The organism is Nocardia sp. NPDC050412, assembly GCF_044458825.1.
In the GTDB taxonomy this organism is placed as follows: Bacteria; Actinomycetota; Actinomycetes; order Mycobacteriales; family Mycobacteriaceae; genus Nocardia.
On record NZ_JBITIJ010000005.1, the window covers coordinates 599,017 to 655,350 of the forward strand.

The 56,334-nt window shown below is 65.6% G+C and carries 55 protein-coding genes and 1 pseudogene (1 of these 56 only partly in view); 24 read left to right on the forward strand and 32 right to left on the reverse strand.

Going from position 1 to position 56,334, the window contains the following annotated elements; translation table 11 throughout:
* The first annotated feature begins 4 nt into the window (after positions 1-4).
* A complete protein-coding gene (locus ACIBI6_RS17355; protein WP_364352797.1) occupies positions 5-631 on the forward strand; it encodes a carbohydrate kinase family protein in 627 nt (208 codons plus the stop codon).
* Here the strand turns inward: ACIBI6_RS17355 and ACIBI6_RS17360 are convergent.
* Genes ACIBI6_RS17360 through ACIBI6_RS17370 form a run of 3 tightly spaced genes read right to left on the reverse strand, consistent with a single transcriptional unit; the run spans position 628 to position 3,112 of the window.
* Positions 628-1,281, reverse strand: a complete 654-nt coding sequence (locus tag ACIBI6_RS17360; protein ID WP_364352800.1) for a hypothetical protein — start codon at positions 1,279-1,281, stop codon at positions 628-630. The two genes, ACIBI6_RS17355 and ACIBI6_RS17360, sit on opposite strands and share 4 nt — an antisense overlap.
* A gap of 5 nt (positions 1,282-1,286) precedes the next feature.
* Positions 1,287-2,432: a radical SAM protein gene (locus tag ACIBI6_RS17365; RefSeq protein WP_364352803.1), complete on the reverse strand. Its 1,146-nt coding sequence runs from the start codon at positions 2,430-2,432 to the stop codon at positions 1,287-1,289.
* Positions 2,429-3,112, reverse strand: coding sequence for a hypothetical protein (locus ACIBI6_RS17370; RefSeq protein WP_396956957.1), 684 nt, complete (start codon positions 3,110-3,112; stop codon positions 2,429-2,431). The genes ACIBI6_RS17365 and ACIBI6_RS17370 overlap by 4 nt, the downstream gene beginning before the upstream one ends.
* A 196-nt stretch (positions 3,113-3,308) precedes the next feature.
* Here ACIBI6_RS17370 and ACIBI6_RS17375 point away from each other — a divergent pair, with 196 nt between their 5' ends.
* Positions 3,309-4,751 (forward strand): XRE family transcriptional regulator, encoded by a 1,443-nt coding sequence (locus ACIBI6_RS17375; protein ID WP_364352809.1) that lies wholly within the window; start codon positions 3,309-3,311, stop codon positions 4,749-4,751.
* On the opposite strand, the gene ACIBI6_RS17380 is transcribed toward ACIBI6_RS17375, so the two are convergent.
* The gene (locus ACIBI6_RS17380; RefSeq protein ID WP_396956960.1) at positions 4,748-5,566 is read right to left on the reverse strand and encodes an alpha/beta hydrolase; all 819 of its coding nucleotides are present in this window, start codon (positions 5,564-5,566) and stop codon (positions 4,748-4,750) included. The two genes, ACIBI6_RS17375 and ACIBI6_RS17380, sit on opposite strands and share 4 nt — an antisense overlap.
* A 518-nt stretch (positions 5,567-6,084) precedes the next feature.
* Here ACIBI6_RS17380 and ACIBI6_RS17385 point away from each other — a divergent pair.
* Together ACIBI6_RS17385 and ACIBI6_RS17390 are read left to right on the forward strand one after the other, a co-directional pair.
* Positions 6,085-6,804 carry a hypothetical protein gene (locus tag ACIBI6_RS17385; RefSeq protein ID WP_396956962.1) on the forward strand — a complete coding sequence of 240 codons (720 nt, stop codon included), beginning with the start codon at positions 6,085-6,087 and terminating at the stop codon, positions 6,802-6,804.
* A gap of 59 nt (positions 6,805-6,863) precedes the next feature.
* Entirely contained in the window at positions 6,864-8,003 is a 1,140-nt protein-coding gene (locus ACIBI6_RS17390; protein WP_364352818.1) for a hypothetical protein, read from the forward strand.
* A gap of 497 nt (positions 8,004-8,500) precedes the next feature.
* Here ACIBI6_RS17390 and ACIBI6_RS17395 read toward each other — a convergent pair whose 3' ends face one another.
* Together ACIBI6_RS17395 and ACIBI6_RS17400 are read right to left on the reverse strand one after the other, a co-directional pair.
* Positions 8,501-8,947, reverse strand: coding sequence for a hypothetical protein (locus ACIBI6_RS17395; RefSeq protein ID WP_364352821.1), 447 nt, complete (start codon positions 8,945-8,947; stop codon positions 8,501-8,503).
* Positions 8,948-9,989: 1,042 nt separating this feature from the next.
* Positions 9,990-11,033 (reverse strand): NAD(P)-dependent alcohol dehydrogenase, encoded by a 1,044-nt coding sequence (locus ACIBI6_RS17400; RefSeq protein ID WP_330256289.1) that lies wholly within the window; start codon positions 11,031-11,033, stop codon positions 9,990-9,992.
* A gap of 117 nt (positions 11,034-11,150) precedes the next feature.
* Between ACIBI6_RS17400 and ACIBI6_RS17405 the strand changes: the two genes are divergently transcribed.
* Positions 11,151-12,074 (forward strand): helix-turn-helix transcriptional regulator, encoded by a 924-nt coding sequence (locus tag ACIBI6_RS17405; protein ID WP_364352825.1) that lies wholly within the window; start codon positions 11,151-11,153, stop codon positions 12,072-12,074.
* Positions 12,075-12,120: 46 nt separating this feature from the next.
* On the opposite strand, the gene ACIBI6_RS17410 is transcribed toward ACIBI6_RS17405, so the two are convergent.
* The 4 genes from ACIBI6_RS17410 to ACIBI6_RS17425 form a co-directional block, all read right to left on the reverse strand.
* Entirely contained in the window at positions 12,121-12,309 is a 189-nt protein-coding gene (locus ACIBI6_RS17410; RefSeq protein WP_396957061.1) for a dihydroxy-acid dehydratase, read from the reverse strand.
* 687 nt (positions 12,310-12,996) lie between these two features.
* Entirely contained in the window at positions 12,997-13,221 is a 225-nt protein-coding gene (locus ACIBI6_RS17415) for a hypothetical protein (protein WP_364352828.1), read from the reverse strand.
* Positions 13,222-13,388: 167 nt separating this feature from the next.
* The gene (locus tag ACIBI6_RS17420) at positions 13,389-13,880 is read right to left on the reverse strand and encodes a hypothetical protein (protein ID WP_364352831.1); all 492 of its coding nucleotides are present in this window, start codon (positions 13,878-13,880) and stop codon (positions 13,389-13,391) included.
* Between the two features lie 17 nt (positions 13,881-13,897).
* Positions 13,898-14,338, reverse strand: coding sequence for a hypothetical protein (locus ACIBI6_RS17425; protein ID WP_396956966.1), 441 nt, complete (start codon positions 14,336-14,338; stop codon positions 13,898-13,900).
* A gap of 145 nt (positions 14,339-14,483) precedes the next feature.
* Between ACIBI6_RS17425 and ACIBI6_RS17430 the strand changes: the two genes are divergently transcribed.
* Positions 14,484-14,615: a hypothetical protein gene (locus tag ACIBI6_RS17430; protein WP_396956968.1), complete on the forward strand. Its 132-nt coding sequence runs from the start codon at positions 14,484-14,486 to the stop codon at positions 14,613-14,615.
* Positions 14,616-14,633: 18 nt separating this feature from the next.
* Here ACIBI6_RS17430 and ACIBI6_RS17435 read toward each other — a convergent pair whose 3' ends face one another.
* Positions 14,634-15,917 carry an amidohydrolase family protein gene (locus tag ACIBI6_RS17435; protein WP_364352837.1) on the reverse strand — a complete coding sequence of 428 codons (1,284 nt, stop codon included), beginning with the start codon at positions 15,915-15,917 and terminating at the stop codon, positions 14,634-14,636.
* A gap of 82 nt (positions 15,918-15,999) precedes the next feature.
* Positions 16,000-16,671, reverse strand: a complete 672-nt coding sequence (locus ACIBI6_RS17440; protein ID WP_396956970.1) for a GntR family transcriptional regulator — start codon at positions 16,669-16,671, stop codon at positions 16,000-16,002.
* Between the two features lie 159 nt (positions 16,672-16,830).
* Between ACIBI6_RS17440 and ACIBI6_RS17445 the strand changes: the two genes are divergently transcribed.
* From ACIBI6_RS17445 to ACIBI6_RS17470, 6 genes are all read left to right on the forward strand, one after another.
* On the forward strand, positions 16,831-17,910 hold the full coding sequence (locus ACIBI6_RS17445) for an acetamidase/formamidase family protein (protein WP_364352843.1): 1,080 nt from the start codon (positions 16,831-16,833) through the stop codon (positions 17,908-17,910).
* Positions 17,911-18,033: 123 nt separating this feature from the next.
* Entirely contained in the window at positions 18,034-18,777 is a 744-nt protein-coding gene (locus ACIBI6_RS17450) for a sulfite exporter TauE/SafE family protein (RefSeq protein ID WP_396956973.1), read from the forward strand.
* Positions 18,778-18,808: 31 nt separating this feature from the next.
* Complete coding sequence (locus ACIBI6_RS17455) at positions 18,809-20,011, forward strand: amidohydrolase (protein WP_396956975.1); 1,203 nt, start codon at positions 18,809-18,811, stop codon at positions 20,009-20,011.
* A 69-nt stretch (positions 20,012-20,080) separates the two neighbouring features.
* Positions 20,081-20,908, forward strand: coding sequence for an ABC transporter ATP-binding protein (locus ACIBI6_RS17460; protein WP_364352852.1), 828 nt, complete (start codon positions 20,081-20,083; stop codon positions 20,906-20,908).
* Positions 20,905-21,771, forward strand: coding sequence for an ABC transporter permease (locus ACIBI6_RS17465; RefSeq protein WP_396956977.1), 867 nt, complete (start codon positions 20,905-20,907; stop codon positions 21,769-21,771). The genes ACIBI6_RS17460 and ACIBI6_RS17465 overlap by 4 nt, the downstream gene beginning before the upstream one ends.
* Before the next feature lie 51 nt (positions 21,772-21,822).
* Positions 21,823-22,950 carry an ABC transporter substrate-binding protein gene (locus tag ACIBI6_RS17470; protein WP_396956979.1) on the forward strand — a complete coding sequence of 376 codons (1,128 nt, stop codon included), beginning with the start codon at positions 21,823-21,825 and terminating at the stop codon, positions 22,948-22,950.
* Positions 22,951-23,055: 105 nt separating this feature from the next.
* On the opposite strand, the gene ACIBI6_RS17475 is transcribed toward ACIBI6_RS17470, so the two are convergent.
* From ACIBI6_RS17475 to ACIBI6_RS17505, 7 genes are read right to left on the reverse strand one after another with little or no spacing between them, the layout of a single operon-like run.
* On the reverse strand, positions 23,056-24,444 hold the full coding sequence (locus tag ACIBI6_RS17475; protein ID WP_396956982.1) for an amidohydrolase family protein: 1,389 nt from the start codon (positions 24,442-24,444) through the stop codon (positions 23,056-23,058).
* Positions 24,441-25,211 (reverse strand): creatininase family protein, encoded by a 771-nt coding sequence (locus ACIBI6_RS17480; RefSeq protein ID WP_396956984.1) that lies wholly within the window; start codon positions 25,209-25,211, stop codon positions 24,441-24,443. The genes ACIBI6_RS17475 and ACIBI6_RS17480 overlap by 4 nt, the downstream gene beginning before the upstream one ends.
* Positions 25,208-26,524, reverse strand: a complete 1,317-nt coding sequence (locus ACIBI6_RS17485; RefSeq protein WP_396957062.1) for an FAD-binding oxidoreductase — start codon at positions 26,522-26,524, stop codon at positions 25,208-25,210. Before ACIBI6_RS17485 ends, ACIBI6_RS17480 begins: the two co-directional genes overlap by 4 nt.
* Positions 26,525-26,532: 8 nt before the next feature.
* A complete protein-coding gene (locus ACIBI6_RS17490; protein ID WP_396956986.1) occupies positions 26,533-27,711 on the reverse strand; it encodes an ABC transporter substrate-binding protein in 1,179 nt (392 codons plus the stop codon).
* Positions 27,712-27,747: 36 nt separating this feature from the next.
* Positions 27,748-28,593 (reverse strand): ABC transporter permease, encoded by an 846-nt coding sequence (locus ACIBI6_RS17495; RefSeq protein ID WP_396956987.1) that lies wholly within the window; start codon positions 28,591-28,593, stop codon positions 27,748-27,750.
* The gene (locus tag ACIBI6_RS17500) at positions 28,590-29,357 is read right to left on the reverse strand and encodes an ABC transporter ATP-binding protein (RefSeq protein ID WP_396957063.1); all 768 of its coding nucleotides are present in this window, start codon (positions 29,355-29,357) and stop codon (positions 28,590-28,592) included. The genes ACIBI6_RS17495 and ACIBI6_RS17500 overlap by 4 nt, the downstream gene beginning before the upstream one ends.
* Positions 29,358-29,365: 8 nt before the next feature.
* Positions 29,366-30,625, reverse strand: coding sequence for an amidohydrolase family protein (locus ACIBI6_RS17505; RefSeq protein WP_396956988.1), 1,260 nt, complete (start codon positions 30,623-30,625; stop codon positions 29,366-29,368).
* 199 nt (positions 30,626-30,824) lie between these two features.
* On the opposite strand from ACIBI6_RS17505, the gene ACIBI6_RS17510 reads away from it, so the two are divergent.
* Complete coding sequence (locus tag ACIBI6_RS17510; RefSeq protein ID WP_396956990.1) at positions 30,825-31,502, forward strand: helix-turn-helix domain-containing protein; 678 nt, start codon at positions 30,825-30,827, stop codon at positions 31,500-31,502.
* Positions 31,503-31,534: 32 nt separating this feature from the next.
* A complete protein-coding gene (locus tag ACIBI6_RS17515; protein ID WP_396956992.1) occupies positions 31,535-32,485 on the forward strand; it encodes a PDR/VanB family oxidoreductase in 951 nt (316 codons plus the stop codon).
* Positions 32,486-32,638: 153 nt separating this feature from the next.
* Here the strand turns inward: ACIBI6_RS17515 and ACIBI6_RS17520 are convergent, their stop codons facing one another.
* The 4 genes from ACIBI6_RS17520 to ACIBI6_RS17535 all read right to left on the reverse strand — a co-directional run bounded on the left by ACIBI6_RS17520 (position 32,639) and on the right by ACIBI6_RS17535 (position 36,650).
* Positions 32,639-33,427 (reverse strand): SDR family oxidoreductase, encoded by a 789-nt coding sequence (locus ACIBI6_RS17520; RefSeq protein ID WP_364352885.1) that lies wholly within the window; start codon positions 33,425-33,427, stop codon positions 32,639-32,641.
* A gap of 71 nt (positions 33,428-33,498) precedes the next feature.
* A complete protein-coding gene (locus ACIBI6_RS17525) occupies positions 33,499-34,074 on the reverse strand; it encodes a TetR/AcrR family transcriptional regulator (protein ID WP_396956994.1) in 576 nt (191 codons plus the stop codon).
* 189 nt (positions 34,075-34,263) lie between these two features.
* Positions 34,264-35,046, reverse strand: coding sequence for a cysteine hydrolase family protein (locus ACIBI6_RS17530; RefSeq protein ID WP_396956996.1), 783 nt, complete (start codon positions 35,044-35,046; stop codon positions 34,264-34,266).
* Entirely contained in the window at positions 35,046-36,650 is a 1,605-nt protein-coding gene (locus ACIBI6_RS17535; RefSeq protein ID WP_396956998.1) for an AtzH-like domain-containing protein, read from the reverse strand. Before ACIBI6_RS17535 ends, ACIBI6_RS17530 begins: the two co-directional genes overlap by 1 nt.
* Before the next feature lie 195 nt (positions 36,651-36,845).
* Between ACIBI6_RS17535 and ACIBI6_RS17540 the strand changes: the two genes are divergently transcribed.
* The 5 genes from ACIBI6_RS17540 to ACIBI6_RS17560 all read left to right on the forward strand — a co-directional run bounded on the left by ACIBI6_RS17540 (position 36,846) and on the right by ACIBI6_RS17560 (position 39,975).
* On the forward strand, positions 36,846-37,766 hold the full coding sequence (locus ACIBI6_RS17540; RefSeq protein WP_396957000.1) for an MBL fold metallo-hydrolase: 921 nt from the start codon (positions 36,846-36,848) through the stop codon (positions 37,764-37,766).
* A 44-nt stretch (positions 37,767-37,810) separates the two neighbouring features.
* A complete protein-coding gene (locus tag ACIBI6_RS17545) occupies positions 37,811-38,260 on the forward strand; it encodes a cupin domain-containing protein (protein WP_364352900.1) in 450 nt (149 codons plus the stop codon).
* Positions 38,261-38,485: 225 nt separating this feature from the next.
* On the forward strand, positions 38,486-39,478 hold the full coding sequence (locus ACIBI6_RS17550; RefSeq protein ID WP_396957003.1) for an isopenicillin N synthase family dioxygenase: 993 nt from the start codon (positions 38,486-38,488) through the stop codon (positions 39,476-39,478).
* Positions 39,479-39,658: 180 nt separating this feature from the next.
* The gene (locus ACIBI6_RS17555) at positions 39,659-39,853 is read left to right on the forward strand and encodes a hypothetical protein (RefSeq protein ID WP_396957065.1); all 195 of its coding nucleotides are present in this window, start codon (positions 39,659-39,661) and stop codon (positions 39,851-39,853) included.
* Positions 39,775-39,975, forward strand: coding sequence for a hypothetical protein (locus tag ACIBI6_RS17560; RefSeq protein WP_396957005.1), 201 nt, complete (start codon positions 39,775-39,777; stop codon positions 39,973-39,975). Before ACIBI6_RS17555 ends, ACIBI6_RS17560 begins: the two co-directional genes overlap by 79 nt.
* A 534-nt stretch (positions 39,976-40,509) precedes the next feature.
* Here ACIBI6_RS17560 and ACIBI6_RS17565 read toward each other — a convergent pair.
* Positions 40,510-40,695, reverse strand: a pseudogene (locus ACIBI6_RS17565) (IS5/IS1182 family transposase); the annotation flags it as partial.
* Entirely contained in the window at positions 40,635-41,255 is a 621-nt protein-coding gene (locus tag ACIBI6_RS17570; protein ID WP_396957007.1) for a transposase, read from the reverse strand. The gene ACIBI6_RS17570 and the pseudogene ACIBI6_RS17565, both read right to left, overlap by 61 nt.
* 299 nt (positions 41,256-41,554) lie before the next feature.
* Between ACIBI6_RS17570 and ACIBI6_RS17575 the strand changes: the two genes are divergently transcribed.
* On the forward strand, positions 41,555-42,319 hold the full coding sequence (locus tag ACIBI6_RS17575; RefSeq protein WP_396957009.1) for a tetratricopeptide repeat protein: 765 nt from the start codon (positions 41,555-41,557) through the stop codon (positions 42,317-42,319).
* A 707-nt stretch (positions 42,320-43,026) separates the two neighbouring features.
* On the opposite strand, the gene ACIBI6_RS17580 is transcribed toward ACIBI6_RS17575, so the two are convergent.
* Positions 43,027-43,209: a hypothetical protein gene (locus tag ACIBI6_RS17580; protein WP_364352915.1), complete on the reverse strand. Its 183-nt coding sequence runs from the start codon at positions 43,207-43,209 to the stop codon at positions 43,027-43,029.
* Positions 43,210-43,795: 586 nt separating this feature from the next.
* Between ACIBI6_RS17580 and ACIBI6_RS17585 the strand changes: the two genes are divergently transcribed.
* Positions 43,796-46,021, forward strand: a complete 2,226-nt coding sequence (locus ACIBI6_RS17585; protein ID WP_396957011.1) for a SulP family inorganic anion transporter — start codon at positions 43,796-43,798, stop codon at positions 46,019-46,021.
* A gap of 410 nt (positions 46,022-46,431) precedes the next feature.
* Here ACIBI6_RS17585 and ACIBI6_RS17590 read toward each other — a convergent pair whose 3' ends face one another.
* Positions 46,432-46,806 carry a hypothetical protein gene (locus ACIBI6_RS17590; protein WP_364352921.1) on the reverse strand — a complete coding sequence of 125 codons (375 nt, stop codon included), beginning with the start codon at positions 46,804-46,806 and terminating at the stop codon, positions 46,432-46,434.
* A gap of 371 nt (positions 46,807-47,177) precedes the next feature.
* Here ACIBI6_RS17590 and ACIBI6_RS17595 point away from each other — a divergent pair, with 371 nt between their 5' ends.
* Positions 47,178-48,452, forward strand: coding sequence for a helix-turn-helix domain-containing protein (locus ACIBI6_RS17595; protein ID WP_364352924.1), 1,275 nt, complete (start codon positions 47,178-47,180; stop codon positions 48,450-48,452).
* Positions 48,453-48,783: 331 nt separating this feature from the next.
* On the opposite strand, the gene ACIBI6_RS17600 is transcribed toward ACIBI6_RS17595, so the two are convergent.
* The 5 genes from ACIBI6_RS17600 to ACIBI6_RS17620 all read right to left on the reverse strand — a co-directional run bounded on the left by ACIBI6_RS17600 (position 48,784) and on the right by ACIBI6_RS17620 (position 52,757).
* Positions 48,784-49,038, reverse strand: coding sequence for a Tn3 family transposase (locus ACIBI6_RS17600; RefSeq protein WP_364352927.1), 255 nt, complete (start codon positions 49,036-49,038; stop codon positions 48,784-48,786).
* Positions 49,026-49,721, reverse strand: coding sequence for a hypothetical protein (locus tag ACIBI6_RS17605; RefSeq protein WP_396957013.1), 696 nt, complete (start codon positions 49,719-49,721; stop codon positions 49,026-49,028). Before ACIBI6_RS17605 ends, ACIBI6_RS17600 begins: the two co-directional genes overlap by 13 nt.
* A 161-nt stretch (positions 49,722-49,882) precedes the next feature.
* Positions 49,883-50,266 (reverse strand): RidA family protein, encoded by a 384-nt coding sequence (locus ACIBI6_RS17610; protein WP_396957014.1) that lies wholly within the window; start codon positions 50,264-50,266, stop codon positions 49,883-49,885.
* 61 nt (positions 50,267-50,327) lie between these two features.
* A complete protein-coding gene (locus tag ACIBI6_RS17615) occupies positions 50,328-51,821 on the reverse strand; it encodes a carboxylesterase/lipase family protein (RefSeq protein ID WP_396957015.1) in 1,494 nt (497 codons plus the stop codon).
* Positions 51,822-51,842: 21 nt separating this feature from the next.
* On the reverse strand, positions 51,843-52,757 hold the full coding sequence (locus ACIBI6_RS17620; protein WP_364352939.1) for an MBL fold metallo-hydrolase: 915 nt from the start codon (positions 52,755-52,757) through the stop codon (positions 51,843-51,845).
* 180 nt (positions 52,758-52,937) lie between these two features.
* On the opposite strand from ACIBI6_RS17620, the gene ACIBI6_RS17625 reads away from it, so the two are divergent.
* Positions 52,938-55,727, forward strand: a complete 2,790-nt coding sequence (locus tag ACIBI6_RS17625; RefSeq protein WP_396957018.1) for an AAA family ATPase — start codon at positions 52,938-52,940, stop codon at positions 55,725-55,727.
* Between the two features lie 252 nt (positions 55,728-55,979).
* Positions 55,980-56,334 carry the beginning of an FUSC family protein gene (locus ACIBI6_RS17630; protein ID WP_396957019.1) on the forward strand. Its footprint extends 1,397 nt past the window's final position, so 355 of the gene's 1,752 nt are visible here — the first part of the coding sequence; its start codon is at positions 55,980-55,982; its stop codon lies beyond the right edge, outside the window.

Here is a 56,334-nt window from a genome sequence, read left to right on the forward strand (position 1 = left end):
CGTCGTGAGAGGCGACGACCAGCACACCCGCACATGGTTCGCCCATTTGCCGGGCGTTGCCGCCAGTTTGGAGCGTGCCGACCTGTCGCCGCTGGCGGATGCGGCATTCGTTTACCTGGATTGCTACGAGCTGATCGAATCAGCCGCACTTCGCGTGATCGAGGTCGCCCGTGCCGCCGAGGTGCCCTTGTTGCTAAATCTCGGTGGCTCCGTGCTTTCGCCTGAGGTGGCAGCTGCTGTACGCGGGTACTCCGGCCTGCTGGTGCAAACGAATGTCGATGACACTGCCCACGCCGATGCGCCAGCTCTGGCCCGATCCATCTTGGACCAGACTCGTGCAGCCTGGGTGATCGTGACCGCTGGTGCCCATGGTGCCGTCGGGCTCAGTCGGTCGGAACTGGTCTCGGTGCCAGCGTTTCCGGTGGAGGTTCGACATACGCACTGCGCGGGTGCTGCCTTCACGGGTGGCCTGCTTTATGGCCTCTGGGCTGGCTGGTCCATGGGGCAAAGTATGTTGCTCGGATCGGCCAGTGGGGCACTCCGGTGTTCACGACACCAGGGTGCCCCACTGCCGACCTTGGCCGAACTGCGGGCATTAGTCGCCAGTCGCCAACAGTTCGCCGCCAGCTAGAACAACCCCCACTCATCCATCCAGCCAGTTACTTCCGCGAATCGCGTACGGCTCATCTGTTTCTTCTTGGCCTCCGCTTCGGACTCATCCTTGGCCCCGAGCTGCCACCACGCCTCGTTCGTCTGCCGATCCATAACCAAGAACCGGTCCTTGACGGCTGGCCCGCGTATCACGAGCGACACCGTGAACTGCTCCGCGACTACTGCATGCACCATCGAGTGGTGCAGCGCGTAGCTGGTGCCCACCGGCTCCTCTCGAACGTGCAGCACTGGCAGCTTGTTCGGCTCCACCTGTTCGTCCAGCTCGGCGTTGCCGAACAAGTAGTGCCGGTAGTGCCCGCGCAGAATCTTGCTGGCGTAGGACCAGCGGTGATTGTGCGGGCGGTCGAAGTAGCCCGGCAGGAATACATGCAGCCGTACCCGTACTCCCGGATCGTCCCCGCTGGCCAGCACGATTTTGTCCAGGATGTCGTAGTGCTCGCACAGGTCGAGCAGCTCGGGCCGGTTGGGTAGTTCCTCCAGCCGTGCACGCACAATTCGCGGTTCGGCCGCAAGTTCGTTCAATGCCTCACGACAGTTCAGCTCGACATCGTCGATGTCGCCCCAGTCGATCCAGCGCAGATTTTCGGCGATCCGATCCATATCGTCCATTGGGTTCACTCCTCGGGCTTGGCGCTGGATTTCCACAGGCGGCAGACGGGCACAATGTCCTCGTAGGCCGTGCACGAGGACTGGCCCATCACCACCTCTTCGGCCGGACACCCGCCCATGCAGGCACCGGCTTTGCATCCGCCGCATGAGCTTTCGGCGAGGACACTGGTGAACAGCTCGAACTCGTTGGCACTGTGGTTGAGCTGCACTTGCCCGTCGACCATCTGGGCGAAGTGCAGCTCGGTGTCGAACAGGTAGGAGCAGACGTAGCAGCGGCCGTCCGGGAAGATCGAAATCCGGTCCAGTGTTCGGCCGATGCACCCCTGATAGCCCTCGGCGGCGTAGCGCTCCATCTGATCGCGCCGGGCATACGTCGGCTGGTACCACACCCTTGTCTTGTACTGGGGCGCAACATCATTGAGCGTGTCGCAGAAACTCACCCATTCCGGCGGTGTCATGGCCATCTCCGCATTGCCGTGCCCGGTGCCGATGGTCGAGAAGACGTGAAACTTCACCAGGCTCACCCCCAGGACATCCGCAATGTCGAGGAGTTGGAACACATCTCGTTCGTTGGCCTTGTTGACCGTGCAGATGATGCGAGTGTCGAACCCGCGTTCGGCCAGCTCCCGCGTGGTTTCCATGGCTTCATCGAACGTGCCCGCACCACGCACGGCATCGTGGGTCTCGCGGCTGCCGCCGTCGAGACTCACCTGTACGTAGGCGAAGTCCTCCGGCCCGAGCTGCCGGAAGCGCCGAAGTGCCGGTTTCTGAGCGTTCGTCGTGGTGATGACGTGCTCGTAGCCGAGCTGTTTGCTCAGTCGGATCACCTCGCAGTAGTGGGGGTGGAGCGTGGGCTCGCCACCGAGGATGGTCAATTTGCTCCCGCCCAGCCGACGCCACGTGGTGAGCGTGTCCACGATCTTGGGCAGCGGCATCTTCAACGCCCGGTCTAGCCGTTCGCCCATGTAGCAGTGCTCGCAGCGAAGTTGGCACGCCTCGGTGATGTAGAGGTATACGTTGCGGAAGCGGCCGTAGGCCACGCGGTCGATCCGGTCCGGCTGAGGAACGGTGGCACCGCGCGGCATGCGGGCGTGGCCGTACCCATCACTGCTCGGTTTGAGGCTGGGCATGGGCAATGGAACAGTATTCATCGTGTGGAACTCCGTGAAATAAGGAGCGGGGCAAGCAGGTTCGCCGCCCCGTCGATGGTGTTGGTGGTGTCGAGCTGAGTGAGGGCAATACCGGAGTCGGTGAAGCCTGCTCGTATACCGGCAGCCGTCTGGTGGTAGCGCTGCAACCTGGCCTTGAACAGCCGGGGCGAGTCGCCGCGCCGTGGATGCAACAAGCCACCGCAGTGGGCGCACTGCCAGGGGTCATCCCGGCTGGGTATGGCTGAAAGTCGGGGATCGCGGATGGGATCACGCTCGCACTGGTGGCACACCTTTCGGTTCTTCGCCCGCTGCTTGAGCGTCCTTGCGTCGGTTACGATTTCGATCGCCTCGATATGACCGGGTGGCGTCAACGCCCAAAGGGTGGTGAGCAGTTGGTCGACCTGGCTCGCAGAACCGGGGAAGTTGTCCAGCAGCACGGTATGCGCGTCTGGATCGGCGTGCGCGGCATCGAAGTACGAGCGCAGCGCTTCCCCGACAGTGAACTCGTCGATCCAGCCCAGTCGTTCGCTGCTGGTCGCGGTGGCGGCCAGTACGTCTGTGGGGACGTGCTCGCGCAGTCGGAAGATACGCCGCCCTGGTGCCGATCCGAGGCGCAGTGTGAGAGCGGTTTTGCCTGCGGCCGGTGGACCGAAGATGGGTACAACAAGGGACAGGGCCACGGCCTACTCCTTTCGTTTGAGGGCCTGAATGTGTCTGGTCCCCAAGCGTCGGATTTCGGCCAAAAAACCACCACGACCACGGCGAATACGCGATATACATGGAACGCATACCGATCACGGAAGCCAGTGGTAGCTTTCTCTGACCAGGGCAAACGGGGGATAAGGCAACCGTCGTGGACGATCCGGAGCGGTTCACATGACCGAAACGCCGCACTACCAGCGCTATTGCGCGCGCTGTGGCAACCGCTTGAGCCGCTACAACGCCGAATCTGTTTGTGGTGCTTGCGAAGTCATGGCACGGGGACAGCGGCACCGCCCGCCGACGCTTCCGCCGGACTTTTGGCAGACCGACCAAATGCGCGATGCTCTCGCCACCTGGCACATGGGCCGGGTCTTCTTCGCGTACCGCAACCACCCGTATCACGGACAACAGCTGCCGCAGGAACTGATGGGCAGTTGGCTCGGTATGACACAGGTGCAGATCAGTCGAATCGAAAAGGGTTCAGCGCCAGAGCAACTGTCCAAATTGACGCGGTGGGCACAGATTCTCCGAATTCCGCCCGAGTTGCTGTGGTTCAAGCTGCCCGACGACCTGCGCTCGGCAGCTGTAGCCGTCGAACCTACAAGCACGACAGGTAATAACGCGCTGGCGCTTGCCCATTGGTTAGCTGGCGATGGCACCGGCATCCCGCCGATTAGCCACAGTGACGATCTGGAGCGAGTGAGCCGGGCATTGGAGGACGCCCACCGCTACTTCGATGGCTCAGTCCTGGAGTTCTTCCGTGCTCAGCTTGCGCGTTGCAAAGCCGATGACGGTTCCCTCGGTCCAGCCGAAGCGTTGCCAGTAACGCTCGCCGTGCTCGGCGCAATCCAACGGCACAGCAAGGATGTTCAGTCAGACGTGCGTCGGCAACTGCTGGCGGTTGGATCAGATGGCGCGGAATTCGCAGGGTGGCTGTACCGCGACCTCCATGACCCGGTAACGGCGACCTTCCTGTACGACCGCGCGATGGAGTGGGCGCAGGCCGCGGGCAGCCTGCCCATGCAGGGATACGTCCTGCTCAAGAAATCCCAGATGGCCTATGACTCGCGCGACCCGGGGACGCTGCTCGGATTGGCGCAAGCCGCCAAAGAGGGGCCGTGGCAGCTTCCGATCCGGGTGCAGGCGGAAGTTGTGCAGCAGGAAGCATTGGGACTCGCCATGATTGGCGAGCCAGCAGCCGCCGTCGAACAAAGCCTTGGCCAGGCTCAACACCTCCTCACCGAGGCCAGCGGTGCCGACGATCAAGAGTTGGTGAGCTACTTCAACGAGAGCACGCTTCTGGTTCGCTCAGCCTGCTGCTACACCGAGGCCGGCAAGCCGCAGCGGGCCACTGAACTGTTCGGTCAGGTGCTCGCCGACGGGGGACTGTCCCGGCGCGATGCTGGCTTCTTCAGCGCTCGACAGGCAAAAGCACTCGCACTCAGCGGCGAACCAGACGAGGCCGCCACGGTGGCAACCAAATCGGTCGCGGTGGCGCGCGAGACCCATTCGGAGCGCACGATGAATGTCGTTGTGGACGTAGTGCGGACGCTCGCCCCTTGGAACCACCGGCCGAATGTGCGGCAGCTCCGTGAAGCCTTGATGCCGTCGCGCTAAGCCGTGAGCCAGTCCGCCACGATGCGGATCACTTCGGCCTGGAACTCCTGGCTTTTCGGGTTGAGGTACTGCGGATCGTCATGGACGGCGAACCCGTGCTGTGATCCCTCGATTTCGACCAGCTCAACGGGTGCGGTGAATTGGGTAACGGCAGCACGGGAACCGTCGATTGGGACCAAGGTGTCTGCGTTGCCATGGACGATCAGAGCCGATGCTTTGATCTCGCCGAGGACTTCGTTCGGCTTCAGCCAGAACACCTCGTTGAGCAGCGGCCGACCATGCCGGAGTGTCGGCGTGAACTGAATCGCTCCGGTTTCGTTGAGTTCTTCGGCCTTCTCGTCGCTGATGACATCGTTCGTCCAGTAGTCGCGAGTGTCGATGGTGCGCTTCTTATAGTCGAACTGAGGATTCAGCAACACCAACCGAGACAGATCATCTGGGCGTTTGGCAGCGTAATAGCCACAAATGCCGCCCCCGAAGCTGGCACCGAGCAGCGCCAGGTCACTGGCATCCGTGGCATCCTGCACAGCGGCGAGGCTGACGCGGATGTCGTTGAGGATGGCGGAGAGGGTCAGTTCCTCTTGGCGGCCCTCGCTGTCGCCGTGGCCGCGAAGGTCAAACCGCAGCGACGCGATACCAGCATCGGCAAGGCCAGTCGCGAGACGGGTGAAGAAGCCGCCCTCCTCGCGGGTGACGCCACCACCATGCACCAGCACGACGGCGTGCGTGGTGGGTTGACCGGGAGTGACGAGGGTGGCTGCCAGGTGCAGGCCGTCGAGGGTACGTATGCGGGTGATGGTGCTCGTCGGAACCACGGAGCCAGTCAACCAGATTCAGGTCGACGCTTCGAGCGGTCGTCCCACGTCGTGGTCGGTGGCTTGTTCGACAGGTTGCCGAGAACACAAAACCGCTACGACCTTGGCGTAAAGCGGAGTATGTATAAGACGCATATGTGCGGGGACGCAACGACGGGCCGAGGTAGGTGCTGCACGAGTGCGTCGCTCAGACGGGGAAGGTCGGCATGGCGAGGAAGATCCCAATGATATGGCCCGGAATCGGACGCGCGGTCGCTCACGCTGACCTGGCTCTACATCTCTTCCGTGCGGCATCGCTTCATGGAAGGCGTGCACTCACATCCTCGTCGGACGACGAATTAGAGCTCTTGGATTGTGCAATGTCTATCGGAACGTCGGTTGAGCTACTTGCGAAATGCGCGTTAGCGACCATTTCCCCGACTCTGATAGCCGAACGAGATGTAAAGAGCGCCTTGCTGTTTTCCGGGTTCTCGTGCGTTGCGGTTCATAGGGGAAAGTCTCGCTCTGTCGCAGACTGCATGAATTTACTAAAAGAGGCGTACATGCTAAATTACGACCAGCAGCGACACGCACTGGTATTTGATGTGCGGAACGCTGCTGCACATATGGGGTTGGTCGACAGATCTGAGCTTGAAGAAGCATTGAACAAGATGGTCGAACTCAGTGAAGAACTATTGGCCGTAGTTGGCAGTGAGAATGCCGAACTGCATCGCGTTGCCTACTGGGGAATGTCCCTTATCGCGCAGGTGGATGAGCGCTTAAGGCGGCAAAAGCGTGAACGTCGGATTAGATTTGAGCAACTTAAAGGGCTGGCTTTCCGCGAGCTTGAGCGCTTGCGTAAGCGGTTGGATGACGATGCGCTGTTTGAGCTCGCAGAAAAGGAGCCTGACAGTTACTTCGATGACTCAGAAAACTCTGATGAAAGATTTCGCCGTAGGCTTTGTCCTGTGTGTGGCTTCGATGGATGGCTAGAATACGTCATCAGAAGAAGCGGAATCATCACAGACGGTGACTACGATGGAAATTTAGGAAAATATATTGATCTTACCGCAACACCCAAAGAATTCTTTTGCCGAGTCTGTTCGCTAAGACTGGATGAAGAGCTTCTTTTTGAGGCTGACATGGGTAACGAGTACCATCTGGAGCCTGTCCAGCCCACACAGGAAGAGTTAGACGCCGAGGAAGAATACGCTATCGAGTCCTATCTTGATGAGCGGCGGCGAATTGCGCGAGGATAGACGTCTAAAGTGAAATTTAAACTTTGATACAATAAGATAAATGGACAAGGTATCAGACAATGCAGCCAAGCGGCTTCTTCAAAACTGAGCGCGACTCCACTTGGGCTATGAATGGCGACCCGTGGGCGTTTAGGGAAGTGCTCGACAACGACTTGCTTGCCGCTATTGCCAAGGGCGCAATCGAGAAGGCCAGCGATCTTGACGTTGCACAGGCGCTTACTCAGTTGGTTCACGATGAACTTCGTAGCTTTGGCACCGATTCTACTCACAAGCTCAGCAATGATGAGATTCCGGTCGCGCTACGAGCTTTGCGAGCTGTGCTACGACGGCTCGGACTTGAATTTAAACTGCCCTTCCGGGATTTTACCGGGTTTCATGACTACTGGAGCCGTGAGGGAATGAGCGGTGGGGGTGGGTGGGCTGCTCGGCGTGGTTATCTGAGCGAACTCTTTGAGCCGATCTGGAATGGTTTATCTGATCTCGAAGAACTGAACGACGCTAGCACTTCCGCTCGTGGCGTCGATGGGCAGCTAAAGAACATTATCTTTGCGTCGTCTGGCCCTAAACCTGAAATTGTGCTGCGCGATGCTGTAAACAATGTCATTGAGATCGTGAAATTTGGCGAACACTGCTTGATATATGATAAGCCCTTGGCTGGGACCGGACTGAGTTGGGGGGCCCTCGTAACGTGGTGGAGTGGTCATGACAGCTCGGGCTCGGAGTCGGAGATTGAAAGCGCGCGCAGTCTCTATCGGCGGCTTGACTCCTCGCTTGGAAACAACTCGGTCGAACGAATCGTATTTCGTATATACTGCGAGAACTATCGAGGTGAGTCGGGTTGGAAAGCTCCTGCATTGTTGCCGCAGGTCTATCTTCATTTCGACCCGCTAACTGGTGCCGAACGCCGAACGCTGGGGAAGCCGAATCGTCTGAGGAGAGAGCGAATGGATTTCCTCCTCTTATTGCCTGATCATGTTCGAGTCGTCATCGAGGTAGATGGTAAGCAGCATTACGCTAATGGCGACAAGGCATCGCCTCAGGAATACGCCAAGATGGTTACCGAGGATCGTGCGCTACGGCTTCGCGGATACGAGGTGTTCCGATTCGGTGGATACGAGTTGATGCAACCAGAGGCTCCGGAGATGTTGCGTAGCTTCTTCGCTGACTTGTTCTCGGTACACGGTGTCCTTGAACGATGAATCACTGCGAAAGCTGTTGGCGCGTCCGGCGAGTTGCGCGCGGCTATCGTCGCCGACGGACGCCCGGTCCCGGAGATCGGGCCTGACCTGCTCTATCTGATCCAGCCCCACGGTTTCGCTTGAAATTGTGGCGAGACCGATCAGGGCGTCTGTGTCGGTGTATTCGGTGCTGGCCGTTGACGGCCTATTAGGAACGCGCCCGGCGGAAGACGCAAGATAACCGATACCAGGAGCACCTGGATGCGGAGGGGCTACCCAGGGGAGCGTGGACGCGGCGCAGTTGGCTGCCAGCATGCTGTCGCCGGAGGCAAGGTTTCTCTCGATCAGGAACAGGCCGGCTCACGGATCTCGGTATCGAGCACCGTGACCTCGATGTCGGAGCCCGGGAGGTCAACACGGAGTTGATGAGTTTGCGGGAGCGCCGCAGAAACCTTCCCAAACGGAGCCTGGACGTGCGGGGTTCACTAGGTCGATGAACCGGAGGATCTGCTGGCGCTTCACGTCTGCCAGATCGTGATGTTGAATTCGGCTGGATCCGAATACTGTCCGGCAGCAATCGTTTTCGTGAAAGTAATCGCTGCGACGATTCCTTTGTTCACGTAGCAGATCACGTCGCCAGCGGCGGGTGCGTCGATCACCCTGACGTAGCGGGTGTTTTTCTTGCAGCCTTCAAGGCTGGCTGACTCACCGTCCAGTTTTGCAAACGTCGCCTTGTTGTCGGTCACTTTCAGCGTGTAGCCCTGCCAGCCGATTCCGACAGTTGTATCGCTGGTTGGAAACGGGCATTCCGCCATCCTTCCGACAGGAAGATCGAAGTCTTGCGCGAGGACAATCGGGCAGTTCTCGACGAGAGCGGTCCCTGCCGCCTGTCCGGCCGTAGCTGTGGTCGTCTGGTGCGTGCCGGTAGCGCTGGTACGTGGTGATGCTTCGGCGGCAACGGTCACAACTGATGTGACTGTTTGGGCCGTTGCCTCCGAACTCGTTGGCGCTGTTTGCCGTCCGACGAGCACCCCCAACCCGGTCAGGGCGACAATGAGCCCCGAGATCGCGGTGATCCAAGTTGGCCCAAGATCACCGATCCTGGATCGATGTCGGGGTGCTGGTTCGGCTGGTGATGTTCCGTGTGTCGGTGAAGAAGGTCGTTGCTCAGAATGGTTCGCACGGGCTCCCCCCGTGGGCGGACGCTGCTCGCTCACCGGGCAGAGTCTAGGCGGATGAAATCGGCCGTGCCACAGGGGTGCCACGCCGTTACTAGCCGACGCTGTCGTCTCGGTGTCGAACGTAGGTGGATCGTTCGACTCGATGAGGACGCTCTCATCGGCCGCACGGTCATACGACGCAGTCGTGGTGGAAGGTGGGCCTGCGGAGCGTGGTCGATCCATCTCGAACAGGTCGCGGACCTGGGGGAAGCAGACGAACGTCCGCTCATACAGCATTCTGAGCGAACGCCCCGCGTTGAAGCTTGGATGTGCGCGGTGGTATCCAAGGCGGCAGCGAGGGACACCACCGCCCACAGATCGGTGAAATCAGCCGGTCAAGCTGTGGTTCGAACCTGCCGCTTGCCTCCTGGCATGATCCGAATCGCTGGCCCTTCGACCGACAGCGGGTTCGGGTTGTGGAGTGTTAGGCCCACTCAAAATAGCAGGTCAGGACCGGTATTGTGCCGGTCCTGACCTGTTTCTATTTGGCCCAGCCCCGCGGAAACCCCACGGTTTGCATTCTGGTTTGTATCGGATTCTTCGGATGGGCCGGCGGGTGTAGTGATCCAGGGCATCCGGTAGCGCATAGCCGACTTTCGGTGCACCCTATGTGCGGCATGGAAAGACGAGAAATCAGGGGAGGACGAAGCGTAACCAAGCGTCCGAGCCCTCCTGGATCCGGCGATCTCTCTGTGCGCGATGTTGCCGGAGCCCGAGGAGGGCTTCGATTACCCGTGGGATCAGGCCGATGGCACGGTGAGTGCGCCCCCGACCAACGAGGTGTCGATCAGATCGTGGCCGTGTCGATCACGAAGCGGTAGCGCACGTCCGAGTTGTCGACCCGTTCGTACGCTTCGTTGATCTGGCTCGCCTCGATCAGCTCGATCTCTGCGCCCAGGCCGTGCTCGGCGCAGAAGTCGAGCATCTCCTGGGTCTCGGCGATGCCGCCGATCATGGAGCCGGCGAGGATCTTGGCGCCCCCGATCAGCGAGAACAGGTTCAGCGAGATGGGTTCCTCGGGAGCGCCCACGTTCACCAGCGCGCCGGCCGTCTTCAGCAGGCTCAGGTAGGCGCCGAAGTTCAGCGGCGCGGACACCGTGGAGAGGATGATGTCGAAGGAACCGGCCAGCTCCTCGAACGTTTTCGGATCGCTGGTGGCGTAGTAGTGGTCGGCGCCCAGCTTCAGGCCGTCGTCCTTCTTGCGCAGCGACTGCGACAGGACGGTGACTTCCGCGCCGAGAGCGTGGGCGATCTTGACGCCCATATGTCCCAGGCCGCCCAGCCCGATCACAGCGACCTTCTTGCCGGGGCCGGCGCCCCAGTGCTTGAGCGGGGAGTACGTGGTGATGCCGGCGCACAGCAGCGGCGCCGCGACGTCGAGGGGGAGGCCCTCGGGGATGCGTACGGTGAATGCCTCGGCGACGACGACCTTCTGTGAGTAGCCGCCGTAGGTGGGTTCGCCGTCCTTGCCGATGCCGTTGTAGGTCTGCACATTTCCCTGCACACAGTGCTGCTCCTGGCCGTTGCGGCAGGGCTCGCATTCGCGGCAGGAGTCGACCATGCAGCCGACGCCGACGCGGTCGCCGACCTTGAACTTCGTCACACCGGAACCGACCGCCTCGACGACGCCGGCGATCTCGTGCCCCGGGACCATCGGGAAGATGGCCTCACCCCAGCCCGCACGGGCCTGGTGAATGTCGGAGTGGCAGATCCCGGCGAACTTGATGGCGATCAGTACGTCGTGCTCGCCGACCGTGCGGCGCTCGATGGTGGTGCGCTCCAGCGGAGCCTTGGCGCTGGGCGCGGCATATGCGGCAACAGTGGTGGTCATGGCTTCCAGCGTGCTGGACGAACCGGCACTCGCCTAGGCCGTGCTTTGCGTACGTCCAGTGGTCCTACCACTGACAGGATCAGGCTCGTAGTCGTACGACCGGGAATACTGGAGAGCATGAGCGACAATCCTGCCCCGGACGACGCTCAGGCCGCGCACTCCGACGGCCTGGACCAGCGCGCCGAGCTCAGCGAGTTCTTGCGTACGCGCCGGGCCCGGCTCGAGCCGGGTGACGTAGGGATTCCCTGGCAAGGGCGGCACCGGCGGGTGCCGGGCCTGCGTCGCGAGGAACTGGCTCAGCTGGCCGGGGTCTCGGTGGCTTACTACACACGGCTGGAGCAGGGCAACGGGCGCAATGTGTCGGCGGAGGTGCTCGACTCGATCGCGCGCGCCCTGCGGCTGACCGACGCCGAGCACGCGCACCTCACCCGCCTCGCCAAGCCCAAGCAACTGCGGCGCAAGTATCGGGCACCCAAGCAGCAGCAGGTGCGGGTCACGTTGCAGCAACTGCTGGAGTCGATGGACGGGATGCCCGCGTACGTGGCCGGGGCGCGGTCGGAGATCCTCGCCTGGAACCAGATGGCGGCGGCGCTCTTCGGCGACTGGGGGCAGCTGCCGCCCGCCGAACGCAATTGGGCGCGGCTGACCTTTCTTTCTCCCGACTACCGGCGGCTGTTCCTGGACTGGGATTCCAAGGCGTCCGACATGGTCAGCTATCTGCGGCTGTACGCGGGCCAGCATCCGGACGACCCGGAACTGTCGGCGCTGGTGGGGGAACTATCGGTCAAGAGCGAGGAGTTCCGGCGGCTGTGGGCCACGCATGACGTGAAGGAAAAGGGGCATGGTGTGAAGCGGATGCGGCACCCTCTGGTCGGTGAGCTGACCCTGGCGTACGAGACGTTGTACCTCCCGGACGACGCGGAGCAGTACCTGTGTGTCTACCACGCGGAACCGGGCTCGCCGTCGGCGGAGGCGCTGTGTCTCCTGGCCAGCTGGGGCACGGACGCCGCCCAAGCGCCCATCAACTCAGCCCGCCCCTGACGCCCGGCTGGGCTGGGTTCGCGTCCGGTCGCATCGCTCCCCCCGATCATGCTGGAGGTGCAGCACCAGGTCGGGTACGGCGTATGTCGAGTTCCTCATCGTCGACGAGGAGATCAACGGTGCGGTTGGGTACATCGAGGCGAATGCGATCGCCGTTGCACACGAGTGCGAGCGGGCCCCGCGATGTGGTGACGCCGCCGCTGCTTTGATGACCGCGCCCTCGGGTGCGAGTGATCCCCGCAGTGTGACCAGTGCACCTGTGCCCTTCGTCCGCGAGCTATCTGCTGCAGCACAGTGGGCAGGAGCGTGTGTTCGGAGGTGAGCGCACGTGCGCCAAGCGTGTCTACCGTGCCATCGGTTAGCGTCGGCACCTCGAGTTGGGCGATGATCTCGCCCCGCTGATCTTGCGGCCGCTGGTTCGGGTGCGCTCGACTTCGAGAACTTGCCGGGCACCTGGGAAGCCGATCCTGGCCAGGCGGGGGTTCGTTCGTCTGTGTTCGTCAAGCTGCTGGAGCGGGTTTGGTCGTAGCCTGTTCGGTGGCGGGTTCCGGAAGTGACCGATCCGAAGTGTTGGTGTGCGGGGTTGAGCCGGCCGCGCAGGATTTCGTAGTCGCCCTCGACTGTCCTGCGGAGCCCGCCCCGATCGTGTGGTGTTGTTCGTCGGCGATCATGATGCGCCAAACATGGTCGGCCAGACGGCGTTTGAGTCCCTTGAGTCAAGTCCTCATGCTGTGAGGCGTTGTTGACGGTTGGTACGGGATACGACTATCAGAAGCCGTCGACATGCCCGCTTGTCTGTATCCGTCGCCCCCGTTGGTGGCTGTCCGTCGTCCGGCGGGGCAGCCGTTGTCTCAGAAGCTGACCGTCCGGCCGAATCTCGCGCAGGCTGTGACCGGCGGAAAACCGCTCGGTAAGCGGCCGTTCAGCGCCTGCTTACGCCGCCGTGGTAATCGGTCAGGAGTCGCGCCGCCGCGTCTGCTATGAACGCGGACAAGGCACCCTCCACCGCGCGCTCCCGGGATTTGAGATCTGTCAAGTTCTCGGCCTTGATCAGATCGTTGACCTGGGCCGTCGCTGTGTCCAGCAGTGGCTCGGGACGCGCGGACACCAGCTCCAGACGCAGCTTCGCGGCACTCCACCACCTCACATGCACGTCGGTCGTGCGCCGCCTGGCTCACCTCGATGGCGGTCCGGCGCGAAGCGGATGTTTCGAGCGACAACGTTCTGGTCCGCCGCACTGGCGGTCACGCCCCACCCATGGGCATGTTCGCCGATACCGCCGCCTCACGCACCGCCGTTCGAAGGGCAGGCGTGTCAGCAAAAGCCGACCTCGGCGAAGGTGCACCCACCCCGTTCTGCGTGAGAGAGCGCATGTCGAGAAGCGAGTGTCGGGGTCTTTCGGAAGTATTGGTGGTAACCGGTTGCGCGGAACTTCAGATCGAACGCATGACCTTCGATGTGCCAGAGCGGAAGGTCCTCCCGTCGATCGTCGGGTACCAGTCGGTGCAGGTCATCGATCTCCAGGTCCGGGGTCGTGCCCTTGAAATCGAGGTCCCCCTCGAGGTCCCAAACGTCTTCGAAGACGAGCGTCGCCGGGGCCATCCAGAAGGAGAAATATGTCGCCGGTGGGACCGGATGGACCCAGCGGACGATGTAGTCGAGATCGAGGAGAAGCCGCGGCAGGACGCCGTCGGTCGGCTGTACACACAGGCCGTGGATGGTGGCGTCGTGCCAGCCCATCTCCGAGAAGTCGGCGTCGGTCCAGACGCTTTTGGAAAGACCCGATTCCAGGTGGCCGCCGTCCATCCCCGTATCCAACCATTTCAACCAAGTTCGGGCGCCGTGGCGGACGGTGGCGGCCAGCGGCTGGATCTCCAGAATGAGGACGAGCTCGACGGCGACTGAGCCGGCGGACTGCCTGTCGACGAGGATCTCCAGGTTCGGGCGGTAGGTGTGGGTGGTTTCGTGGGCGAGCAGCTCGACGATTTCCTCGGGGCCGCGCCGGGAGCGGAGCGGAGGTGATCGCAGCGGCGCCAGCCGGCGACCGCCGCGTCACCGAGATCGATGTCGAGCAGGCCGCCGACGGCCTCGGCGATTCTCGGCAGGGCGATACCGCGCACCAGGTCGCCGAGCGCCCGTGCGGCTGTGTGCAGTGTGTGGTCGGAGCCGACCTCGCGCAGGCGGGCGGTGAGCTCGGCGCAGCCCATTTCGCGGGATCCATTGTCGTAGACCACGGCTCGTGCGGTGAGGGTTTCGGGGAACATCAGCGTCGGACCTCTCGCACGGTCGTGATGGGTTCGGCCCACTCATCCCAGGTGGGCCCTTGCTTTCGAGCGCAAGATCAGGGTCATGGAGGCTGGGGGATGTCGCCGCGGGAGGCTGCGGCATCGAGCACGGACGGATATGACCGTGGACCGCATTGCAGGCCCGGTCGGTTTCGCCACCGGCAGTTCCCTGCGTCCGCACCTGCATGATTCGATCGGTGTCTCGCCGCTGGCCTATCGCTGGACATTTCGCGCGGAAGCGGATTCGCTGGGCTGAATCGCTGTTCGGCGTATGTCAGCTGGCCAGTGGCTGCCGTGCCGGTGGATCGGCGGCGGGCAGCAGTTCGTGGGTTCGCGTGGTACGCGCGACTATCCGGCCCGCTTTGATGACGTAGCAGCGGTCCGGGCGATCGAGTAGGGCATCGGCGACGCGATGGGTGGACAGGACGACGAGATCCGCGGCGGCGCCGGGGCGGATGCCGTAGCGATCGGCGATCCCGATGACGGCGGCGGCCTGGGTGGTGGCCATGGTCAGGATCCGGGTCAGCTCGGCGGGAGTGGATAGGTGGCTGGTCTGGGCCAGGAACAGGCCGATGTCGAGGAGGTCGGCGTTGCCGTAGGGGGTGAACGCATTGCGAATGTTGTTGGAGGAGTACGCGGTGGTGATGCCCGCGTCCCAGAGCTCACGGATCGGTGCGATGCCGCGGCGGATATTCGTGGTATCAGCGCGTCCGCCGAGATGTATGTCGGTGGCGGGCAGGGGGACGACCGCGATGCCTGCTGCGGCCAGACGGTTCAGGGTTTCGCGGCGCTGCCTCGGTGGCTGTCCAGCCAGGGAAGTCATGTGGCCCAACGCAACTCGGCCTCGCATGCCGGTGCGCTCGGTGACCTCGGCGATGTAGTCGGCGAGCGCGAAGCGGGGATCGGTCGCGTCGTCGGCGAAATCGGCGTGGATATCGATCGGGACGTCGAATTCGGTGGCCAGTTCGAAGATGAGATCGATATGGCGACGGCAGTCGGCGACGGTCGCTTCGTTGTAGGCGCAACCGCCGATGACATCTGCGCCGCGACGCAGGCTTTCGCGCAGCAGGTCGATGGTGCCCTGGGCACGCAGGATGCCTTCCTGCGGAAAGGCGACGATCTGCAGGTCGATTCTGCCGCGATATTCCTCGCGCAGGTCGAGTAGTGCCTCGACGCCGAGCAGCCCGATGATCGGGTCGACGTCGGGATGGGCGCGAATCGTGGTGGTGCCGTTCGTGATCGCCAGGTCGAGAACGCGCCGTGCCCGGTCGCGGATCGACGCGCGGGTGAAGGTGCGCTTGAGTTCGCCGGTGACCGCGATCGCCCCGGCCAGGGTGCCGTCGAGGTTCGGTCGTTCGCGGTCGAGCAGTGCCTTGTCCAGGTGCAGGTGTGATTCGATAAGTCCCGGGATGACGACGCGTCCGGCGCAGTCGATTTCGTGGTCGGCACGCCCGGGCGGTAGGTGGTCGAGCTGGATGATGACGCCTTGGTCGATGACGATGTCGACCAGGGCCGCGTCGTCGGCGATGCGGGCGTCGCGCAGCAGCAGATCCGCCATGGGCAACCTCCGGGAGAAGAACGGACAAAGGTTGTATACGACCCTCGTGTTTCGTTCCGCCGCGAGAAATGCGACGTCTGGGTTACCGATCCTGTTGCGCCGCTGGATCAGCGGCGCGGTCGCGGCGCCGGTATGCCGAGGTGGCGTGGGCGATATGTGCGGCGACCACCTGGGTGGCGCGCTCCGGATCGCCGGCGTCGAGTGCGGCGCAGATCTCCTCGTGCTCGTGCCAGGAATCCTCGGCGCGCCTGGGCAGTTCGACCGCGTATACCCAGGCGATCTTCCAGCTGAGCTGGGTGATCAGCTGGCTGAGCAGGGTGCTGCCCGAGGCCTCGGCGAGCACCTCGTGGAAGCGGCTGTTGAGTCGGGTGAGCTCGTCGAACCGTCCGTCGCGCACGGCGTCCTGGCCGAGTTCGGTGAGTTCCTTGAGCCTGCCGAGTTGCTCCGGGGTGCGGCGCACGGCGGCGCGGCCCGCGCACAGCGGTTCGAGCAAGGCGCGGATTTCGAGCAGATCGGCGGCGTCGGCCTCGGTCAGTTCGGCGACGAAGGTCCCGGCGTACGGGCGCGACCAGGCGAAACCCTCGGCCTCCAGGGTGCGTAGCGCCTCGCGCACCGGAACTCGGGATACTCCGTAGCGCTCGGCGAGGGTGTCCTCGGTGAGCCGTTGGCCGGGCGCGAAGACGCCGCGGATGATGTCGTCGCGAATGGCTCGGCACACTTGTTGCGGAGTCATTCGCCGGGTGGTGCTGCTCACATGGCTCCCACAGCGCGCTGGGTGGTGTTGTTCCGAGCGACCTGCAAGCAGTCGCTGGCCGATTCTTTCGAGCGCCTCTGCAAGCAGTCGCTAGCGGTGGCGGACGACCGAGAGCAGTGGTTGTATACGATCCACTCCTCAACCGTCGGATCGGATGCCATGAATTTACTACAGTCGCGTGCCGGTGCCCGCTCCACAGACATATACCTTCCCGCAGATCCCGACCGGATCTCCTGGGGACTACTGCCGAATTCCCTCGCCAATCCGGTGATCACGGTGGACTCCGGTACGGCTGTGTGTTTGGACACGATCAGCCACGAAGGCATACTCGAGGATCAGGGCCGGGATCCGGCGACCTTCTTCGCAGCGTGTGGGATCACAGAGATCCTGGCTGACACCGCGGAAGTGGCGCGCTCGGTCGTACACGACCCGAGCGTGCACGGGCCGCACGTGGTGACCGGCCCGATCGCGGTGCGCGGTGCGCGCCCCGGCGACGTGCTCGAGGTCGAGGTGCTCGAACTGCTGCGGCGCGCGCCCTACGGCGTCATCAGCAATCGGCATGGCAAAGGTGCACTGCCGGGCGAATTTCCGCAGCTCGGGGACCACGATCCGGATGGTCCGGTGCCGCCGGTGTGCACGATCGCCACCGTCGACGCGGCCGAGCGCGGGGTGATAGATGTCGGTGACGGTCGTGCGCTGCGCTTTCCGCTCGACCCCTTCCTCGGCATCATGGGCGTGGCCGCGGCCACCGAACAGGCTGTGCATTCGGTGCCGCCTGGCCGGCACGGCGGGAATATCGACGTGCGGATGCTGGGAGTCGGTGCGCGGCTTTACCTTCCGGTTCAGGTGCCGGGCGCGATGTTCTACGCGGGTGACCCGCATTTCGCGATGGGCGACGGTGAAGTCGCGCTCACCGCCTTCGAGGCCCCGCTGCGCGCCACCGTGCGACTGACACTGCACGCCGATCCCGGGGCGCGGAAAATGGCTGCCGCCCTGGCTCTTCCGTATGCGGAGACCGCGACCGACCACCTGCTGCTCGGCCTGGACACCGATCTGGACGAGGCGGTGAAACAGGCCACCCGCAATGCCATCACGTTCCTCGGTGCGCGCTATCGGATACCCCCGGCCGTCGCGCTCGCGTACCTCAGTGCCGCAGCGGATTTCCGCATCTCTCAGGTGGTGGATGTGGTGAAGGGCGTGCACTGCTGTGTCAGAAAGAGCCATTTGGAGGGGCTGTGAGCGAGTGCATCCGGTTCTCCGCGTCCGAGCGCGGCGCGGTGGCGCCGTGAACGGCTGATCGCCGGAGTCTCGCGCCGCGCCGCCCGCGGCCGTCTTCGTGGACCCGTTGGAAGGACTTCATGGATGGATCTCCCACATCTGGCCCTACTGCTCATCGCGGGTTTCGGCGCGGGGGTATGCAACGCCATTGCCGGGGGCGGCAGTCTGCTCTCATTTCCCGCACTGCTCGCCACGGGACTGCCGCCGGTCGCCGCCACGGTGACCAATTCGGTGTCGGTCTGGCCCGGCTATTTCGGTGGTGCGGCGGCGCTGCGACGGCGACTCGACGACTATCGCGCGCTCGTCCCGCGTCTGGTCGCGACCGGGGCGGCCGGTGCGGTGGGCGGCGTGATCGCCCTGCTCACCGCGCCGCCGCAGATCTTCGCCGCGCTGGTGCCCTATCTGATTCTGTCGGCGACGGCACTGTTCGCCGCCCAGCCGTTGGTATCGCGGAAGTTGACCGCGCGACAAGGTGATTCCAGGACAACCCTGTTCCTGGGCGTATTCCTCGGCGGTGCCTATGGCGCGTATTTCAACGGCGGCATGGGCATCGTCGTCCTCACCACACTCGCCCTCGGCATCGACGCCACGATCACCAGCCTGAACGGTCTGAAAAGCGTACTGACCCTCACGGTTTCGACGACCGCCGTGGTTGCCGTCGCATTGTTCGGCCCCGTGCACTGGCTCTCGGTCGCGGTCCTCGCACCGGCCTGCCTCATCGGCGGGGTCGTGGGCGCGAAGCTCGCCGACCGGCTGCACCCCAACGCTTTCCGCGCCGTGGTCATCATCTTCGGCGTGGGTGCGGGGGCAACGATGCTGCTCAGCTGACTACTCACCCTGAATACCGAGAGGACGCTCAATGAACAACCTGTTGCTGCGAGGCGGACGCCCCTGGATTCCTGGGCTGCCGACCGACACCGCGGATATCCTCATCGTCGACGGACGGATCGCGAAGATCGCGCCCACTCTGGAAGCGCCGGACGGCGAGATCATCGATCTGGCCGGCGCGCTGGTACTTCCTGGCCTGGTCGATACGCACTGCCATCTGGACAAGACGCTGTTCGGCGGCCCATGGGTACCCAACAGCGGTGGCCGAACCCTGCCAGGGCGCATCGCGAATGGTGAGGGCCGACGGGCCGAACTCGGCCTGCCCAGCGCGGACTACGCCGCAAACCTGTTGGACGCCATGATCAGCGGGGGCACCACACAGGTACGCAGCCACATCGATATCGATCCGGAGGTCGGTCTGGGCGGTGTGGAAGCGGTGCGGGAAGCCGCCGCGCGGCACGCGGATCGGGTGGATGTCGAGTTGGTCGCGTTCCCCCAAGGCGGGCTGCTGACCCGGCCGGGGACCGCCGAGTTGATGGCGTCGGCGCTCGCGGACGGTGTCGAGGTCGTCGGTGGTCTCGATCCGGCGGGCTATGACCGGGATCCGGTGGGGCAGCTCGATGTGATCTTCGGCCTCGCGGAACGCCACGGTGCGAAGATAGACATCCACCTGCACGACGGCGGCGCCCTCGGCGCTTGGGAATTCGACCTCATCATCGAGCGCACCCGCGCTACCGGCCTGGCGGGGCGGGTCACGATCAGCCACGCGTACGCGATGGGCGCCCTCGCACCCGATGAGCAGCGGCGAGTCGCCGAAAACCTCGCCGAGGCAGGTGTTTCCATGGTGACCTGCGCGGTTGGCGAGGCGCCCGTCGTGCCGGTGCGGGTCATGCACGACGCGGGCGCCACCCTGGCGCTGGGAAATGACGGTGTGCGGGACCTGTGGACCCCGTACGGCGATGGCGACATGCTGCGTCGGATCAACAGCGTCGCGTATCGGGACCGGCTGGTCGCCGATCCCGAGATCGAGTTGGCCTTGCTCGCCGGAACCTACGGTGGCGCAATGGTTCTCGGACTCGATGACTACGGGCTCATGGCCGGAGCATCGGCCGATCTGCTCGTCGTCGACGCACCGACACCGGCGGCCGCGGTGGTCGCGCTGCCGCCTCGCAAACTGGTGCTCAAACGTGGCCGGATCGTCGTCCGGGACGGTGTGGTCGTTACCGAGAAATAAATTGTATACGAAACAGGCGTGTAATCGCGCCGACCGCGTTCGGCAATCACCCGCCGATAGAACTAGTCCATGAGCACAACGGCTTCTCCAGCGTCGACGACGCAGGGCGCATCTGCGTATACGACCGCTGCCGACCGCAGTCCCGCGGATGCCGCACCGGCCCTCGCGTTCCGCGGCGTATCCCTGACCTTCGAGAACGGCACCCAGGCGCTCGCCGATATCGACATCGCTATTCGCGATGGTGAATTCGTGTCACTGGTCGGCCCGTCCGGCTGCGGTAAGTCCACGCTGCTGCGGCTGGCCGCCGGTTTCGAGCGGGCCACCGCGGGCACTGTCGACGTCGCGACCGCCCAACTCGGCTATGTATTCCAGGAGTCGACCCTGCTGTCGTGGCGCAGTGTGCTGCGCAATGTCGAACTGCCCGCCGAACTCGCGGGCGTGGACAAGGCGACCCGCCGGGCTGCCGCCCGCGACGCCATCGAGCGGGTCGGTCTCGCCGGGTTCGAGAAGCACAAGCCCGCACAGCTTTCCGGCGGTATGCGGATGCGCGCCTCCATCGCGCGCGCCCTCACCGTGCGGCCCGAACTGTTCCTGTTCGACGAGCCCTTCGGCGCGCTGGACGAGATCACCCGCCAGCGGCTCAACGAGGAGGTCGGGACGCTGTTCCGCCGTGATGGTTTCGCCGGGGTGTTCGTCACTCATTCGGTAGCCGAGGCGGTCTTCATGTCCACCCGGATCGTCGTGCTGGCCGGGCAGCCGGGCCGGGTTTGCGCCGATATTCCGGTACCACTGGGCTTTCCACGCGCACCGGAGCTACGGTATACGGCCGAGTTCGCCGATATCGCCGCCGATGTGTCCGCCGCGCTGCGCGGCTCCGGACAGGCGGTTGCCGCATGACCGCCGCCACTGCGGGTCCGGTCACGGCGGCGACCGCGAGTCAGATCGAATCGGCCACCGGAAAACGGTACCGGCGCACGCCGATCGCACCGATTCGCATCATCGCACCGGCCGTCGTTTTCGTCATGGTCATCGCGCTGTGGTCGATCGCGAGTCACTTTCTGCTGGCCGAAGAGTCGCGATTCCTGCTGCCCGCACCCGAGGCGGTCGTGTCGCACGGTCTGCTGGATTCGGTGGCGCGCACCGAGATTCTGACCGCGCTGTGGTCGACGGTGCAGGTGGCGCTGGTCGGGCTCGGCATCGCCATCGTGCTCGGCGTTGGGTTCGCGGTGCTCATGAGTCAGGCGCGGTGGGCCGAGTATTCGCTGTATCCGTATGCGGTGATCCTGCAGACCATTCCGATCCTCGCGGTGGTACCGCTGTTCGGTTTCTGGTTCGGCTACGAGTTCGGCAGCCGCGTGATCGTATGCGTGATGGTGGCGTTGTTCCCCATCATTACCAACACGCTGTTCGGCCTCAAATCGGTGGCTGCGGCCGAACATGATCTGCTCACCCTCCACGGCGCCAATCGCTGGCAGCGCTTGCTGAAACTGCAACTGCCCGCGGCGCTTCCGGCCATGATCTCCGGGTTCAAGATCTCCGGTGGGATGGCGGTGATCGGCTCGATCGTTGCCGACTTCTTCTTTCGCCAGGGCCAGCCGGGCATCGGTCGCATGATCGATGTCTACCGCCAGCGCCTGGCCACCGAGGAGTTGCTCACGGCGCTGCTGCTGTCCTCGCTGGTGGGTCTGATCCTCTTCTGGTGCTTCGACTTCCTCGCACGGCGCGTCGACCGCGCACATGGTGTCCGTCGCGGCAGGTAACGCCGACCCGCTTCGCTCTGCTCCGAACCCGCTCGACCCCAAGGAAATCCCGTGAAGAAACGCCTCCTCGCCGCTGCCGCGCTGTCCGGCACCGCACTGCTCACCGCCTGTAGCGGTGCCACTTCTACACCCGCACCGACCGGCAGGGGTGAACTCGCGGGCGTCTGCCCCTCGACCGTCGTGATCCAAACGGACTGGTACGCAACACCGGAACGCGCCGCCGCCTTCCAACTGGTCGGACCCGATGGCACCGTCGACGTCAAGAAGGGCGCCTACTCCGGCCCACTCGGCGATACCGGCGTCAATGTCGAAGTGCGCCTGGGCGGTCCCTTCCTCGGTGGGCAGCCGGTTCCGGCGCAGATGTATCAGGACGCCAGCATCACCCTCGGCATGATTCCGACCGATGAGGCGCTGCAGGCGCGCGGAAAATTCAATGTCACTGGCGTTTTCGCATCTCTCGATATCAATCCGCAGATCGTGATGTGGGATCCCGCGACCTATCATGTCGAGTCCTGGAACGACGTGGCCGCGACCGGGGCGACCGTCGTGTACAGCGAGGGCAAGATCTACATGGACTACCTGATCGCCAAGGGCTACATACGGCCCGAACAAGCCGACGCCTCCTTCGACGGGACGCCGAGCCGGTTCGTCGCCGAGCGCGGCAAGGTGATGCAGCAGGGTTATGTCTCCAATGAGCCCTACCGCTGGGAACACGATGTCAAGGGCTGGCTCGAGCCGACGAAGTATCTGCTCGTGCACAAGGCGGGCTACGAGATCTACCCGCATCAATGGTCGGTCCGCAGTGACAAACTCGCCGAACTGAGTCCATGCCTGACCAAGCTGGTCCCGAAACTGCAACAGGCCGAGATCGACTACGTGACCAACCCGGAGCCGACGAATCAGGCACTGCTGCGCATCGCACAGACCATTCCGGACGGTCCGCCGATCACCGCGGCGGGCAATGCGAACTCGGTTGAGGTTCAGCTCGCGGAGAAGATCGTCGGAAACGGAACCGATGACACCCTGGGCAATTTCGACACCGCCCGGGTCGACCGCGTCATCACCGCCGTGACCGATACGCTGCGCGGTCGTGGTCAGCAGGTTCCCGACGGCGTCGCCGCCGCCGACCTGGTTACCAACCAATTCATCGACCCCGCAGTCGGTTTGCGGGCCCAGTAGTCCGCTCAGGTCGCCTCGGGTACGGGGAGCCCGAGGCGGGCGACGAGCCAGGGGAATGACGAGGTCAGGTCCGCCCTGCCGCCGTGGGCAGCGACCAATGCCGGGCTAATGGTGGGTTTGTGACCGAAGGGCTGGGTGAAAGCCGTTGACCGCCGCTACTCGGACCATTCGTTGGTGCAGTTCGCGAGTGGCCTGATCGGCGAGCGGATGGGTCGAGCGGTTACCGGCCCATGCGCAGTGCCCGCCGACGTACACCGCGCGTAAGTTGCGTGTCGAGCAGGCCAAGACGTAGGTGGCGACCGGGTCCCAGACTGGTCCAGTGTCGGGGTCGAACGGATCGACGATGATGAAGTCCGCGTATTTTCCGACCTCCAGCGAGCCGATTCGGTCTGCTGCGCCGATGGCTGATGCCGCGCCGAGTGTGTGCAGTCGGAGCATCTGTGCCGGTGTCAGGATGGCTGCGTCGCTGTGCAGCGCGCGTTGGGTGTACAGGCCGGTGCGCATGTTTTCGAAGGGGTCGGACACGTCGGTGCACGATTGATCGTCCAGCCCGATCCCTACACGCATGCCGGTGGCCGAGATCCTTGGTATATCGGCGATCCCGGATCCGATGCGGCCGTTGGACATCGGCTGCCACACCATGGCGCATCCGGTCTCGGCCGCGCGGTCGATCATTCGGTCGGTGGGATGGACGAAGTGGCCGAACGCGAAATCCGGGCCAAGGACTCCGGCTTCGTCGTACCAGTCGAACTTGGCTTGCTGGATGTCGAGTTGTTCCGCGGTTTCGACGAAATGGGCTTGGTTGGTGACACCGTGACGGTCCATCATGGTGCGTTCACGCTCGGCGGTGGCAGGCGAGGTCGACCACTGTACGGATCCGTAGACCGATCCCCCCAGGTAAAGATTCGGCGGCACCGTCGTTTTCGCGTAATCCATCACCGCACCGAAGGTCCCGAGCGCTTCGTCTTCGGGCAGTTGCTCATCGTCGAGGCGGACGCTGGCGACGAATCGGATGCCCGCGTCGCTGGTGGCGTCGATCTGGCGGGTGAGAAACTCGAGCGGCCGAACAGCGGCGGCTTTCATGCTCGATGAGGCGTAGTCGAACAGCGCCAGCACCCGGCTCTGGGTGAAGTTGTAGGCCGAGGTGATGCCGTTGGCGAGAAAGTCGAATGACCCGGCCAGGGTGAGCCAATACAGGTCCTCGGCGCCTGCGGCGAGCAGCATCTCGGTGTTGCGGGTGACCCACGGGTAAAGCGTGCTGTTGGCGGCGACACCCCGCATTCCTCCGGTAAAGATATGGCTGTGCGCGGAGACGAACCCGGGCCCGACCATGGCGCCCGCCACGTCGCGGACCTCACCACCCTCCGCAGGCGGATCTCCTTCTCCGACACCGGATATCCGGCCGTCGGCATCGACGGTCATCCAGCCGTGCAACCACTCGCGATCTCCCCCAACGGGCAGCAGCGTCGCATTCTTGATTGTCAGTACGGTCATCCGACGCGTCCGGGATCGAAGGTGCTGACCTCCGGGATGGCCTGCACCAGGGAACCGACTGTGCTCTCGAATAGTTCGGCGCCGAACGTGGCATCCGCACCGGTCGGATCGCCGATCACGCCAGACGCGGCGAAATCGTCGGCGAGCCAACCGAATCGGACCCGTTTACCGAATCCGACGTGCTTGTGGCCCGCGATCGAGTGCGGTACAGCGGCTTTCGCCTTGGTCATATCGACGAGATCGGGGCGCACGTGCAGCATCATCGACGTCTCGGCCCATCCGGCGTGGATGCCGAAACCCTCCTCCGTCGGCCCCGGCCGGGCAGGCGATGCGTAGAGGAAGGTCTGCAGGTCGAATCGGCGGCGCAATTCACGTAGCGCCACCTCGAGCAGGGCCGAGTTGCCGCCGTGGCAATTGACGAACAGGACCCGCCGCGCCGGCGTCGCGGCGATGCTTCGCCCCAGATCGACTACGACGCGCATCATCGTCTCCGCCTGCAACCACATCGCGCCGGGCAGATTGGCATGCTCGTCGGACTTGGTATAGCCCAATGCGGGCAGCAACCATACGTCACTGCCCTCGGCGGCGGCGCGATCGACCGCGGCGCCGGAAACGGCCTCGGCCAGCACCAGATCGGTGCGCAGCGGCAGATGTGGGCCGTGCGGTTCGATCGCGCCGGTGGGCAGCACGAGCACGGAGTCGCGGCTCAGCGCCTCGGGGACTTCGGCCGTGGTCAGATCGGCGAAGTGCCGGGTGGATGTCGTCACCGCTGCCACCTTCCTGGATTGAGCAGACCGTTCGGATCAGTGCTGCGCGCCAGCGCCCGGACCCGATCGGCGTCGAGATCGACATAGGACTGGTGCGGCGAATGCACAGCGACGCCGAGCGCCTCCAGCGCGGGCACCCCCGCGAATACCTGTTCGGGATCGCGGTAGACGCCGTTGATCATCCCGAACATGGTCTGATGCCCGACTTCCAAGTGCAGCATCCCGCCGTCATAGACGTCCTCCACCTCCCGCAGCCGGGTGACGAGCGCGTCGCCTTGGCATTCCATGTGAAAGTAGGTGTCCGGCACGGCCTTCTGCAGCCACCAGGTCGGGTGGTTGTAAGAGAGGGTGCTCAACCGCATCGTCTGCGCCAGCCCCTCGCGCACCGCCTCGATCCGGCCGCCACCGGCCTCCAGCACCGCAACCGTCTCGTCGAGCGCCGCGGCGTCGACGATGCCGCGGACACTGGCCCTGCCGTGCACCAACGCGGGGTCCGACGGCAGTGCGTCGACGATCGTCGCACCATCGGCGGACAACAGCCGCGGTTTCGGTTCGATCGACGCGGCGCGCATGGCGGCCGGGAAGGCCTCGTAATGGGACCCGAAGCTGGCGTACACGCACCTCCAGTCTTGCAGCGGTTCCAACCGGACCGTGGCCGAAACGATGATCCCCGCCACTCCGTAGGTATGCACCATCGGCTGTGCCGCAGCACCTTCGAGGTGGAGAAGTTCGGCATCCTCGTGGCCGTAGACGACATCGACGGATTCCACGAAACCCATGTGGTTGCGGCCGTGCACGATGGTGCCCGTGCCGGCGGAGCCACCGGCCAGAAATCCGCCGAGGGTGGATTGCGCGGTCGACGGGTACATCCAGAGCTGCCGTCCGGCATCCCACGCGGCCTGCTCCAGGTTGATCATCCTGGCGCCCGCCTCCGCGGTGATGGTGGTGTCGGTGAGGTCCCGGATAACGGCCAGTGAGGTCATGTCCATGACAAGGCCGCCGAAGCGCGGCACCACCTGGCCGTAATTGCCGGTGCCCTTGCCGCGCGCGGTGATCGGTACGCCGCGACGCACCGCAGCCTGCACAATCGCCGGAACCTGTTGGGCCGTCTTCGGATAACACACCGCGTCCGGCCGCCCGAGGGGTTGCTGGGCCGAGAGGATCGGGCTCATCCCCGACCCGTCACGGGAGGCGCGGTCCAGAGCGCGGTCGAGGGTGCTCACGCCGCGCGGGCCGAGCAGCGCGAGCAGGTCATCGACCAGGCCGTCGAGTTGCTCGGGCCCGAAGTCGGGACGATCACCGGCCTCGATCATGGCGGCGGTCACGACGCGAATCCGATCTTGGGATCGATGAATCGGTCTGTCGCGATCTGTTCGGTCGTCAGTCCTTGTGGGACCGAGACTTTCTGCTCGGTGTAGATCGGCCGGGTGATGTCGATGACCCGCTGAACTCGCGCGGCGTCGAAATCGCCGACCGTGGCATTGCCGCCGTTGCCGACCACACCGGCCTCGCGCATCCGCTTCGTCGCAAAGGCCGCGTTGCCCGCGTCGTATACCCAGCCGGTGTCGTACTTGTCGACTGCCTGCACGATCAGATCGTTGGCCGTGGCCGGATCGGCGAAATAGTCGAGCTCGGCTTGCTGCATCACCGGAACAAGGCGTTGCAGGCACGCCGAATCGGCCTCCAGCTTGCCGGACCGGACCGCGAGCGCGGACTTGTACTCTGGGTATCCGGAGTCGTGCAGCAGCTGGTAGGCCACCGGCTTGTGCCATTGGGGGATCTTCTGTTCGTAGAGATACGGTTCGGCGCTGATGAACCCCTGTTGCGCCTTGGCGCCACCGGCAGCGACGAAGTTGGCCGGTGTGCCGTCGTAGCTGCCGTCCACCTGACTCTTGTCGAGAATGCCGGCACCGGTCAGATAGTCCATATAGGCGGCGCCCTGGAAGTACAACACGGTCGCCTTCGCGGCCTTCAGGTCGCTGATGGAGTGCACATTCGGATAGGTCGCCGGATCCCACATGATCATCTGCGGGTTGATCTCCAGCGGTGCGAAGACGCCGGTGGTCGGTTTGGTGGCCGCGGACTGGATGGACTGGTCGGTGTCGACGAAGCCGAGCATGATCGAGTCGTCCTGATACATCTGCGATGTCACGGTCTGGAATCCGATCGCGGGGCCACCGGCGCGGATCTCCAGGTCCACCCCGGTGTACTCACCGTGGGCGAAAAGCGGACCGGTGACCTTCTTGCCCGCGGCGTCGATCGCCGGGTTCGGACCGAGTAGTTGATAGAGGCCGCCGTGTTCGGCCTCCGGGTTCCAATCGCTCTGCACCACGATTTTTGTCGGGCAGACCTGCTTCAAGTCGATCGCGCCGATCGGGCCGCTGTAACCGGAAGTTGCTGTCGGGCTGTCGGTTTGGGCACAGCCGGTCAGTACGGCGAGGCCGATGACGGTCGCCGATACGGTCACGCGGGCCGAACGCGGCAGACTAAGTATTCTCATGTTTCTCCCAAAGGGGCGCAGCGGCAGGGTGGGATTTCAGTTGCGGGCGGAGTCGTACCAAGCGCCGACCAGCCGGCGAGACAGCCAGCTGAAGAACGCGAAAACTACGACGCCGAGGCCGGAGGCCAGCAGGATCGAGGCGAACAATTCGGGTGACTGCAGCCGGGATCGGTAGTTGTCGATCAGGATGCCGATGCCGGGATCGCCCTGCTTGAAGAAGAAGTCGCCGACGATCGCGCCGACCACCGCGAGCCCGGCCGAGATCCGGACACCGGCGAAAATGGCGGGCATCGCGGCCGGGAACTCGAGCTTGCGCAGCACCGTCATCCGGCCAGTGGCGCGCAGCGCGAACAGTTCCCGCAGGCCCTTGTCCACCGATTTCAGCCCGAACAGCGTGTTCGACACCACCGGGAACAGGGCGATCAGCACGCAGACGAACACCCGCGCGGTGAATCCGAAACCGAACCAGAAGCCGATCAGCGGAACCAATGCCAGGATCGGAATACACTGCAGCACAACCGCATATGGAAACAGAGCAATCTCCGCCCAACCAGCTTGCGCCATCAGTACCGCCCAGACGATCCCGAGGACCACGGCGATCACCAGACCGGTGCACGCCACGGTAGCGGTCCGCTGCAACGCCTCCCACATATCCGGCGCTCCCGGACCGAGCAGGCCTTCGGTCACCACTTCGTGTGGCGGCGGCATCAGAAACCGGCGCGACGGTGCCAGCACTGTGTAGGTCACGAGGTACCAGGCGCCGATCACCATGGCCAGGACCGCGAGCGGAGCAAAGACCGTACGCAGTTTGAACGTGCGCGCCGGGGCGGTGGTCACAACGGACTCGGATACTTTTGCGGCAGTGAGTATTTCGACGCTCATGTGTGACTTCCTCGCAGCGCCTGCGAGACTCGGCTCGCGAGTGCGGTGAACTCGGGGGTGAAGCGGATATCCGGTCGGCGCGGAAAGTCGAACGGAATGTCGATCTGCTCGACGATGCGGCCCGGCCTGCCCGACATCACCGCGACGCGGGTCGAGAGGTACACGGCCTCGGTCACCGAATGCGTGATGAACAGGCCCGCGAAGCGGCGGTCGTCGAACAGTTCGGTGATCTCGTCGCCGAGCCGCTGTCGCGTGATCTCATCGAGTGCGCCGAAAGGTTCGTCGAATAAGAACAACTCGGGATCAACGGTGAGCGAACGAGCCAGCGACACCCGCATCCGCATACCACCGGAGAGCATGCGCGGCAGGTGTTCGGCGAACCCAGCGAGACCGACCAACTCGATGGCATCGTCGGCACGGCGATAGCGTTCGGCCTTGGCCATGTGATCGAGTTCGGCCAGTAGCGCAACATTGTCGCGCACCGAGCGCCATGGCAGCAGGGTGGCGTCCTGGAACACATAGCCGATCCGATTCGCCCCGACTTGGGTGTAACCCCCGGTCGCGGACTCCAGGCCGGAGGCGATTCGAAGCAGCGTCGACTTCCCGCATCCAGAGGGCCCGACGACGCTGACGAATTCACCGGCCCGGACTGTCAGATCGACGCCCGAGAGCGCGACCGTGCCGTTGGGATAGGTGAGTTCGGTCGATTCGAATCCGAGCACCTGACTGCCGGGGCGGGGCGGGGCGGCGCTCATGGTTGGCATGCTGGACATCAGACCTCCAGTACTGCGAAATCGGCTGTGCGATGGTCGGTTCGGCTGATGGATACGATCGCGCCGTCGCGAATGACGATCCGGTCGGCAGGTGCGTTCGCGACAACATCGAGCAGACTGCTGCCGCGTACGGCGAGAAATTCCGCGCGGGCACCGGGTTTCGCGCCGGCCTCGGGCAAGCCGAGCACCGCGCGCGCTCCGTCGGTAACCAAGTGCACGGCCACTTCCGGCGCCAGATGACCGGCCGTGATCAGCAGTGCGGCCGTTTCGAGTGCGTCACTGCGGCCGATCGGGTTGAACGGATCGCGGACATTGTCGGCACCGGCCGCGACGGGGATGCCCGCATCGAGCAGCGCGGCGAGTGCGGTCAATCCGCGCGGCATAGCGACCGGGTCATCCCAGCCCTGCAGATACAAATTGGTGATGGGCAGGCTGACGATCCCCACGCCACTGCGCGCCACCGTGGCCAGCAGCGCGCCCAGTTCGTCCGCGGCCATGGTGCCGAGCCTGCAGCAGTGCCCAGCGGTGCGCGTCCGGGCGGCGGGCCACCCGGCGACCCGCTCGGCGAAGTGGGCGAGTGTGTGGTGGTCGCCGCACAAGAACTCGTCGACGTGTAGGTCGGCGCCGACTCCGCGGGCCTCGGCAATGTCGAGTAGCCGGGTGAGTTCGGCGATCGGGTCCGGCGCGATATGCGGTGCGCCACCGATCAAGTCGGCGCCCGCGTCCAGGGCCGCGTGGAGCAGTCCGGGATCGGCCGCCGGGGGTGTCAACGCCACGATCTCGATGTCGACGAGCCCGGACAATCGCCTGCGTACGCTATGCACCGCGCGGATACCGCGCAACGGGTCCGTGCCACCGAGGATATCGACGTGCGACCGAATGGTGGTCGTGCCGTTGCGCAACAGGGCCGATGCCGCCGCGGTCGCCCGACTGCGGAAAGACTCCTCGGTCAGTTCGGCACTGCCCTGGCGCCATGTGTCGATCGCCGCTCCGAGATTGCCGAAGGTCGGCGTGAGCGCATCCCAGCTCAGCGCCTTGTCCAGGTGTGCGTGTGGCTCGGCGGGTGCGGTCAACAGCACGAAACCGGTCAGATCTATTGATGCGTCGGAGGTTTCGTCGATCCGGCCCGGTGCACTCGGGCGAACTGCGGTCACCAGCGAGTGCCCGCCGTCGCGTCCGATGTCGAGATCGACCACCGAGCCGTCGGGCAAGGTTGCCCCGCACAGGCGCGAAACACGCTGCGGTAGCGGATGATCCATGGAGGTCCTTCGAGAGAGAAACAGGTCGTGGTGGCCCGCTCGTGGCTGGTCGGCGAGACGTTAAGGACAGAGCAAATGTTGATGTGATCAACATTTAGCACTATTCAGCCGCCTTGTTTCGGGTAGATGAACGAGCCAGCTACGGTCTTGTTAATTCGCCGACGCGGCAACGGGTGATCTAGCGTGCGGGTGCCCGTCCGTGACGCACTTCGACGATCGGTGGTGGGATATGAAGGTGGAGAACGTGACCAAAAAGGCGCCCGTCGACGCGCAAACCATGCTCGGGGCCGAGATCCGCCGCCGCAGGCGTGATCGCGGACTCACCCTGGTCCGACTGGCCGAGCAGGCGCAGATCTCACACCCGTTCCTCAGTCAGCTCGAACGTGGCCTGGCACGGCCGAGCATGCTGACGCTGGCTCGCATCGCCGAAGCGCTGGGAACCACCCAGGTCGAATTGATGCTGGCGGCGGACACCCGCGGCGGCAAGGACGCCGAAGCGACCGCCGAGGGGCAGGTGATCCGATCCCACGAGGGCGTCCAGCTGCCGCGGGGTATCGCCAGATCGGGGCAGGAAGAGGGCTCGACCCGGCTGCTGGTGCACGGGCGCGCATCGTTCTACCCGCAAGAATTCGTCGACGTGCATGCCGAGTTCGGGCCCTACTTCGAGCACGACGAGGACGAGTGGGTGTACGTCGTCGAGGGGGCGATCGTGGTCGACCTCGGTGACCATGGCCACGCGCGACTCGCCGGTGGTGACAGCCTCTACTACACTGGCGGCACACCACACCGGTGGCGTGTGGTGGACGGCCCGCATGCCAGGCTGATTGTCGTGAAAGCGGCTGGGCGCGAGGCGGATTCCCGTGGCTGGGACAAATAACTAGGCGGGGCCCGTATTTCCTGGAGGCCCTGATGAATGATTCCGACTCCATCACCGTCGTCGTACGCGACCGCCGCCGAGTGGCCGAGAACATCGACGAGTTCACCCTCGGCCACCCGCACGGTGACCGACTACCGCCGTGGCAGGCGGGGGCACACATCGACCTACTGCTCGGCGACGGGATCGTCCGGCAGTACTCGCTGGTTTCCGATCCCGACGACACCATTCTCTATCGGATCGCGGTATTGCGCGAGGCGCATGGGCGCGGTGGTTCGGTCCTGGCCCACCAACTCCTGTCGATCGGCGCAACGGCCTCGATCCGGCCGCCGCGCAACCACTTTCCGCTCGTGCGTGCGCTCGGCTACGTGCTGATCGCCGGAGGTATCGGGATCACGCCGATGCTCGCGCTCGCCGCCGCCGCGCAGCGCAGCGGGCGGCCGTGGCGGCTGATATATACCGGCCGCGACGAGTCGGCCATGGCTTACCTGCGTGAGCTGCGCGAACACTACAGCGATGCGGTGCTGCCGCATCACTCGGTGCGTGCGGGACGCCTGGATGTGGCGGCACTCCTCGCCGATTCGACGCCGGGAACCGCGGTACTGGCCTGCGGTCCAGCAGGGTTGATCGCCGCCGCGGAGGACGCTTGCGCGGGACTCGAGGCGGTCGATGTGTTCGCCGAGCGGTTCGTCGCGCGAGATATCGCGGAGTCTGCCGCGGCCCCGTTCGAGGTGTCCCTCGCGATGTCGGGGCTGACGCTCACGGTTCCGGCGACTCGATCAATACTCGAGGTGGCCGAGGAACGCGGCGTGGTCGCACTCTCGTCATGCAGGGAAGGGACCTGCGGTACCTGCGAGACGGGCGTGGTGAGCGGGGAGGTGGACCACCGCGACTCTGTGCTGTCGCCGGAGGAGCGCGCCGAGGGGGAGTCCATGATGATCTGCGTATCACGCTGCGCTGGAGCACGATTGGTGCTCGAACTGTGAAGCGCTGATTGTCCGGCATCGAATTCGGCGGAACGAACGGAGCGGCGGTACCGGGCCGCTGGGGCTGCCCTTATCCAGACGCTGGGACCGCCTTCGCCGCACCGGGGCGAAGGCGGTCAGCGCGCCGGCCGCGCGATGTCCTGATGCAGGGGGTCAGCTGGTCTTGATGGTCCCGCCGTCGATGACGAGGTCGGCTCCGATGATGTTGGTAGCCTTGCCCGAGACCAGGAACGCCACGAGGGCCGCGACCTCTTCCGGTTCGGAGATTCGGCGCGAGGCGATGCCGAACTGGTCCGGCAGCGCCGCCAGCAGCTGTTCGTGCGAGACGCCCTGTGCGGCGGCGAGCTTCGCGCCGACCCATTCGGAACCGCGCCAGATCCGGGTGCCGACCACGCCGGGCGAGACCGTGTTGACGCGGACTCCCTGCGGACCGAACTCTTCGCTCAGGCGCTTGCCGAAGGCGGTGAGCGCGGCCTTGGCCTCGCTGTAGCCGACCGGCCCGGCGGACGGGAGATGTGCGTTGATCGAGGAGACGTTCACGATCGCGCCGCGACGGTCGAGCAGGCTGGGCAGGGCGGCACGGGTCGCCCAGACGGCGCTGAACAGGTTGACATCCAGGAGGTGCCGCCACTGATCGTCGGTACTGTCGAGGAATCCGCCCAGCGTCAGTTGGTCGGGGTCGCCGCCACCAACGTTGTTGATCAGGATGTCGATGCCGCCGAGCTCTTTCAGCGCGGTGTCCACGAGCGCAGTGGCGCCGTCTTGCGAGCTCAGATCCACCGAAGCGGTGGCCACGGTGGCCTTTTCGAGTTCGGGTGTGATGGTGCGGGCGGCGCCGACCACGCGTGCGCCCGCGGCGGACAACGTCTCGGCGACGGCCAGGCCGATGCCGCGGCCGGCTCCGGTGACGACGGCGGTCTTGCCGGTCAATTCGAGATCCATGGAGACTTCCTTTCTTGAACTGCAGGTCAAAAATTGGGGTATGCGAGAGCCACCGCAATGTGGCGGATCGGTCAGAGGGCGGTCAGGGCGACGTCGATGGTGCGATACAGCGCTTCGGTGTCGCGGGTCTTGGCCATAATGCGCAGACCGACGCTCGTGTTGAACAGGAACTCGGCCGTGGCCCGCGCATCCACGTCGGGGCCGATGTCGCCGTCGCGTAGGCCCTGTTCGATCCGGGCGGCCAGCACGGCGGCGATACCATCCTCGATGCCACGCAGGGCCCGGGTGATCTCCTCGTCATGGCCACCGAGCTCGGCGGCCGTGTTCACGACCATACAGCCACGCCGAACCGGCTGTGCGACATCGGAATCCACGGTCTCACGCAGGTACGCGCCGATGCGTTCGCGGGTGCTTCCCGGTTGGAACAGCAGCTCCTCGGCGTGCTCCACGCCCATCCGTCCGTAGCGGGCCAATGCCTGGTCGAACAGTTGCCGTTTGCTGCCGAACGTGTGGTACAGGCTGCCCTTGCCGACGCCGGTGGCCTCGGCGAGTTGTGCGGGAGAAGTGCCGGAGTACCCGTGGGTCCAGAACTCTTCCATTGCGCGCTCGACCACGGTATCGGTTTCGAAGTTCCGTGGCCTGCCCATGCGATGACTCTAAATGTTATTGACCCGTAGGTCAAGAATGCTGATGGCTGCGGCCGTCGACCTTCCGCGTCGCTCAGCCGACAGGCCCGAATTGGTTCCGGCGCAGACCAACCCCCCCTCCCGCAACAGCAACTACCGCCGTCGAGAGTGTCACGGACTCCCGGCCCGTTGCCGGAACCCGGCGGCGTATCACCCAACCCGGCGGACGTTCGTGGTCAACGCACTAGACGCAGAGGTGAGTCCACGGACGAGGTCCGCAGCGGTCGCGGTGAACCCGAAACACTGTCGGACGTTGTACGTCGTTGCCTCCATGCAGTATTCGGGCGAGGTGGTGGCCACCGCATCGGTGAGCAGCACCACGTCGTAGCCGATGTTCGCGGCGTCCATCAATGTCGACAACACACATTGATCGGCGTTCACACCAGCGAACAGCAGGGTGTCGACCCGCAGGTTGCGGAGCACGGAATCCAGAACCGTATCGACGAATCCACTCATCCGGTACTTGTCGACGCGAATGTCTGCTGGCGCGATCTCGAGATCATCGACTACGTCCGCGCCCCAACTGCCCGCTTCGAGCACCGCGGTGCTCGAAGCGGTTGCCGCACTGCCGATTCCGACGCCAGTGCCAGCGGGATCGTAGACGTGCAGCACACCGGGCGGCAGGTTGGCCTGATCAGGCCTGTTGCCCCAATTCACCCACACGACCGGGATGTCGGCTCCGCGCACGGCCGGCAGCGCCGTCCGCAGAGTATCGACGGCCGCACGTGCGGGCGAGACATCGACTCCGATGCGCGCAAGCCACCCGTCGACATGACAGAAGTCGTTCTGCAGGTCGATGACGATCAACGCGGTGCGCGCAAGATCGATGCTCACCCGTTGCGGCAGAGCATCGAGCTCCAGCGAGTGCGGCGGATGGATGGGGCGACGCAGATCCGCATGGTCGCCGGACAGCGACCAGGAGTTTCGGGACATCAGATGTGGTCCTGTCGGTCGAAAGGTGGAATGGCGAAGGTGAGCAGGGTGGAGTCCTGTCCTGGTCCGGCCAGCAGACACAACCCGACCGGCAGGTTTCCCGCCCGGAGATGGGGCATCGACAACGCGGGCAGACCTGCCAGCGACGCGAGGCAGGTCAATCGCAATGTCTGCTGCCGCACCGCTTCCACCTCCGCCGACGAAGCATCTCGGCGTGGAGCCGCCGACGACGCGGCGGGCAGCGCGAGGACGACGCCGGGGGGAAGCATCCGCCGCAGCCGGGTGCTCATGTCGTCGAGCAGGCCGCGTGCTTCGGTCTCGGTTGCGGCGTCGATCTCGCGGCCGACGTGGAATCGAGCGGCGACATCGGGCGCCAACGCGGTCGGCTGAGCGGACACGAATGCGCCGTGCGAGCGCCAAGCCTCGGCGGCCTGAACCGTGCGGAATGCCATGAGAACCGTGTCGAGCCCGGCGCCGTCGGGGTAGTCGAGCGCGATCGTCTCCGGCGGTGGCAATACGTTTCCAGCGGCCGCATCGCGCAGCGTCAGTGCCTGCACCGCAGCCCAAAAAGATTCGCGTGCGGCAGGATCCAGCAGATCGACCAGTTCCGGTGCCACCACCACCCTGGTGACCGGATGTACTTCTTGATTCGGCAGCAGCGCCCCGCCCGCCCTGGCGAGCAACGTCGCATCGCGGGTGAGCAGGCCCACGGCATCGAAGCTCGGTGCCAAACCCACCAGACCCGTCCGCGCGACCACCCCGTGGGTCGTGCGTAGCCCGTAGAGCCCGCAATATGATGCCGGGACGCGAATCGAGCCCGCGGTGTCGGTGCCGAGGCCGATATCGGCGAACCCGGCGGCGACCGCGGCCGCCGGACCGCTGCTCGACCCGCCGCTGACTCGATGCGCCGCAACCGGATTCGGTGTCGCGCCGTAGTGAATATTGGCGCCCGCAAGTGAGAATGCCAGCTCGTCGGTGGTCGCGATCCCCGTGATATCGGCCCCTGCCGCCAGCAATGCGGATACCGCCGCGGCGTGACGAGACTCCACCGGCGCTCCCGCCAGCCAGGTCGGGTTCCCCGCTCCGATCGCGTGCCCGGCCACCGCGAACAGATCTTTGACGGCCACCCGCGCATCGCGGAGCGGTCCTCGGCCGCCGCGCACGAGCGGCGCCTCGTCCGGCGCGACACGCCAAATTGATGAGTCGGGGCTGACCGTACTGCCGTCGGTGGGCGCGGCACCGCCGGACACATGCGCCACGGTGATGGTCCATCGACCGCCGCTGTCGCGCTCCCAGACTTGGGTTTGGACACCCTGTGAACCGTCCGTTCGGCGGGTCTCCGCGACGATCGCCGAGGCATCGGAGCCGAGTCTGCGCACATATACCCGCACGAGGGAGCGGGTCGGTGCGCCGGCTCGCCCGGCCCGGAACTCGGCGATCGCGTCGTGGCCGACCAGCGCGGTTGCCGGATCACTGCGGATCGGCCGAGGACCGTCGGCGAATGCGGCGTCCAGTTCGGCGAGATCGTTGGCCATCAAGGCCCTTTCATACCGCGCGAATGCCGAACGTAGGTCGGCGTCGAGGTCATCGAGGGGAGAGATCACCGGTCAGACGGTAGCCATGAATGTTGATGTGATGAACATTGTTCACGTAAAGCTGTTGTGAACCTTTTTGCCGCGACGGGTTGATGGACTGCGACCTTCGCTCCGTTCGACGGTCGGTCCGCAACCTTTACTTCCCGGAAACGCGGCGCCTCTACATTGGCAAATGTAACTGTCATCAACATTTGAGGAGCTGCGGTGGCCTCACGAGCTCCCACCTTCTGTGCCGAAGCCGAATCCTGGTTCCATGTTCGAGACATCGGGGAGGGCATCCACCTGATCAACGAACCCGGGCATGTCGCCAGCTACCTCGTCATCGGCGAACACACCGCGCTGCTGTTCGATTCCGGGCTCGGCATCGCTCCGATATCCCAAGTGGTGCAGGCGTTGACGGCGCTGCCGGTGTTGGTGGTGTCATCGCATCACCACATCGATCACCGCGGCGGCAATGCCGACCTCGCCGCGCAGGTCGACGTTATCGACTTCGCCGCGCATCCCACGGCTGCGGACCCGAATTCCGGGTGCCTGCACACCGCCGCCGATCCAGCGTTCCTTCGTACGTATGCCGCCGCCATGTCACGGGTGGTCGCGGAGTACGACCGGTTCGCCCTGCTGGATGCCCAGTATTTCTTCACCCTGGCGCGGGTCGGTCGGTTACGCCCGCTGCCGGACCTGACGCAGTGGGCGATACCACCGACCCCGATCAGCCGGGCGCTGGCCGACGGCGAAATCATCGACCTGGGTGGCCGACGGTTCGAGGTACTGCACACGCCCGGCCATGCGCCGGACACCCTGTGCCTGTTCGACCACACCACCGGCACGCTGCTCTCGGGTGACACGGTGCTCGCCGCCGCCCACTGGCTGCACGGCGCCGGAGCCGACCCGGTCCGGTTCGCCGAATCGACGCACCGCCTGTCGAAGCTCCCGATCACCCGAATTCTGGCCGCCCACAACCTTATCTGCCAACTACCGGCCAGCGCGGCCACCGAGGTCGCCCATGCCGCGGCGGCGATGCTGGAGGGAACAACGATCGCCGTGCCGGCCCGCGACATGCTCGGCCAGCCGGTAACCCGCCACGACTGCGGCCCGGTCACCCTGCTCACACCACCCGTCGGCTGAACCGCGTTCCGCGGCGATACGACGTCTACCCGAAAGGATCCGATATGGCTGGGGCGCCTCCCGTCGTACGACACCTCGCCGACCTGTCGGCAGCTCTCATCTCACCCGCGGACACGGTACGGCTGTGCACACTCGCTGGACCCGAACACGGCTCCAGCGCAAGCGTATTCCTCGAAATCTGGGAGCCGGGCGGTGCGCAACCACTGAACTCCCATGAGGATTCGGCCGAAATCTTCATCGTGCTGGCCGGCACCGCCCGCGCGCACAGCGACACACACGCCGTCGACCTCGGCGCGGGCGACGTACTGATCCTGCAACCAGGATCCGAACACCGCATTCTGAACACCTCCGGCACCGAACGGCTGTACACGATCACCGTGATGGCGGATGACGCAGGATTCGCTGATCTCGTCGACCGCGGCACGCCCACGCCGCTGTCCGACGCGGATATCCGCACTCTGGCAACAGGATTCGAGTCCGTGCCGGGTCATTGAATTTGCCGCCGGTCCGACACTCAGCACTGCAACGCAAATCTCACTGCCGATAGCAATCGGGGTGCGTTCTCGTGTCGTATCTGTCAAGGCCGCGACACCCGATCCTGCGCCTCGGCGGCGCGAATATACCGAACAACCCGCGCGCCAAGACGTCGTCACCAAGGAATTCCTCGACCCGACGATCAACGTCGACAGCTGAGAACCCCACGCAGACAAGGACTGACAATGACCGAAAGCTACGACCAGCCCGAGGTATCCCGCGAGCAGCAGATGGGCGGCCTCGGCGTGGAGACCGACGCCCGCGATATCCGCGTCATCGACCTGACCGATTTCGCGGACCGCCGCGCCGAGATCACCGACCAGCTATGGGCCGCGGCCACCGAGATCGGCTTCTTCCAGCTCTGCGGGCACGGCATCCCGCAGCACCAGATCGACACTGTATTCGCCCGCACCGCAGCATTTTTCGCGCTCCCGGAGTCGACCAAGGCGCGATATCCACTGGTCAAGGCGAATAACGCCGGGTGGGAGAGCCTGAGTCAGGTACGCCCGTCCATCGGCGTGCCCGATCAGAAGGAGTCCTACCAGATCACCCGCCCGCATATGGCCGAGCTGTGGCCGAGCGAAGCGGAGTTGGTCGAATTCCGCGCCGACATGCTCGATTTCGAGTACCAGGTGTGGACAGTCGCGATGCGCGTCCTCTCCTGCTTCGCCGATCGCCTCGGCCTGGACCGCAATCACTTCACCAAGGCGCATGATCCGGAATCCCCGCAGTACCAGAGCACGCTTCGGCTGTTGCACTACTTCGCTGTTCCGACAGAACTCCAGGGCGTGCCGGGTCGCTGGCGTGCGGGTGCGCACACCGACTTCGACTGTCTGACGCTGCTTTTCCAGCGGGACGGGCAGGGTGGCCTGCAGGTCTGCCCCGGCAAGGAGATGCAGGAGCAGCAATGGACGTCGATAACCCCGTCGTCTGCACTGATCACCTGCAATATCGGTGACATGCTCACCCGCTGGAGCGATGACGAACTGCCATCGAACTTCCACCGTGTCCGCAGCCCAGGCGCGGGCGAGTACCAGGGTGACCGCTACAGCATCGCCTACTTCGCCCAGGCCGACCGCGACGCAGTCATCCAGGGGCCGCGCCACAAGTACCCGCCGGTGACCGCCGCCGACTTCCTCGCTCAGCGCGTGCAGGCCAACTACCGGGCGCAAGGGTAACTTCACCACCGAAAACGAAAGACCAACCGCAGGAACACGAGTCCGGCCGAGAACCCATCCTGCTCACTGATTAGGACCGACTGCGATGACCGACCACCTCCGCGCTGCTCGGCGCATCCGCGCACCGGCAGGTCAGGCAGTTGGGAGCTGGAGCCGGGCACGCCGCCCAGTGTTCCGGCCCTGGCCGCCCGGCTCGGCGTGAGCCGGAGCCCGGTGCGCGAGGCCGTCCAGCAGCTCATCTATGAGGGGCCGGCCGTCAATGTCCCGCCCGGGTCGCCGCATCGACGACGAGCAGGGTGCGCGACGCCCTCGCGGTCCGCGCGGTGCTGGACGGTCTGGCCGCCGCCACCACACTCACCGAATCCGATCCGGTAAAGCTCGCGACCATCCTGACCGCACAGGAGGAGAACCTGCGCTACGCAGCCGACCAGGCCCGCGACACCGAGCTCGACCTGGAATTCCACACATTATCGGAGCCAGCGAGATGCGCGGCCTGACACCGGCCAACCGAGACCGGATCACCGCGTCCCGCAACGAGATTCAATACCTCCTCGACGAGGACATGGATGCCGCGATCGCCGAGGAAACCTGCCCCCCGACCACGCCCGCGTCGCCGGCCGTGCCATCGCGACCATGTGCACCGCACTGCCGCAATGGTTTCGACTCCAGGCCCCGTCACACCCGAGCAGATCGCCACGGAATACGCGGCTTTCGGGCTCCGCCTCATCGGAATCCAGTAGGGCCGGTTCTCAGACCCGGATGAGATCGAGCTGACGTCGATCCCGCAGCTGAACGCCGTGAGGTCGTCGTCGAGTATGACCTCGCGGCTGGGTTGGAGTTCGCCGGGAAGGGCCAGCCTCCGTGCACACTGCTGGCCAGCCCGAACAGGAATAGGTGTGCGTTTGGTGCCCGCCTCGAGTGTTTCGCGGACGCGGGGATCGATTTCACCGAATGTCGGTGCCGTGGTGCCGACGGTCACGAGGTCGGCGGGGGAGATACCCAATTGGGTGAGCAGCAGCCGTGCCGCGGCGACGGTTTCCGCGTTGGCGGTCGGTGTGTTCATCGGCGCACCTCGCTTTGGTGATGCAGCCGTCGACAGCGATGTCGTCGAGGACCAGCCCGACGATGCGGTCGTAGGTGTCCAGCGCGATCGTCTTCAGCCGCGCGAACATACCCGCGGTAATCCATTCGTCGCGGCGGTTGCCGATCGTGCTCGCAGGCCGGAAGTCTTGCCGAAGCCGCAGTTGGTCGGCGATGACCGGGTGTCGCGGGGGTCGGATTTGTGCTCACCGCCACGCGTGCCGTGACGCGCACGGTTCACGGTCGGGCCGGGCACGTGAACCAGCTGGTGACCGGCTTCCAGCAGCATCGCGGTGGCCAGTCCGGCGATGCCACCCATGACGTCGATACCGAGGGGGCCGGCCCGTGCTCGGTTCCGGCCTGGCCGAGTTCTGCGAGGAAACCTGTTGGTGCTGTCGGGGTCGTTGTCGACCCGACGCGAGATCACCTCGCTGCCGGTATCGGTGACAACGACTGTCACCCAATGGAATTCCTTGGCGATGTCGATACCCGCCACCAAAAGCCATGATGCCTCCGATCCCTCATCCAATCGTGTCGTGCGGCATCCCCGTTCCGCCGTCAACGCCCTGCACAGCGATGGTCCGCAGCGCCTAATCAGCGGTCGGAACAAGGTGGTGGGACCGGCGGGGGAGCCACCTGAGCCATCGAGAAGCAGCGCGATGAAAGCTATACCGATCCCACCTGGCCTGCCGATCATTCCGGACAACCGACGGCACGTCACGAAGGTAGGACGCACCCAATCGTCCACTCGGACAGCGGTGCACGGCGGCTGGACAGCCGCGAACGTGATCGAGGGGCCGGAGATGAGCCACGCCCCGTCGAGCAGCCGAGCCTGACGGCGGCCTCTCGGTGCCCGCGTTCGGTGACTACCGGTGGGTAGGGTGCTGCCCGTACGTCAGGTAGCGCCCGAGTCGCGTGCGGCGGCGCTTGCCAGGGGTGCGAATACGTACTGGCGCAGCGCGATACGGTCGGGGGTGAGCGCAGGGAAGGTTCGGTATGAATGGTGATGGTGGGGCGGCGGCGTACGAGCGTGCTGAGGCGTTGACGCGTGCGGACCGTGCGGCGGAGGCGGAGCCGGAATATAGGGTGGCGGCGTCGGCGGGGCATGTCTGTGCGATGCGGACGTTGGGCTTGCGGGCTGTCGAACGCGACGATGAGTCCACTGCCGAGACGTGGTGGGTGCAGGCGGCCGCGGCCGGGGATGCGAAAGCGATGCACAACCTCGGGTTTCTGAAATCCGAACAGCGGCAGCTCGCTGAATCGGAACGCTGGTATCGGGCTGCAGCGGGAGCTGGGAATGCTGACGCGGCATTCAATCTGGCGTTGCAGCTGGTCGAGCGAGGGGATAGAGAGGATGCAGTCGAATTCTATGCGCAGGCCGCCGAGGCGGGGGATACGAAGGCGATGAGCAACCTCGGCAACCTGCTGTCGGAGCTGGGACGGGACGAGGAGGCCGAGCGGTGGTTGCGGGTGGCCGTCGACGCGGGTTCCGGTGCGGCGATGGCCAACCTCGGCTCGTTGTACTTCCGGTGCGAGCGGGTCGCGGAGTACGAACAGTGGTGGCGTCGTGGGGCCGCGGCGGGCGATGTCACCTCCATGTACAACTTGGCGGTGGTCCTCGAGGTACGGGACCGAGACGAGGCGGCGGAGTTCTTTCGCGCCGCCGCCGCGGCCGGCCACCCGTATGCGGAGGAAAAACTGCAGGGGCTGCTGACCGGCTGGACACGCAGCGGCGCGCCGTACATCGCCGGGATCTTCTGACCCGCCGGAACCGGTGCCTGGCGGGTCGACTCGAGGTGGCCGATCTTGTCGTCGACGTTCGCGACCGGTGCCGGTGCAGGTTGATTCGTGGACCGGACGATCAGGCCCGGATGCAGCCTGCCCGTGACCCCGCCGTCCATGTCTCCCTCGACAACCCAGGCGCGGTGGCTGTGCTGCTGCAGGGACTCGGCCCAGCCGCCAGTCCTCTAGGACAACGGCAACTGGAAGGTCAACGGCACCCGCAACGGTGTCCAAATCGAAGTCATCGTCGCTCCCGACGGCTCAGTCGTGACCGGCTACCCCATCGGCGGTGAAGGGGAGTCAGGAACGACGCGAATGGCAACCCGATCAAATAGGCTAGGAGAGCGATGAATCCGGACAGTGCGGCACGAGAAGCGCGAAAAAGTGAGTGAGACCCACAAGCCATCGAAGCCCGTAACCGTCGGCTCAACAACCTTCTCCAAAGAAGCGAGATCGACCAGCGCCCGGCGCAGTTCAGGCACTGTCAGGTCGAACATTCAGCGTGACAACAGCTTTCAACCAGTAGCGCACTACCCGGTATGGCCCGCAACCGACGCTACTGCGTCCGCGAGCCGACACCGCCACCCAGTGAACTCCACCGATGCCGCGCGGCGGTGGCGACTCCGAACTGGAAACAGAATCCTGCTAGCCATGAACGGTCTCGCCACCGCCGCACCCAACTCGAACTAGCCGATAGGCAGGCAGAAGGTGTTCTCCGCCGAGCCAAGGGGGATGGGAATACACAATTCCACCGAGCCACCGACCGGAGTGGCCGTGGCGGCTGCTGCCGAGGCTGTACCGCTGCTCAACGCGATTGCGGGCAGCGCGAACGCGAATACGGCGAGTCGACGGATAATTCTTGAATTCATACAGTCATCCTCAGTTGTGCTGCGTGACAAGCCCCGAACTCGAGGCGGCCCAATCAGATCACGGCCTGCGGGACCGCGGCCCGCCGTCGGCAATAATTTGGGTTCTCAGATTATGTGTTTGCGGAGTTTTCGTGGATATGCCCAATAATTCCGCGGTATTCACGAAAACAACTGCGTTGTGAATACACACGAGAATTCTGAAGATCAATTGTGGTCTTTCGTCGCAGCCGTCGAGTACCTGGAGGTCGGCTACGAGGGCATGGCCGCCGCGTCAGCTTCCGTGGCATCTGTGCTTGTACTTGCGCTTTGTGGGGCTCTCGAGTCGGTCGAATTCCCGGTCACTCTGTCCGAGACGCGTTGTGGTGGCACCGAAAACACTGCCGTTCGGAATTGTGTCGGTCACAAATATTCGCCTGGCCCGTTTTTCGCTGTGCTGCTGCCAGTACTTTGATCTTGGAAACTCCTCACGCCTGAGAGGCTGCTGGACATCGAGTTCTCGGACATCGTTGTCCGGCAGCTGCTTTCGATGTTTGGAGAACATGTTCGACAAACTCGGGTCGGCCCATCGGCCTGGTGAAGGAGAAATATGTCCACCGACACCGATACGACGCCCGAATCGGATGCCGTGCCGGACAGGTTCTGGTCCGATCGGCTTTCGTCGATCACTCGCCATGATCTGCCCGCCTCGATCGTGGTGTTCCTCGTCGCCTTGCCGTTGTCGCTGGGCATTGCCATCGCCTCCGATGCCCCCATCGCGGCCGGCCTGATCGCGGCCGCCGTGGGCGGCATTGTCGTTGGCTTCCTGGGTGGCTCCCCGTTGCAGGTCAGCGGGCCCGCCGCCGGTCTGACCGTGGTGCTCGCCGAGACCATCCACCAGTTCGGTTGGAAGACAACCTGTTTCATCACCGTCGCGGCCGGCCTGCTACAGATTGTGTTCGGGTTGAGCCGGATCGCGCGCGCCGCGTTGGCGATCGCGCCGGTAGTCGTGCACGCGATGCTCGCCGGTATCGGTGTCACCATCGCCCTGCAGCAAGTGCACGTGCTGCTGGGCGGCTCGTCGCGCGGCCCGGCTTTCGAGAACATCACCGAGTTGCCCGGTCAGCTGCTGAACCTGCATGGTGACGACTTCGTGGTCGGCGTGGTCGTCATCGGCATCATCGTCGCCTGGCGTTGGGTGCCGGAGCGGGTGCGGCTGATGCCGGGCCCGCTGGTGGCGGTGCTGGTGGGTACGGTGCTCTCGCTTGTGCTGCCCGGCGATCCGGAGCGCATCAAGATCGATGGTTCGCTGTTCGACGCCATCGGCCTGCCCGGCCTGCCCGGCGGCGACTGGGGTGCGGTGGCGCTTGCGGTGCTGACCATCGCCCTGATCGCCAGCGTGGAGAGTCTGCTGTCGGCGGTGGCGGTGGACAAACTGCACACCGGCAAGCGCACCAACTTCGACCGCGAGCTGGTGGCCCAGGGCGCGGCCAACATCACCTCCGGCATGCTCGGTGGCCTCCCGGTCACGGGGGTGATCGTGCGCAGCTCCACCAACGTGGCCGCAGGAGCGCGCACCCAGGCCTCGGCGATTCTGCACGGCGTGTGGATCCTGGTGTTCTCCATCGCGCTGGTGGGTGTTGTGCAGCAGGTCCCGAAGTCGGCACTGGCCGGGTTGCTGATCGTGGTGGGCATGCAGCTGGTGAAGCTGGCCCACATCCGGCTCGCCCATCGCACCGGCGACCTGGCGGTATACGCGGTGACCATGGTCTGTGTGGTGTTACTGAACCTGCTCGAGGGCGTGCTGATCGGCCTGGCGCTGGCGTTCGCGATGCTGTTGTGGCGAGTGGTGAAGGTGTCGGTACAGGCCGCGCCGGTGGCGGGCACCGACCGCTGGATCGTCACCATCGACGGCACGTGCACCTTCCTGGCGCTGCCGAAGCTGACCAAGGAACTAGCCAAGGTCCCGACCGGCACCGACGTGCTGGTCGAGCTGACCGTCGACTTCCTCGACCACGCCGCCTACGAGGCCATCCACGACTGGACCCGCCAGCACGAAAGCATCGGCGGCAAAGCGGAATTCGTGGAGATCGGCACCGCGCGCATGGAACACGCCATGACCGGACCGCCACGGCGCGGACGGGCGCGCGGCATGCTCGACGAGGTACTCGGCCCGTGGCGTGAGCGCAACGGCGACGCCGTCGCAGCCGGTGTGGCCGCCTATCACCGCAGCCACGCCCACGTGCTGCGTCCACACCTGGACGAGCTGCGGGATCGGCAGGATCCGCACTCGCTTTTCCTCACCTGTACCGACTCGCGGATTGTGCCGAACGTGATCACCAACAGCGGCCCCGGCGACCTGTTCACCGTCCGCAATGTCGGCAACCTGCACCCCGCGGACGGTTCGGACGCCTCGGTGGAAGCGGCGCTGTCCTTCGCGGTGGACAACCTGAAGGTGCGCAACGTGGTGGTGTGCGGCCACTCCTCGTGCGGTGCGATGAAGGCGCTGCTCGCCGGCACCTCCGCCGGACCGAGGTTGGACGTCTGGCTCGCCCATGCCCGGCCCAGCCTGGACGCCTACCGGGCCGAGCACCCGGTGCGGTTGGCTGCGGCGGCCGCGGGCTACGACGAGGCCGCTCAGCTGAGCATGGTGAACGTCGCCGTGCAGCTGGAGACCCTGCAGCATCATCCAGTTATGCGCGAGGCCGTCGCGGAGCGCGGCCTGACGGTGTCGGGCCTGTTCTTCGATATCTCCACTGCATGCGTGCTGGAGGTCACCGCCGATGGCATCAGCCAGATCACCGACCAGGACGCCGCCGCACCGGTCACCGTCTAACCGATCGGATGCGAGTTCACCCGCACGCCAATCGAAGTCGTGCCAGGCCTCGACGTTCTCGCAGCCATGCCACAGCGGCGGTGTTCGCCCAGCATCCCGGCTATCGGATCATCGCACCGCACTCGACCCGGTACCTGTGACATGTCCGCAGGGACAGGTCGACCATGCAGCCGCAAGGACTGCGGGTTGTCTTTCCGGGCTGCAGATCGAGGAGATCGTTCGGCGACACCGCTGCTCGGCACTGTTCGTAGACGGCGACCCGGAAAACTCGTCCAGTACTTGCATTCCGATATTCCGCGCCACAACACTGACGGGCGCCCGCCGGTGCCGGAGCGAACCACGATCGCGGATCCTCAAACGGCTGCTCACCGGAACCGTGCCCGCCAGCTCTCCGGCTATGCCACCGACGGTCAGGCATAGGCGCGCGAGACGACGGCGATGAGCTGGTCGAGGATACTCGGGGGAGCGATTTGTTCGAGCCCGACTTCCCGTCCGCCGTCGACGACGCCGGTGGCCGAACCAAGTCGGCCCAACGCCGCTGTCACACTTTCGGTAACCACCGCGTGGACCGTCTCGATCGGGATTCCGTCCTGTGCGCAGCGGGTCGCAGCGTGCTCGAACCAATCGAATGTGAGGGCACCCGAGGCTTCGGCGGCGTCGAATACGACGAGCGCACGTTCGATGCCGGCCTTGAGAACTCGGTCCGCGACGGTATGTCGAGGGCGTCCGTTGTGGGCGGATGTTGCGCCTGCTGTTCGACGTTCGTCGTGCGGGTCCACTGCCATGGCGCTCCCTCTGCCGCCCTTCAGACATCGACGGTACGGGCTGATCGCTGCGGCTTCGCGCTGACCGGCTCATTTCAGTGATCGAACGAACCGAGCGCCGTCTCGATTGTGATCCTTCCCTACGATCTCGGCCCGGTGGCGTGCTCGGCGATCTCGGCCAACGTATTGCCGATACGCGACGCCAACCGGACGTTTGACCAATCCAGCGACCGCGTATCCAGGGGCGGCGCCTTCAGATCTGTGGTTGATCACAGCGGCGTGATCAACTCCATTCCCCAAAACCCAGAAGCGCAGATAGCCGGACCGATACCGGCGATCGCCACGTTACCGTTATGTGCTTCGCCACGCCGCGGGGATGGAAGGGAGTCACAATGACCATCGCCAGTTCAGCCCGTCGGGACTTGATCGTCTCGGGCCAGCCCGTCACATCGCCATTGAAAGACGTCCGGACACTATCGCGGAAAATGGTCGGCCACTTCGTCGAGCACATCGTTCCGTGCCGGACGTTGCCCGGCGAGGCGCTCAATGGCGACATCACCACGATCACCCGGACCTGCCTCGAGCTCGCCGTGAGCATGCTCGACGGCTCCGATGGCCCCGAGCGGACCCAGAAACTACGGACTGCCGCCGAAGGCTGGGCTCGCGAAGGCATCCCGATCGACACCATCCACCACGCGGTACACGAAGGGTTCAAGCTCGGCTTTGACCTGGTACTCGCCGATGCGACGGCCGCGGACTTCGACAGCATCAAGTCGGCCAGCCGGCGACTGCTCGAAATCCTCGACACAATCACCGCCACCGTCTCCCACGCCTACGTCAAGGAGTTGCGGGCCGTGGTCAGCGACCACCACACCGCCGCGCACACGCTCACCTCAGCTCTGCTCGGCGGCAACTCCACCTCTACCATGGCGCGCGAGTGCGGCATAGAGATCGCCGAATCCTATTGGATTCTCGCCGTGGCCATCCCAGCACACCCGGAGGAACACAACCCGCGCCTGGATGCCAAAGTCGTTGCACGACGCAAACTTCGGCGTATACAAGCGGAGCTCGCCAAAAAGTACACCGGCAATGCGCTTTCACTACTCAGCGTCGACGGCGGCACGATCCTGCTACCCGAGACACTGGTGCCCAACGAAGACCTCGACGCGTTCATCGATGAACTGTCACGCGCCGCACAGGTTCCCATCACCGCCACAGTCGTCACTTCCCCGACCTCCCGTATTCCGGGCGCCACCGATCAAGCACACGAACTCCTCGACATGGTGCAGCGGCTGCAGTATGCGCGCGGACTATATCGCTTCGATCAACTCGCGATGGAATACCAGCTCACCCGCCCGGGCCCTGGTCTGGAATGGCTTCGCACAATTTTGACCCCACTCGACGAACACCCCGAACTCCTCGACACACTCCAACGACACTTCAGCCACAACCTCACCCGCCGACGCACCGCCCAGGCGCTGCACGTACACACCAACACCGTCGACTACCGACTCAAGAGAATCGGCCAACTCACCGGCTTCGACCCAACCAAACTCTCCGGTATCTGGCACCTCCGAGCAGCTCTGATCGCCCGCGGATACCCGCAGCACGCAACCGACACAACCAGCCGCCCCGCACTCGATCAGCCAACTCGAACGCGACCATAGGGTGTGCGCCACCGCAGCAGCAACCACCGGTTGGACATCGCAGGCGACGGCAAGACATCAGACACCCGAACCACCAGTTGAAAGCCCAATAGTTCCATGGCAGCCGCGGCCGACTCGGACCGGTGGACCTACGGGAGGTGATGTGAATCCACCTGGCTGTTGTCGATCCGGGGCGCCAGAGTTCGGCGGGCCAGGTGGTCGGCCGCGTGGTGGAGGGCGAGGGTGTTGGTTTGCCGGAGGCTCGATGACCGGAGCGAGGTCTTCTGCAACCAAGACGACGCCGGACGTACCTCCAGGGTCCTCCCGTCCGGCGGTGCGGGCCAGGACCCGGTCATTCTTCGTCGGTGGCGTCCGGGGCGCGCAGCGGACGCAGGCCGCCTGGCAGGTCGGGAAGCTGGAAGAAGTACCGGCCCAGCAGGTTGATGTGATGCCTGACGAACGGCGAGAGGCGGGCCACGTCCTCGTCACGGACGTCGAAGCCGTCCGCGCGCAGCTGCTTCACCGCAGCGTCCATGTACCGCGTTGGAACGCACGTCTGCGGTGCGGCATGGGTCCGGCGCAGGCCGAGGTGGCTCACAGCCCGCATCTGCCGGCGGTGAGTGCGGTGATTGCACACTCGGCGGCATGCCGTGCCGCGAGTGCGGAGGGCAAGGGCGCACAGCTGTGAGAGGCACGGTCGACCGGTCCGCTGGTGATCTGCCACTGCCAGACGGCACGTGCGGCGAGCGGTGACGGGGGGTCCCAGACGAGTGCCGCAGCCGGGGGAGCGTTCTGCGCCGTCTCGACCAGCACGTCGTACATGACCCCGTCGCCCACTGCGGTGGTGACATACCTCCCGCCGTTGTCGTGAACGGTCCAGTCCAGGGGGGTCGGGGTCGACTCCGACACTTCCAGGAGGGCGTCGGCGAGGTCGGCCAGAATCCGGTACAGCGCGGCGCGTACCGCCTCGGTGTGGTCTCGGCCCCACTGGCACCGAGACCGTTCGGCGACCTCCTCCGCGAGGGTGTGCGCGGCGAGTTCGTCCAGCAGGTCTCCGGCGCCGGGATCTCCTCCCGCCAGGACCGCGGCAGCGCCCCAGGAGAGATCGTCCCGGGTCACGGCCGAGAAGCGTGCTAGTTCCCACAGGTCGGCCGGTCCCAGGTCGTCGACCGTGCGCCGGATGCAGAGGGCGGCCGTGTCCGAGGGGGCCGGGATCTCGGCGTTCAAGAGGCCCGCGCGCACGTCCGTGGCCGCGCACACATCGCCCGGCTCGAGCACGCCCGGCGGCACCGACCCCACTGTCTGGAGGACCTGCTCGTGGATGCGGCGTACGGGATGAGGCCCGCGGGGAGGTGCCGGTCGTCCGATCAGTGCGCACAGGGCCTCGAGCAGGTACGCCGGCGGAACCCTCAGACTGGTGCACGCTCCTGCCAGACGACCGGCCATCCTGATCAGTCGCCCAGCACTGCCAGGGCGTCGATCTCCACGAGCAGTCCCGGCGGGAGCTGCATGTAGACGGTGGTACGGGCGGGGAACGGCTCGCCGACGGCTGCCGCGTACGCCTCGTTCATCTCGGCCAGGTGGGCGGGGTCGGTGAGGTACACGCGCAGCATGACGACGTCCTCCAGGCCCGCACCGCCCGCCTCGAGTACGGCGTTCACGTTGCGCAGGACCTGTGCGGTCTGCTCGGCGACGGTGGTACCGACGACCTCGCCGGTGTTCGGGTCGAAGGGGAGCTGTCCGGAGACCTGCAGGACGGGGCCCTTGCGGATGCCCTGGGACAGCGGGGCGGGCAGAGAGGGTGCGTTGTCTGTAGTGATGACGGTTCTGGTCATGGTGTTCCTTGAAGCGGTGGTGGTCCTTGGAGGGGATGAGCAGGCGAGACCGGTACGGGCGTCAGCTCCAGGCCTGTCGTTCCTGGCTGCGGGGGTCGTCGATCTGGGTCCACTCGACGTCGATGTGCATCGTGGCCCTGCGCTCGGTGTCGTAGGGGTCCCAGCCGGGGTCGCCGGTGGTGGCGAACCGGATCCAGGTCTCGTGCATGCGGGCCGCGAGATCCGCCGGGGGCTTGTCGGGGCCGAGCAGGGCGGTGGGGCCGTTCAGCTCGGGCCGGTCCGCGAGGTCGAAGACGAAGGGCAGCTCGACGGCGTGGGTGGCGCCGAGCTCTCCGTCCAGGGCCTGGGAGCGCCAGGCGAACTCGTACGCGTAGGTGGCGGACTTCGGGTGGGCGGCATGGGCGCCGACCAGAGCGCGGCTGCCCGCGCCGAACAGCGCGTCGGCCATGATGGCGGAGCGCAGCCCCGCGAAGGACGCCTCGGGGCGGGACTTGCGGTAGGTCTCGACGAGCTGCACCGGATTCGGGTGCGAGCGGGCCGCTGCCTCGTCGACGTCGGCGGCGGTCGAGGTGGCGTACTTGCCCACCGGGACCAGGTAGAGGTTTCCCTCTTCGGTGTTGGTGCCGACGAGCAGGTCGACGTCGGAGCTGTGTCCGGTGGCGACGGCTTCGGCGGGCTGGGTGTCCAGGACCAGGCTGAAGGGGCTGAGCCCGATCAGCGGGTCATGGTGGGTGGCGGTCTGCAGATCGATGCCCGCGAGCTTGGAAGCGGCCTCCACCAGACGCTCGTCGGAGATCCCCGCGAAGGCGTCCACGTGTGGCTCGACGCCCAGGACGTCGGCGGCCGCGGAGGTGACGCGGGCGGCCTGCTCGGTGCTGAACGCCCCCAGGCCGCTGCCACTCTGCACGATCGCCCTGTGGAACAGGCCCGCGGCCTGTGGGGCGGCCAGGACGCCGCCGACGACGGTGGCCCCTGCAGACTGGCCGAAGAGCGTGACGTTGTCCGGGTCACCGCCGAAGCCGGCGATGTTTTCCCGCACCCAGCGCAGCGCGGCGACGACGTCGAGCAGGCCGCGGTTGGCGGGCGCGCCGGGCAGATCGAGGAACCCGGCGATGCCGAGCCGGTAGTTGAGGGTGACGAGGACGACGCCGTCGCGGGCAAAGGCGGACCCGTCGTACATCGCGGACCGTGTCGAACCGGCGACGAATCCGCCGCCGTGCACGAACACCATGACCGGCAGGTCGCTCTGCGCGACGGCGGGCGTCCAGACGTTGACGGTGAGGTAGTCCTCGCCCCGGCTCCAGCCGGTGCCGAAGTAGGGGGCCATGTCGATGCTGCCGAGCTTGCGCTCGGACTGCGGCGCGTTGGGGCCGGGCACGGTGGCGTCCCGTACGCCGTCCCACGGCTCGTGCGGCTCGGGCGGCGCGAAGCGGCCGGCGCCCAGGGGCGGGGCGGCGTAGGGGATGTTCAGGAAGGCGGCGGTGCCGTCGTCCTGGCGCAGACCGCGGACGGCTCCTTGCGTGGTGGTCACGACGGGTTCGGCGTGGTGGTTCATCTCTGGTGCCTTTCCGCGGGTTCAGCCCTGCTCGGTGTACGGGGTGAAGGGCGCCCAGCCCTTGACGGCGAAGGTGCTTCCCTCGCGTACGACTTCGGTGGCGCCATGCCCGCCCAGGTGCGCCGGGATCACGAGCGCGTTGTTGTCGGCCGCCCAGCCCAGCACCTTGCGGCGGGTGGCGCGGGCTTCGGCGGGGTTCTCGCAGAAGCAGCTGTTGGCGTCCGGCTCCAGTATCTGCACCGGGCTGTGCAGCATGTCGCCGACGAACACCGCACGGTCCGTGCCGGAGGTGAGAGTCAGCACGGAGGAACCGGGGGTGTGCCCGGGAGCACTGTCCAGGCGCAGGTTCGCGTCGATCTGGTGGCTGTTCTCCCACAGCTGCGTCAGGCTGGCCTGGTGCACCGGGGCGACGCTGTCCTCGAAGACGTTCTGGTTGCCGCGGCCGAGCAGCGGCTGGTGTCCGTTCTCTGGGTTCCAGAAGTCGAAGTCGTCCTTCGGCATCAGGTAGGTGGCGTTGGGGAAGGTGGGCACCCACTGCCGCCCGTCCAGGTAGGTGTTCCAGCCGACGTGGTCGATGTGGAGATGCGTGTTGATCACGATGTCCACGTCCTCCGGCTGGACACCGGCCCGCGCGAGGTTGGCCAGGAAGTCCGTTTCGAGGTGGCTCCAGACCGGGGCGTAGGGACGCTCCTTGTGGTTGCCCACGCCGGTGTCGACCAGGATCGTCCTGCCCTCGCTGCGCAGCAGCCAAGTCTGGATCGCCGAATTCACGATGTTGGTCTCGGAATCCAGGAAATGCGGGGCTAGCCAGTCGGTACCGGTCTCCCAGACTTCCTTCGAGCTTTCCGGGAAGAAGGTGTCAGGCGTCATTTCGACGGAACCGAAATACTCCCATATCCGTGTGATGGTGACGTTGCCGAGCGTGATTTGTTCCATGGGGCGTCCTTGGGAATGTGGAGGTTTTCCTGGAACCGTACGAGCGGTCTCGGTGCGCGCGGTATCCGTAACGTGACTGCACCTGCGCGCATGGCCTGGGCACTGGGCCCGGCCGCTTGTAGCCTGGGCGGGCCAGGGCAAGGCGACTCCGATCGAAAGCCGCAATTCCGGGAGACTTCCGTGGACGAGCACACAGGCGACCGCGGTGCGGTCATGGGACCGGAGCCGGATCCGGGGGAGCTGATCGTCGGCCGGGACGCGGAATTGGCACGCCTCTTTCGTGCGGTGGACTCGGTGTCGGCCGACCCGGTGCTGATGCTGGTCGGTGACATGGGCACGGGGAAGAGCGCGCTGCTGGAGCACGCGGTGCACCGGGCGGAAGCCGGCGGCGCTCGCGTACTGCGGGCCGAGGGGAGCGAGTCGGAGTCGAGCCTGGCGTTCTCCGCACTGCATCAGTTGCTGCGGCCGGTGCCGGCCGAGGTGGACGCACTGCCAGGGAGGCAGCGCGCGGCGCTGCAGGACGCCTTCGGCGAGGGGTCGGCCACGCCGGGACCCGATCTCATGCTGGTCGGGGTCGCCGTACTGAGCCTGTTGTCAGGCCTGGGCGACCACCATCCCGTGCTCGTGGTGCTGGACGATGCGCAGTGGTTCGATCGTGCTTCCCTGGATGCGCTGTCCTTCGTTGCCAGACGGTTGGAAGGTGAACCGGTCACCATGCTGATCGGTGCCCGTGGCGGCGATCACCTTCCGGGATTCGACCGTCATGTGCCGATGCTCACCCTGGGATCGCTCGACAAAGCTGCGGCCAATCAGCTGCTGGACCTGCAGCCGAAGAGCCCCACCGGGCACACCAGGTCGCGGATCCTCGACCAGGCAGGCGGCAACCCGCTGGCACTGTTGGAACTGACGAGGACAGCCTCAGCACAGGACACGGCTGCGGGGCTGCCGTCTGCAGGTCCGCTTCCGCTCACCGATCACCTGGAGCGGATCTTCGCCGCTCGCCTGAACAGTCTCCCCGCCTCCACCATGCGGGCTCTGCTGCTCCTGGCCGCCATGGATAGCGCCGACTCCGCGATCGCCGTCTCGGCGGGGCTGCCGCGCGCCGAGGACGCGGTCTGGCTGCCAGCCGGGCAGGCCGGGCTGGTCCGGCGGACCGGCCGGGACGTCCGGTTCCGCCACCCATTGGTCCGGTCCGCCGTGTATCACGCCGCGTCCTTGGGCGCCCAGCGCGAGGCTCACCTTGCGCTCGCCGAGATGCTGCGGGACGAACCGGACCGGCGTGCCTGGCATCTTGCCGCCGCCTGCCCGCACCCGGACGCGGCCGCGTCGGCGGAGCTGGAGCGGACCGCCGGCCGGGCCCGCCGCCGCGGCGGCCATGCGGCGGCGGCCCAGGCCCTGCAGCGCGCCGCGGAACTCGCACCGCAACGCGAGGACAGTGCCCGGCTGCTGGTCGAAGCCGCCGCGGCGGCCGTGTTCACCGGAGACATCGCCTGGGTCGAGGAACTGGTCGCCGCAGCACGCGCGCGCACGGATGACGCAACCCTGCTGGCCTCCGCCGCCGTGCAGGCCGGACGGCTGGCGGTCCTGACCGTGCGCCACAGCGTGGTCTTCTCCCGGCTGGCCGACGACGCCGAGCAGTTGGCGGCCTCCCAGCCCGCCGCCGGGCTGGACCTCGTGGCCGGCGCCGCCGTGGTCCGCTTCTACTCCGGAGAGGACACCCAGCGCCACCGCATCCAGGAGGTCCTGCGGCGCCTTCCCGAGGACGCCTCACACGCAGGTTTGCGCACCTGGGTGAGGGCTGTGTCGGACCCCTTCGACGACCGGGCCCAACTCGTCTGCCTGCTCCCGCAGTTGGCCGCCGAGGCGGAAGCCCGGCCGGAGCGGCTCACCGCCGTCGGGATCATGGCGTGGCTCCTGGACGAGACCCCACAGGCCGTCCGCGCCTTCGACGAGGCCTTCGACCGCTGGGAGCTGCAGGGAGCGCTGCCCGAGGGTCTGGGCGGCGCGGTCGCCTGGGCCTACCTGGAGCGAGGAAGGTGGGAACAGGCCCGTGAGGCCTGCGCCCGCACCACCGCAGTCGGCCGGGCGGCCGGCCTCGACCACGCCGTGGCCTGTGCGGCCACCGTGGATGCCACCGTGCTGGCCTTCCAGGGCGATGCGTCCTCGGCCCGTGCCCGGGCCGAGGACGCGCTCGTCCTGATCGATCCGCTGGAAAGCCGCTCGGTCTCCGTTTATGCCCGTCGTGCGCTCGGTGCCGCGGCAGCCGCAGAAGGCGCCTACGAGACCGCGTACGGCCAACTCCGCATGGTCTTCACGGTAGACGGCGCGCCCGTGCACTACCACGCCTCCTACCCGGCCCTCGCGGATCTGGCCGCCGCCGCTGTGCGCTGCGGCCGCCATGAGGAGGCTGTCGCGATCGTCGAGCGCTCGGCATCTGCGCTGGCGGACAACGCTTCACCTCGTCTGCGTGCGCTGATCAGCCGAGCCCGTGGCCTGCTGGCGGACCCCGACGACGCCGAACCGCACTTCCGGGCGGCTCTGGCGGATCCGGTACTGGAGTACTGGCCCTTCGAACGCGCACAGACCCTGCTCGACCTCGCCGAGTGGCTGCGGCGCCGTCGGCGCATCGCAGAGGCGCGTGGGCCGCTCACCGAGGCCCTGGAGACCTTCCGGCGCCTGGGCGCACGCCCGTGGATCGAGCGCGCCCGGGCCGAATCGCGCGCCGCCGGCCTCGACGTCACAGATGCGGCCCCCGACGCGCTCGCCGAACTCTCCCCGCAACAGCAGGAGATTATCCGGCTCGCCGCCCGCGGGCTGACCAACCGAGAGATCGGCGAAAAGCTCTTCCTCTCCCCGCGCACGGTCAGCTCGCACCTCTACCGCAGCTTTCCCAAGCTGGGCATCACCGCCCGATCCCAGCTGCGCGACCTCATCGAGGGCACCCTCGCGACGGCCGGCCACCAGGAATAAGGGCACCCCTGGCCGTGGAAGCAGTCACCTGACGCATACCGCCCGCCATCCCGCCGGACCAGACTGGCCACACGAGCGAGGAAGCAGTAACCGGCCAGGCGACCCCTTCGCCCTGGTACCCCGAGGCCCCCACTTGTCCCCAAGGCCGTGCGAAAACGCGGGCCCCAGGCCAGTGATCCCGGGCTGCACACGGCCCCGCTCGTCGGGGCCGGACGGGAGCGGCCGACCACGACGAAGGAACGGAAATCCACGGTGGCTGCGAAAACAGCGTCGCTACGGGACCGGGTTGCCGCAGCCGACCCGGGCCTGCTGCGTCTGACCGCCGGGCTGCGCGCCGTCCTCGGCCTCACTCTCACCCTGGCCGCGCTGACGGTACGGGATCAGCCCTCGGTCGTACTTCTGGCCGGCGGCTTCACAGCGGTGGTCACCTCGTTGGCGAGCAGCGACCTGCACCCCCGCAACCAGTTCCTCACTCTGCTCGCCGGGGCTCCCGTGACCCTAGCCGCCTTGACGGCCGGGGGCCTGCTGGCGCCTTTCCCCTTCGCGTCCCACCTGGCCTTCCTACTGCTGATCTTCACCGCGGTATATGCGCGCCGCTTCGGACGAC

Excerpts from the sequence above, each read along its gene's own strand:
- ACIBI6_RS17360 (WP_364352800.1), bottom strand. The coding sequence starts at position 1,281 with ATGGACGATATGGATCGGATCGCCGAAAATCTGCGCTGGATCGACTGG.
- ACIBI6_RS17365 (WP_364352803.1), bottom strand. The coding sequence starts at position 2,432 with ATGAATACTGTTCCATTGCCCATGCCCAGCCTCAAACCGAGCAGTGAT.
- ACIBI6_RS17375 (WP_364352809.1), top strand. The coding sequence starts at position 3,309 with ATGACCGAAACGCCGCACTACCAGCGCTATTGCGCGCGCTGTGGCAAC.
- ACIBI6_RS17385 (WP_396956962.1), top strand. The coding sequence starts at position 6,085 with ATGAATTTACTAAAAGAGGCGTACATGCTAAATTACGACCAGCAGCGA.
- ACIBI6_RS17390 (WP_364352818.1), top strand. The coding sequence starts at position 6,864 with ATGCAGCCAAGCGGCTTCTTCAAAACTGAGCGCGACTCCACTTGGGCT.
- ACIBI6_RS17400 (WP_330256289.1), bottom strand. The coding sequence starts at position 11,033 with ATGACCACCACTGTTGCCGCATATGCCGCGCCCAGCGCCAAGGCTCCG.
- ACIBI6_RS17405 (WP_364352825.1), top strand. The coding sequence starts at position 11,151 with ATGAGCGACAATCCTGCCCCGGACGACGCTCAGGCCGCGCACTCCGAC.
- ACIBI6_RS17420 (WP_364352831.1), bottom strand. The coding sequence starts at position 13,880 with ATGGACGGCGGCCACCTGGAATCGGGTCTTTCCAAAAGCGTCTGGACC.
- ACIBI6_RS17425 (WP_396956966.1), bottom strand. The coding sequence starts at position 14,338 with ATGTTCCCCGAAACCCTCACCGCACGAGCCGTGGTCTACGACAATGGA.
- ACIBI6_RS17435 (WP_364352837.1), bottom strand. The coding sequence starts at position 15,917 with ATGGCGGATCTGCTGCTGCGCGACGCCCGCATCGCCGACGACGCGGCC.
- ACIBI6_RS17445 (WP_364352843.1), top strand. The coding sequence starts at position 16,831 with ATGAATTTACTACAGTCGCGTGCCGGTGCCCGCTCCACAGACATATAC.
- ACIBI6_RS17450 (WP_396956973.1), top strand. The coding sequence starts at position 18,034 with ATGGATCTCCCACATCTGGCCCTACTGCTCATCGCGGGTTTCGGCGCG.
- ACIBI6_RS17455 (WP_396956975.1), top strand. The coding sequence starts at position 18,809 with ATGAACAACCTGTTGCTGCGAGGCGGACGCCCCTGGATTCCTGGGCTG.
- ACIBI6_RS17460 (WP_364352852.1), top strand. The coding sequence starts at position 20,081 with ATGAGCACAACGGCTTCTCCAGCGTCGACGACGCAGGGCGCATCTGCG.
- ACIBI6_RS17465 (WP_396956977.1), top strand. The coding sequence starts at position 20,905 with ATGACCGCCGCCACTGCGGGTCCGGTCACGGCGGCGACCGCGAGTCAG.
- ACIBI6_RS17475 (WP_396956982.1), bottom strand. The coding sequence starts at position 24,444 with ATGACCGTACTGACAATCAAGAATGCGACGCTGCTGCCCGTTGGGGGA.
- ACIBI6_RS17485 (WP_396957062.1), bottom strand. The coding sequence starts at position 26,524 with ATGATCGAGGCCGGTGATCGTCCCGACTTCGGGCCCGAGCAACTCGAC.
- ACIBI6_RS17490 (WP_396956986.1), bottom strand. The coding sequence starts at position 27,711 with ATGAGAATACTTAGTCTGCCGCGTTCGGCCCGCGTGACCGTATCGGCG.
- ACIBI6_RS17495 (WP_396956987.1), bottom strand. The coding sequence starts at position 28,593 with ATGAGCGTCGAAATACTCACTGCCGCAAAAGTATCCGAGTCCGTTGTG.
- ACIBI6_RS17500 (WP_396957063.1), bottom strand. The coding sequence starts at position 29,357 with ATGCCAACCATGAGCGCCGCCCCGCCCCGCCCCGGCAGTCAGGTGCTC.
- ACIBI6_RS17505 (WP_396956988.1), bottom strand. The coding sequence starts at position 30,625 with ATGGATCATCCGCTACCGCAGCGTGTTTCGCGCCTGTGCGGGGCAACC.
- ACIBI6_RS17515 (WP_396956992.1), top strand. The coding sequence starts at position 31,535 with ATGAATGATTCCGACTCCATCACCGTCGTCGTACGCGACCGCCGCCGA.
- ACIBI6_RS17520 (WP_364352885.1), bottom strand. The coding sequence starts at position 33,427 with ATGGATCTCGAATTGACCGGCAAGACCGCCGTCGTCACCGGAGCCGGC.
- ACIBI6_RS17525 (WP_396956994.1), bottom strand. The coding sequence starts at position 34,074 with ATGGGCAGGCCACGGAACTTCGAAACCGATACCGTGGTCGAGCGCGCA.
- ACIBI6_RS17530 (WP_396956996.1), bottom strand. The coding sequence starts at position 35,046 with ATGTCCCGAAACTCCTGGTCGCTGTCCGGCGACCATGCGGATCTGCGT.
- ACIBI6_RS17545 (WP_364352900.1), top strand. The coding sequence starts at position 37,811 with ATGGCTGGGGCGCCTCCCGTCGTACGACACCTCGCCGACCTGTCGGCA.
- ACIBI6_RS17550 (WP_396957003.1), top strand. The coding sequence starts at position 38,486 with ATGACCGAAAGCTACGACCAGCCCGAGGTATCCCGCGAGCAGCAGATG.
- ACIBI6_RS17570 (WP_396957007.1), bottom strand. The coding sequence starts at position 41,255 with ATGATCGGCAGGCCAGGTGGGATCGGTATAGCTTTCATCGCGCTGCTT.
- ACIBI6_RS17575 (WP_396957009.1), top strand. The coding sequence starts at position 41,555 with ATGAATGGTGATGGTGGGGCGGCGGCGTACGAGCGTGCTGAGGCGTTG.
- ACIBI6_RS17580 (WP_364352915.1), bottom strand. The coding sequence starts at position 43,209 with ATGAATTCAAGAATTATCCGTCGACTCGCCGTATTCGCGTTCGCGCTG.
- ACIBI6_RS17585 (WP_396957011.1), top strand. The coding sequence starts at position 43,796 with ATGTCCACCGACACCGATACGACGCCCGAATCGGATGCCGTGCCGGAC.
- ACIBI6_RS17590 (WP_364352921.1), bottom strand. The coding sequence starts at position 46,806 with ATGGCAGTGGACCCGCACGACGAACGTCGAACAGCAGGCGCAACATCC.
- ACIBI6_RS17595 (WP_364352924.1), top strand. The coding sequence starts at position 47,178 with ATGACCATCGCCAGTTCAGCCCGTCGGGACTTGATCGTCTCGGGCCAG.
- ACIBI6_RS17600 (WP_364352927.1), bottom strand. The coding sequence starts at position 49,038 with ATGCGGGCTGTGAGCCACCTCGGCCTGCGCCGGACCCATGCCGCACCG.
- ACIBI6_RS17610 (WP_396957014.1), bottom strand. The coding sequence starts at position 50,266 with ATGACCAGAACCGTCATCACTACAGACAACGCACCCTCTCTGCCCGCC.
- ACIBI6_RS17615 (WP_396957015.1), bottom strand. The coding sequence starts at position 51,821 with ATGAACCACCACGCCGAACCCGTCGTGACCACCACGCAAGGAGCCGTC.
- ACIBI6_RS17620 (WP_364352939.1), bottom strand. The coding sequence starts at position 52,757 with ATGGAACAAATCACGCTCGGCAACGTCACCATCACACGGATATGGGAG.